The organism is Rhizobium aethiopicum (genome assembly GCF_014197535.1).
GTDB lineage: Bacteria > Pseudomonadota > Alphaproteobacteria > Rhizobiales > Rhizobiaceae > Rhizobium > Rhizobium aethiopicum_A.
The window spans coordinates 286,149-342,139 of record NZ_JACIFV010000002.1 but is presented as its reverse complement, the minus strand read 5'-3'; the positions used below and the strand labels follow the sequence as shown (position 1 = coordinate 342,139).

The window sequence follows — 55,991 nt, the reverse complement described above, 5'->3', positions numbered from 1 at the left end:
GGCTTTCGGTTCCTTGTCCCAATGGCGCTCGCAATATCGACGCTTGTCACTCCGCCCGGCTCCGCGTATCAGCGGATGAAGCGTTAATTCAAAGCGATAGAGCGGCCTGTTGCATCAGCGGCGCTCCGATGCCGGGAGGACAAGGTGAACGGAAGACGGTTTCTGTCGATCGGTGAATGCATGGTGGAGCTCTCGCAGGCCGGCGACGGCCTGCTGCGCAAGGGCTTTGCCGGCGATACCTTCAATACCGCCTGGTATGCCCGCGCTTGCCTCGGCCCCGACTGGTCGGTCGATTATTTCACCGCGCTCGGTGACGACGCCATGTCGGACGAGATGGCTGCCTTTATCGCTGGAGCGGGTATCGGCACGAATCTCATCCGCCGCATCAAGGGCAAGACGCCCGGCCTCTACATGATCAACCTGAAGAACGGCGAACGCTCCTTCAGCTATTGGCGCGACAGTTCGGCCGCCCGCAGCCTGGCTGCTGATCCGGATCATCTGCGCGAGGCGGTGGAAAGCGCTGAAGTCATTTATTTCTCCGGCATCACCCTTGCCATCCTGCCGCAGGAGGATGCCGCAACGCTGCTCTCCGAAATCCGCCGCGCCAAGGCAGCCGGCAAGCTCGTGGTTTTCGACCCCAACATCCGTCCACGCCTGTGGTCGAGCTACGATGTGATGCATACGACGATCAGCGAAGGCGCTCGCTCCTCCGTGCTCGTCATGCCGAGCTTTGACGACGAGGCCGCTCATTTTGGTGACGATTCCATCGAGGCGACCATTCATCGCTACCGCGCGCTGGGCGCTCTCGATATCGTGGTCAAGAATGGCGCGGACGGTGTCAACTTGAATTTCGGCGGCGAGGAGACCTTCGTTCCGGCCGAAAGGGTCAAGAAGGTCGTCGATACCACGAGCGCCGGCGACAGTTTCAACGGCGCCTTCCTCGCACGATATCTTGAGAGTCAGGACGCGCCGGCAGCCGCCCGCTTCGCCGCAGGCGTGGCGGCTCGCGTCGTCAGCGAGCATGGGGCGTTGGTTGCAAGAGAAAAACTCGGGTTGAGCGGTCGCTGAACCCGCGCATGACGATCGCGCAGGTGTGCCATGCGCGGGCGCTCCCCGCTTTATCGGCATTCTTCCCCGTCAAGGGCGTAAAAATCAGGACTTCGTCGGCCGATCCGTCTCGCGAACCGCCTCGTCATGATACCAGCAGCTGTCGAGCGCTGCGTCGCAGACATCAGCCGCCTCGCGCTCCATCAGCTTGGCGCGTTCGAACCGGTTTGCGGCCCGCGTCGGTTTGACAGGAAACTGGTAGATCGTCGCGGATTCACGATGAAAACCGGTGGGCATGAGATCGCCTCCATTCCGTTCGGCGCATCGATATCAGGACTGCGACCATAGCATGATGCACATAGTTTATGCAAATTGCACAAAATATATGCATGAAGTAACTATGATTGATCCATATGCTGTCTACGACTGAAGCTTCCGCCTATTTGTTCAACACTTCACCATTTCGAACTAACGCCCAAATTTTCATCCGGTTCCGAGGCAGGAAACCTCTTTATCCTCCTGATGAATCAGCCTTCGATCGTTCAAACGGGCTTCTTTCGAGAAAGGGAAAAGTGCGGATCGACCGGCCGATTTAAGATTTTTCTTATGTCGGCAATCAAACTGGCACGCTACGTGCTTCGATAGGTGCATCCCCTGGCGGTCGGATGCGTTTGCGCGCCCAGATCGTCTCCGGGTTTGCTCACCTTCGTCGCATTGAGAGAGTCACGATGACAAAATATAAGCTCGAGTATATTTGGCTCGATGGGTACACCCCGGTACCGAACCTGCGTGGCAAGACGCAGATCAAGGAATTCGACGCATTCCCGACGCTGGAACAGCTTCCGCTCTGGGGCTTCGACGGCTCGTCGACGATGCAGGCCGAAGGCCGCAGCTCCGATTGCGTGCTGAAGCCCGTCGCCATCTATCCCGACCCGGCCCGCGCCAACGGCGTTCTCATCATGTGCGAAGTCATGATGCCCGATGGCGTCACGCCGCACCCGAGCAACGCCCGCGCCACCATCCTCGACGACGAAGATGCCTGGTTCGGCTTCGAGCAGGAATATTTCTTCTACCAGAACGGCCGCCCGCTCGGCTTCCCCGAGCAGGGTTATCCGGCTCCGCAGGGCCCCTACTACACCGGCGTCGGCTATTCTAATGTCGGCGACGTCGCCCGCGAGATCGTCGAAGAGCATCTCGATCTCTGCCTCGCTGCCGGTATCAACCATGAAGGCATCAACGCCGAAGTGGCCAAGGGCCAGTGGGAATTCCAGATTTTCGGCAAGGGCTCCAAGAAGGCCGCCGACCAGATCTGGATGGCACGCTACCTGCTGCAGCGCCTGACCGAAAAATACGGCATCGACATTGAATATCATTGCAAGCCGCTCGGCGACACCGACTGGAACGGCTCGGGTATGCATTGCAACTTCTCGACTAAGTACATGCGCGAAATCGGCGGCAAGGCCTACTTCGAAGCGCTGATGGCGCAGTTCGAAAAGAACCTGATGGACCACATCAACGTCTACGGTCCTGACAACGACAAGCGCCTGACCGGCAAGCACGAAACCGCTCCGTGGAACAAGTTCTCCTACGGCGTTGCCGACCGTGGCGCTTCGATCCGCGTGCCGCACTCCTTCGTCAAGAACGACTACAAGGGCTATCTGGAAGATCGCCGCCCGAACTCGCAGGGCTGCCCCTATCAGATCGCTTCGCAGGTTCTGAAGACGATCTCGGAAGTTCCGCTCGCCGGTTCGGCTTCCGCTGCTGCCTAACCTCCCAAGCGGCGCCGGTCCCCGATCGGCGCCGTCATTTTTTCTGCCTGAAAACTGCGATCAGCCCCTGACATATTCGCGGCGATCGAGCCGCTAAAAGCCTGAAAACACTGGCAAGCGGCTGTAATATTTCCATCATGGTCATGCCTCAAAATAGGAAAGCGGGAATCGCCGTTCCGGAACCCCGCTTTGGGGTTGAGCGTTGCCATATCACTGCAACGCGGATGGAAATCGCGACATGCTGCAACGTCCGGCAAATACTTATAGCGGCGAGAGCTGGGCCAATGCCGCCGCCGCCGGAAATCTGCCGGAAAGGCTGGTAATCGTTACCGATGCCTGGCACCCGCAGGTCAATGGAGTCGTTCGCTCGATCGAGAACACCAATCGCGAACTGGCGAAAATGGGGGTCGAGGTTGCGATGGTGACGCCGGAGCGTTTCCACAGTATCCCCTGCCCGACCTATCCGGAAATCCGCCTGTCGATTGCCAATTACCGACGTGTCGCGCGAGAGATCGAAAAGCACAATCCGACCTATGTGCATATCGCCACCGAAGGTCCGCTGGGATTGACCGCCCGCCGCTGGTGCCTGCGCAAGCGCATGCCGTTCTCAACCAGCTATCACACGCGCTTTCCGGAATATGTTTCTGCCCGCCTGCCGATCCCGGAGAGCTGGCTCTACGCCTTCGTGCGTTGGTTCCACAATGGCGGCGCCGGCTGCATGGTGGCGACGCCAAGCCTTGCTCGCGAATTGTCCGCGAGAGGCATCAAGAACCTGATGCCCTGGACCCGCGGCATCGACGCCACGCAATTCCATCCGATGCCGCTTGAGCCGGAGCCTCTTGGCCTGCCTCGGCCGATTTTCATGACCGTCGGCCGCGTGGCTCTGGAAAAGAACCTGCCGGCCTTTCTCGATCTCGACCTGCCGGGCTTCAAGGTCGTCGTCGGCGATGGTCCGGCGCGCGCCGAACTGGAGCAGCGTTATAAGAACGTCCATTTCACCGGAGTGAAATTCGGCGAGGATCTGGCGAAAATCTATGCCCAGGCCGATGTCTTCGTCTTCCCCTCGCTCACCGACACCTTTGGCAACACCATTCTCGAAGCCTTGGCATCGGGCGTGCCGGTCGCCGCCTATCCCGTCACCGGCCCGCTCGATATCATCGGCGAGGACAGCGAGGTCGGAGCACTCGACGCCGACCTGCAGGCAGCATGCCTGGCCGCTCTCTCCGCCTCGCGCACCAAGGCGCGTGAGCTTGCCATGCAATATTCTTGGGAAGCGGCAACGCAGCAATTCATCAACAATATTCGCGCTGCCAATGGGGTCATCACGCCGAAATGGAAAAAGGCTTGGCAATTCGCCAAGTCGCTACCAAGAAGCAGAAAGCCCGGCGAAACCGCCGGGCCTCTCCCATCCGGAGATTGATCGACGTTACTTGTAAGTGCCTGGAAAGCGCCGGCTATATCAGGCGCCAGCGCAGCCGCGAGGACGAACGCGTCGTCGCGCTTCGGCTGACGGAGGAAGGTAAGTGCCTCAAGGAAAAAGCGACTGGCAATCCCCGGCTGCATCGCCGCCGCTACAGGCTGAGATCGTGGCGCTGCGCGAGGCGTTGAACAAGAGCGTGGCTTAGCGATAGACTACCACCAAGATAGCAAGGTCGCCTGGAGTACCCCCTCTGCCCTGCCGGGCATCTCCCCCACAAGGGAGGAGATCGGCTGGGCGGACCCGCTCGTTCCAACATCAATTGTTTGGAGAGATTCCATCCACGAGTCGATCTCCCCCCTTGTGGGGGAGATGTCCGGCAGGACAGAGGGGGGTGCACGGCGGGCTACGTCGAACCCTACGTCCGCCTCTTCTTCGACTCGTACGGATTATCAGGCGAACGGAAATGGATGCGGATCGGCACGCTCGGCATATCAAAATCGGCGCGCAACCCGTTGATCAGGTAGCGCGTATAGGATTCCGGCAGCGCGTCGGAGCGGGTGCACGAGATCATGAAGGCCGGCGGACGGGCCTTGACCTGCGTCATATATTTCAGCTTGATGCGGCGGCCGGAAACGGCCGGTGGCGGATGTTGGATCTGCTGCGTCTCCAGCCAGCGATTGAGCCGCGCCGTCGAAATACGCTTGTTCCACACCCTGTCGGTATCGATGATCGACTGCATCAGCTTGTCGAGTCCCCAGCCGGTCTGGCCGGAGATCGGCACGGCGCGAATGCCGCGCGCCTGCGGCAGCAGCCGATCGGTCTTTTCACGCAGATCCGCAAGCACCGCTTGCCGGTCCTCGATCATGTCCCACTTGTTGAAGGCGAGCACGGCCGCGCGACCCTCGCGCAGTACGAGGTCGACGATCTGCAGGTCCTGCTTCTCGAAGGGGATTGTCGCATCGAAAACGATGACGACGGTTTCGGCGAAGCGGATGGCCCGCAGGGCATCGGCGACCGAAAGCTTCTCCAGCTTCTCCGTCACCCGCGCTTTCCGGCGCATGCCGGCGGTATCGAACATTTTGATGGTGCGGCCGCGCCAGTCCCATTCCACCGAAATGGAATCGCGGGTGATGCCTGCCTCCGGGCCGGTCAGCAGCCGATCCTCGCCGAGGAAGCGGTTGATCAGCGTCGACTTGCCCGCATTCGGCCGGCCGACGATTGCCACTCGCAGCGGCTTGGTCTCGTCATAAGCTGGCTCTTCGTCCTCGTCCTCACCCTCATCAGCTGAGTGGGGAATATCGACGTCCGTGACGGCAACATCCTCCTTGGCATAGGCCCGGTCCTTGCCGATCGCCTCGACGATCGCGTCGCGCAGATCGAGCATGCCTTGCCCGTGCTCGGCCGAAATCGGCGTCGGCTCGCCCAGCCCCAGCGTATAGGCGTCATAGAAGCCGCTGTCGGAGCCGCGCGCCTCGGATTTGTTGGCGACGAGCACCACCGGCTTGCCGCGCCGGCGCAGCATTTCGGCAAGAGCGGTATCCACAGGCGTCAGCCCGTTCTTGGCGTCGACGACGAAAAGCGAAAGATCAGCCTCATCGATTGCCGCTTCGGTCTGCGCGCGCATCCGGCCCTGCAGGCTTTCCTCGTCGGCTTCTTCCAGACCGGCCGTGTCGATAATCGTAAAGGTCAGCCCCATCAGCCGCGCATCGCCCGGCCGGCGGTCGCGCGTCACGCCTGGTGTATCATCGACGAGCGCAAGCTTCTTGCCCACCAGACGGTTAAAAAGCGTCGACTTGCCGACATTCGGACGACCGACGATGGCGACCGTGAAACTCATTCTTTTTCCTTAAAACTCAGCCCTGCGCGGCGGGCGCCTTGCCGGATGCGGTAATGAGATCAAGCATCATCTGCGCCCGATTGGCAACAGGACGCGGGCTGCCGGCGTCGTCGACAATCGACTGGAACCATTGCCGCGCCTGCGCCATGTTGTCGGCCTTGTAGGCGGCCAGACCGAGTGCTTCGCGCGCCGAATGGCGGAAAGCGTTACTCGGCACGGCCATTTCTTCGATCGCAGCCGAAACCTGCTCATAAGAGCCGTTCTCGATCAGCAGCCAGCCCGCGCGCATTTTGGCGACATCGCGCACGGCAGCCGGCACGCTGTTGTCTTTGCCGATCTCATTGAAGGCGGCGATCGCAGCAGCAGCATCGCCCTTCTGCGCCTGGACAGTCGCCGCCCGCATGCGCGCCAGCACCGGATAGGCGCCATGGCCTTCCTTCTCCAGCTTTTCAAGCGCGGCCAGCGCCTCGTCGTTCTTGTTTTCGTCGGCAAGCTTCATCGCCGCCAGAAACTGGTCGCCGGCGCTGGAGGAGCGGTTGTCGTCCCAATATTCATAGAGAACCTTGCCGGCGGTGCCGAGAACGATCAGAACGGCGACGACAATGATATAGCGGCCGAACCGGCGCCAAACGCCCTTCATCTGGTCGGACCGCAATTCCTCATTGACTTCACGGATGAAGCTGTCGTCGTTGAATGCCATTCTCGTCTCCGGCCGCGGAAATACCTATACGCATGTGCATGACACGCACATTTCCGGCCTTCTACCCCATTTTGCCGCCGTTGTAAGGGGGATGTGAAAGATTCGTCACATGGCGAGCGGCGAAACGCCGATCAGCCATTCGTGCAGCTTCCAGATGATCAGCGCCCAGACGAGGATCCCGATGACGGCGGCATAGAGGTCGTACTTGGCCGAGACGAAGGGCCGGAGCGTGATTTCGCCCGCCAGCTCGCGGCGCTTGAGTGAAATGCGCACAATCACGCCCCAGGCAAGGAAGGCCGCAAACAGCAGGACCGACGATGTCTCGCCGTTGGCGAGCAGGTGCGCCAGCGCCCAGATCTTTACCGACAGCACCATCGGATGTTTGGTCCTGGTCGCTATATGCCCCGCCGGCAGCAGCGAGGCGACGAGACAGATCATCGCGAACAGCATCAGCGTGATTGATATATGAGCCATCCAGACCGGCGGATTGTAGAGCATGCCAGTCACCTGCCGTGCCTGACCAAATCCGTAGATCAGGAGGATCAGTGTGAGGATGCTCGCGATCGAATAACCGGCCCGCCAGCCCTTCTCGCCGAGACTTGCGATCATCGAGCGGCGCAGATCCGGAGCCACCACCCGCACCAGATGCACCCCGAGAAAAAGTATGATGCCGACGATAAGCAGTGCCATTGCGGTCCCTTCCGTGCAGTTTGACATGACTTAGCGGTTGGCGGGAAAAAATGCCAGTTGTGACCGCAGCTTCGCCGCAATTCTGTCGGAGGGAAACCGCGAACAAATTGTCGCGGTGCCCATGTCTCGTCCTCTCCTCGCCAGCTGTCTGGTTGCGTCCCTCGTTCTTCCCGCGGCGGCAGAGGCGGCCGACCGACCGAAGCAGCTCGTCATCATCTCTTTCGACGGCGCCCACGACAACGCGCTCTGGCTGAAAAGCCGCGAGATGGCGGCGAAGAACGGCGCCCATTTCACCTATTTCCTCTCCTGCACCTTCCTGATGAACGAGGCGGCGAAAAACGCCTACCAGGCGCCACATCAGAAACGCGGAAAATCCAATGTCGGCTTCGCCCAGAGCGACGACGAAATCCGCGAGCGCCTCGGCAATATCTGGCATGCCCATCTCGAAGGTCACGACATAGCGAGCCATGCCTGCGGCCATTTTGACGGCCGCCTCTGGAGCGAGGCCGACTGGTCCGCCGAATACGCGACCTTCCATGCCACGTTGAAAAATGCCTGGAAGAGCGTCGGCCTCGATGAACCCGCCGGCTGGCAGGATCTGGTCGATCACGGCATCAAGGGCTTTCGCGCTCCCTATCTCTCGGCGACGGCGGGCGCCGACATGATCGCCGCCGAGAAGAAGGCGGGCTTCACCTATGACGCGAGCCTCGTCACCAAGGGTCCGGCCATGCCTGTCGAAGAAGACGGCATCCTCCGCTTCGGCCTGCCCCTGATCCCCGAAGGCCCCAGCGAAAAGCCGATCATCGGCATGGACTACAATCTCTTCGTCCGCCATTCCAAGGGTGAGGAGGACAGCGCGGATTCGAAGGCATTCGAAGACCGCGCTTACGCCGCCTTCTCCCAGGCTTTCGACCGCCAATATAACGGCGACCGCATTCCCCTCCAGCTCGGCTTCCATTTCGTCGAAATGAACGGCGGCGCCTACTGGCGCGCGCTCGACCGCCTGGTCAGAAACGTCTGCCATAAGACCGACGTGGCCTGCGTCAGCTATTCCGAAGCCATCCCGATGATCAAGGCGCGTGGGAAATTGGAGCAGACCTCAGGGCTCTGACGGTGTTTTAAAATTGAGGGGTAGTGCCGTTCAGCCCCATCCGCCCAAACCTCACCAGTCAACCATCGACATGCGCGACGCCGGCTTCCCTCTCCAGATAGTGCCGATCGATCGCAGGTAGCGGTTCATCGTCGATCGCCGCCTCGAAAGTCCTAAGACGTTTGTAGATGGACAACAGCTCGATAATAGTCGTCCAGGAACTTACGAGATATTGAAAAGATCCGCGAACCTGATCGAAAACATTCGTAATCTGCGTCATCAATCCCAGCGTCAGCTTACCTGCGACGATCGATGGAATGAGAACGATAAAACTGAATATATTATCAGCCTGGGAATAGAAGAGACGTGCGACATTGAAGTATGTATAGTGGAAATAGATACGGAAATAATTCCGTCGGACATTCGTGAATAATTCAGCCAACGTTAACGGATCCGCGCGATCTGCATGATCCTCGCCATAGACCAGTTCCTTGCGGTAGTGGGCTTCCACGCGCTGATTGAGGAATTGCAGCCCAGGCAGCTTGATACCGACAATAGCCAGAAAGACTGTTCCAAACAACGACCAGAAGATTGCGGCCCAGACAAGCGCATGCGGGATGGCGCCGATTAGCGGCAATTCCGTAATATTTGCGCCAAGCCGAAAAAGTACCGGCAAGAATGCAATCAAAGTCATGATGGAATCGACAAAGCTGACGCCCAAACCCTCAACCGTTTGTGCAAAGCGCATCGTGTCGTCCTGCACGCGCTGAGACGCGCCTTCCACATGCCGCAGCTTGGGCCAGTTAGCGACATAGTAGTCGTTCATCGCTGTGCGCCAACGAAATACCCAATGGCTTACGAAGAACGAGGTAAACACCCGAATCGCGACCGCAACAAACGCTATACTGGCGAATATCAGCAGTTCCGCATAAAATCGTGAAGCGGGAACGGAACCGACCTTCTCTAGGGCCTGCTGGACCAAATTATAGAAAGGCCCATACCAAGCGTTCACAGCAACACTGACCTGTACACCAAAGTAAGTCGTGAAAATGATCAGCGAAGCACCGAGAACTGACCAATACTGCCAGGGATGCGGACTATACCAGAACCAGAAGGCAGTGAACAAACCAACGACAATTGCATAATAGATATAGAACCACAGGAAAGGTGCCGTCCAAAAGACAGACACACCGATAGGTGCTTCCTGCCCTTCGGGCAGCGGCGGCAGTCCGATCGCCGCGCCGGCCTGCTCGCCACCAAAATACCAAAGAAGGACCGCGGCCAGGCACCAGAGCGCGGCCGATATAAAGAAAGCTTTTGGTTTTGGGAAAAATGAAAGGAACACTGGGGCACTTTCCTGAACGGGAATCTCGGGAGCATCAGCAGATGCTGATTGCCCGGAAATTAAGGCACTTCGAAGAAAGCGGCAATGGACTCAAGCCATTGTTACGCACTTGTAACCACTTAATGGATTTCCTTCATCACCGGCATCGCCATTGAAGCGCACGCGACCAGGGCAATGGCAGCGATCACCGTCGGCAGGGTAAAGCTGCCCGAGCGTTCGGCAATCCAGCCGGCAACAATCGGCCCGACGATCTGGCCGACGCCGAAGGCGGCCGTCATCATCGCCAGGATCCGCCGCGGACTCTTCGGGGAAAGCTTGCGGCCGATCTGCAGTCCGTAGGCAGTGATCGCAAGGAATGTCGCCCCGAATAGCGCACCGCCGATCAGCGGCGCGACCGAGGGCGGCAGCGCCACGGTGGCGAGCACGCCGGCGGCTTCGATGAGAAGAGCCGCGACATAGACGCCGCCGAGCCCGAGCGGCCTGACCAGCGGCTTCCAGGCAAACAGCGCCACCGCCGCCGTCACACCGGCAATGAACCAGCAGAGAAATTCGACGAAAGCTCCCGTCGCCGCCATGCGTGCGATGGTGACGAGGAAGGTCGCCGTGATGACGTAGCCGAAGCCGAACAAGCCGTAGGAGAGCGTGACAAGCACCATCGGCCGGCTCCAGTTGAGTGCCGGTTCCTTGCCCGTTCGTGCTGCTTGTGCCGGCGCCGTGGGCAAGAGCCACCAGACGACGGCGAGACTTGCCGCGCAATAGAGCGCTCCGCCGATCCAATCGGCGCGCCAGCCGCCGGGTCCGTCATGAAAACCGAGACCGATCAGCAGCACCATCACCGAAGAAAGCGCAATCCCGGCCCCCGGCCCGCCGAAATGCGCCGCCTGCACATGGTCATTGCCGGCAGCAGCACCGTGGCTGAGCACGATCGACGAAGTGAAGACCATCGCAAAAGCGCTGGCGAGACCGGCGAGGAACCGAATGACGACAAAGACCGCAACAGAATCGGTGGCGGCCATGGCGGCGAGCAGGATTGCGTTGGCCAACAATGCCGCAAGCGCCACCAGCCGTTCGCGCCCCGCCGCCCAGCCATAAGCCGCCAGCACGGCGCCGACGAGATAACCGACGAAATTAGCCGACGCGATAAGGCCGGCATCCGCCGCCGAAAGCGGCACGCCGCTCATCATGCCGGGCAGGATCGGCGTAAAGGAGAAGCGCCCGAAGCCCATGGCCGCCGCCATGGCGACGGCGCCGGCAGCGGCGATAGAGACGAGATTCGGCGGGGAGCGAGGGGGGCGGGAAAGCATGCAACGCTTATCGCGCTGCAGCACCCGCATCGCAAACGACTATTTCTGATCGATTGATCAATTCCGCGAAAGTCGATGGATGAGGTGAGCGCTCCGAGTTCGATGAATGCAAGGAGCGGCGTGCTTCGAGGCTTCGCCCTATGGGCTGCGCACCTCAGCATGTGGGGCTTTGGAGGATGCCGCGCTTATAACCGCGGACGCTGGAGTATGCGCACAGCCGCCAAGAGAACCTCATCCTGAGGCGCCCCGCGGGGCCTCGAAGGACGAGGCGGGGGCGCCGACGATGAAACCCTACGCCCGCCCATCCGGCAGCGTCAAAATCACCGGCCCATTCCGCGTCGCAACCACCGTGTGCTCGAATTGCACGGTCGGCGCCTTCGGATCGGCATAGAGCGTCCACGCATCGTCGCCGCCTTCGGCCCAGGTCGCGCCGAGCGAAAGAAACGGCTCGACGGTGAAGACGAGGCCATCCGTCATCACACGTTTTTCCGACGGATCCGGCCAGGTCGAGAGCTCGGCCGGCTCCTCGTGCAGCGAGCGGCCAACGCCGTGGCTCGCCAGATTGGCGACCAGCGTATAGCGGTTCTTCTGCGCGAAAGCGCCGACGGCGGTGCCGATCTTTGCCAGAGGTTCGCCCGCTTTCACCTGATTGAGCCCGACCCAGAGCGCCCGCTTGCCGTCGCGGCAGAGGCGTTCGATCTTCGGCTTGACCGGCGGCATCGCAAAGGAAGCGCCGGTATCTGCGAAGAAGCCGTCCTTTTCCGCCGAGACGTCGATATTGATCAGGTCGCCGGCTTGGATGACACGCGCGCCTGGAATGCCGTGGGCGATTTCTTCGTTGACGCTGATGCAGGTGGCGCCGGGAAACTGGTAGCAGAACTCCGGCGCCGAGCGCGCGCCTGAATCCTCGAGCACCTTGCGGCCGATCCGGTCGAGCTCCAGCGTCGTCATGCCGGGCTCCATCGCCGCCGCCATCACCTGGATGGTGTTGGCGCAGATCCGGCCGATCTCTTTGAGCTTTGTCAGTTCATCGTCGTTTGCGATTACCATTCGTCTCTTCCGGCCTGCACGCGACGGCCGCGGCCGCCTTAGAGCACGCGTCCGGCAGGACGCGCTGAGGAATTGCGCTGATCAAGCCGTGGCTTTCGCCCCTTCGCCCCTTTCAGTCAATGCCTTTCTGACGATCGGCGCGACTTTCGTCCCGTAGAGCTCGATGCCGCGCATGATCTGATCATGCGGCATCAGGCCGATCGCCATCTGCAGCAGGAAGCGGTCGTTCTTGAATATCGCATGATGGGCGATGATCTTTTCCGCAACCACCTCCGGATCGCCGAGGAAGAGCGCGCCGTTCGGCCCGCGAGACAGATCGAAATGCGCTCGGCTCGTCGGTCCCCAGCCGCGCTCGCGGCCGATACGGTTCATCACCTCGGCCTGCGGGCCGTAGAACTGGTCAGCGGCTCTCTCCGTCGTGTCGGCGATGAAGCCATGGACATTGATGCTGGTCTTCAGCTTCGCCTGATCCTGCCCTGCCCGGCGCGCAGCCTCGTGGTAGAGATCGAAGAGCGGCGCGAAACGGCGCGGCTCGCCGCCGATGATCGCGAGCGCCACCGGCAGTCCGAGCGCCCCGGCGCGCGCCACCGACTGCGGTGTGCCGCCGACCGCGATCCACAGCGGCAGCGGATCCTGCAGCGGCCTGGGATAGACGCCGCGTCCGTTGATCGCCGCGCGAAGCTCACCCTTCCACGCGACAGTCTCGTCGTCGCGTAGCGCCAGCAGCAGATCGAGCTTCTCCTCGAAAAGCTGGTCGTAATCCTCGAGGTTGTAGCCGAACAGGGGGAAGGACTCGATGAAAGAGCCACGCCCTGCCATGATCTCGGCACGGCCGTTGGAAATGAGATCAAGCGTCGAAAACTGCTGGAACACACGCACCGGATCGTCGGAGGACAGAACGGTGACGGCGCTGGTCAGCCGGATGTTTTTGGTCTTGACGGCCGCAGCCGCCAGCGCCACGGCAGGGGCCGATACCGCATAATCCGGCCGATGATGTTCGCCGAGGCCGAAGACGTCGAGCCCCACCTGATCGGCAAGCTCGATCTCCTCGATCAGATGCTTCAGCCGCTCGGCCCCCTCAGCTCCCTTGCTGCGGGAGGGATTGGGATTAACATCGGCGAATGTGTAAAGGCCCAGTTCCATCATCGGCATCCTGTTGAACTCGATCCGGAGATAAGGATGGCGGTGATGGAGCGCAAATACAAATTGTGGAACGGATTGTTCGAGAATCTTGATAGGCGGAGGTATGTTTTTAAGGGATCGATTGGCACCACCTGCGAGGTATGATTGGGTGAAGGCAAGGACGATTAAAGAGTCTTTGCGCCGTAGACACGGCGCTGCTGGATTCCTGTGACAAGCACAGGAATGGGGGAGCAAGTGGTGGGCACCGCGCCACCCATATCCCGTATCATTAAAGCGTTTTGTCAGAAGCTAAACTGCGTAAACAGTTGTTGTTGAACTCCGCGAGTGCCGAGAACTCCCTCATTCCTGTGCTTGTCACAGGAATCCAGCAGTCGCGCGTCCGCGCGACAGGAGACTTATCCTCTCACAAACCGAAGAGATGAAATGAAACGTCCTCCCACTCTGGATTCTCCCGCTCAATCAGGTTGAGCTTCCACTGCCTAGGCCACTTCTTGATCGTCTTTTCCCGTGTGATCGCAGTCGTCAGCAGATCATGCTCCTCGAACCACACCAAAGTCTTGACCCCGTATTTCGATGTAAATCCTGGCGTCAGTTCATTCTGGTGCTCGTATAATCGGCCGGCAAGATCACGCGTCACGCCGGTGTAGAGCGTGCCGTTGCGTGCGGATGCGAGGATGTAGACGTAGCCTTTCATGCCGACAGATTGGCACAGAGTAGCGTGAAAAGCACAGGACTAAATCCAGCGCAAACGGCGCTCCCGAACCACCAATTCGAATCTGAATTCAACGACTTCGAAGCCTCAGCGGAATCATCTTTCAAACCGCCTCACGCCTCACTCGAAGCATGCGGACGGCGCGGCCCTCGCCACGCCGCCCCCACCGCTCACATCGTCGCCAGCAGCTCCGCCAACTGATCAGCCGCCTTGCCCCATCCCTCATGGAAGCCCATCTTCTCATGCGCTTCCTTGTCCTCGGCGCGCCAGTGCAGCGCCTTGGCCGTATATTTCGTGCGACCGTTGCCGAGGTCTTCGAGCAGGATGACGCCGGTGAAGAAGGGTTTTTCAGACGGCATCCAGGCGCTGCTATAGGCGTCGGTGAAGACGATCTTCTCGTTCTCGACGACCTCCAGATAGACGCCGCGATTCGGATACTGATTGCCCTCGGGATCCTGCATGACGACGATGCTGGAACCGCCGGGCCGCACGTCGAGCGTTGCTTCCGCCACACCCCAGGGGCGCGGCACGAACCATTGCTTCAGCAGGTCGGGATCGGTCCAGGCTTTGTAAATCTTCTCGCGCGAAGCGTCGAATTCGCGAACAAGGACGAGTTCATGTTGCGTGTTGACGATCATTTCAACATCTCTCCGTTTGAGTGAAACCCGTTTCGTATCAGGTTGTTACAAGGACGTGTCAAACTTCGCCGTTCCGACAGCACGCCGAAATTAATTTGCAATCGGCTGCGCCGCCTCTTCCTGCATCTTGTCGATCTGCCGGCGGATATGGGCGGCTTCCGCCGCCGAATGGGCAAGCGCGATGGCATGGTCGAAGGCTTCGCGCGCCTGGCTGGTCAGACCAAGCTGCTTCAGCAGCCCGCCCCGCAGACCGTGATAATAGAAATAGCCCCCGAGCTTCTCGCCGAGCGGATCGATAAGATCCAGCGCCTCCTGCGGCCCTTGCAGCTTGGAAACGACGACCGCGCGATTAAGCGCTACGACGGGCGACGGCTGAACACGTTCCAGCGCGCGGTAAAGCAGATCGATCTCCGCCCAGTCGGTGTCTTCGGCGCGTTTCGCGCGGGAATGGATGGCGGCGATGGCCGCCTGAAGCTGGTAGGGTCCGGGTTGGCGGTGGCGCACCGCCTTGTCGAGAAGCGCCAGGGCCTCATTGATGAAAAGCTGGTTCCAGAGAGAGCGGTCCTGATCCTCGAGCAGCACGATTTCGCCTTCGGGACTGAAGCGCGCCGGGCGGCGCGATATCTGCAGAAGCATGAGCGCAAGCAACCCCATCAACTCCGGTTCGGACGGAAAGATGTGCAGCATAAGGCGTCCCAGCCGGATCGCTTCGTCGCTGAAGGCGGCTGCCTCATGCCTGGGATCGGCCTGGCTGTAGCCCTCGTTGAAGATGAGATAGATCATCGTACTGACGATCGAGAGACGCTCGGCCCGTTCCTGCGAGCTTGGCGTTTCGAAAGGCACGCCGGCCTTGGCGACACGCGCCTTGGCCCGAGTGATGCGTTGCTCCATGGCGCTTTCGGAGACCAGGAATGCGCGCGCGATCTGTGTCACCGAAAGGCCGGAGACGATGCGCAGCGCCAGCGCGATCTGCTGGGTTGCCGGCAGATCGGGATGGCAGCAGATGAAGAGGAGCCGCAGGATATCGTCACGATAATTGGAATCGTCCAGCCGCTCGGCAATGTCGCTTTCGGCATCCTCGGTATCGGAAATGACGTCCTCATCCGGCAGCGCCTGAAGCTTCGACCGTTTGCGCACGGCATCGATACCGCTGTTGCGACCGACGAAAATGAGCCAGGCCGTCGGATCGCGCGGCGGTCCTTTTTCCGGCCATGTCCGGATCGCCCGCAGGCATGCCTCTTGGAACGCCTCTTCCGCGGTATCGAGATCGCGGAAATAGCGCAACAGCGCGCCGAGCGCTTTCGGGCGGGCTGAGGCAAGGGCAAGGTCGATCCAGGCGATATCGGTCATGATGCAGCATCTCCCGGCCTGAACACGTAGAAAGGCCGAATTTCGTAAGAGGTGGAGCCGGGATTGACGGCGGATAGCTGTTTCGAGAAGGCGACTGCCTCGTCGAGCGTATCGAAATCAACCACGTAAAAGCCGAGAAGCGCCTCTTTCGTTTCCGCGAACGGCCCATCGATGACGAGAGCTTCGTCCTTGCCCTTGCGCACGGTCGTCGCCACCGTCGTCGGCATCAGCCGGCCGACAGGCCCCAGCTTGCCGGCTTTGGCAAGCGGCTCCTGCACGGCGTAAAGCTTTTCCATGACGGCAGCCTCCTCCTCTTTGGTCCAGGCGAAGACGGTTTCCTCATGGGCGTAACAAAGGATTGCATAAAGCATCGGTCACTCCTCTTTCCAAATGACGAAGGAGTAACCGCTTACCCGACAGACCGCATCAAAAAATTATTGACGAAGCGGAAGCGCCATCATGCTGCTATCAGCAAGAATGAGGATGCCTCCGCCACTAAGAAAAATTGTTATTTTTTGTTAGACGCGGTATTATTCAGGCCATGAGAACCCTGACGATTTCCCTTTCCCCTCAACAAATCGCGCGTCTTCACGATGCGGTGGAGTCGGGAGCCTATGCCTCCAATAGTGAGGTCATACGCGATGCGCTTCGCCTGTGGGAACAGCGAGAGGAAGCCAGGCAGATGGAAATGAGCCGCCTCAAGAGGGCCTATGACGAGGGCATGGCAAGCGGCAAAGGCCGCGAGGTCGACGCAGCCACGCTTTTGGCAGAGTTGAAGGCGGAAGCCCGTAAGCGTGGCTAGATATATTCTTAGTCCCCACGCCGAGGAAGATTTACGCGATATCTGGCGTTCCATCGCGCCAGACAATGAGCCGGCGGCCGACGCCCTTCTCATCCGGATCCTGGAAAAGGTGGAGCTTGCCGCCGAGCACCCGCACATGGGCTCGCCACGCCCTGAGTTGAGTCCGACAGCGCGGCTTCTCATTGAAGGGCGCTATATCGCAATCTACGAATCCATGCCTTACGGCATCTTCGTCGCTGCAGTGGTATACGGCGCCCGCGATGTCGAGAACTGGTTGAGTTGACAGGAACACCTGTTCTTTCGTCACCCCTCGCTCAATGTCCGCCTGACCGCATTCTTCCAGCCCTTGAGCTTTGCCGTCCGCACCTTCTCGTCCATATCGGGCTCGAACCGCCGGTCGCGTTTCCACGTCGCCGAAAAGCCGTCCCTATCAGGCCACACCCCTGCCCGGCCGCCGGCGAGCCAGGCCGCACCCAAGGCGGTGGTCTCCAGGATCACCGGGCGATCGACCGGGGCATCGAGCAGGTCAGCGAGGCGTTGCATCGTCCAGTCGGAGGCGACCATGCCGCCATCGACGCGGAGTACCGTATCCTCGGCGCCGTTCTTCCAGTCCTTCTGCATGGCATCGAGCAGGTCGCGGGTCTGGTAGCAGACGGCTTCGAGCGCCGCGCGGGAAAGCTCCGCCGGGCCGCTGTTGCGCGTCAGCCCGAAAATCGCGCCCCGCGCTTGGGCATCCCAATATGGCGCGCCAAGCCCGGTGAAGGCCGGGACGAGATAGACCTCCTGCGTGGGATCGGCCTTTTCGGCAAGCGCATTGGTCTCGGCGGCGCTGCCGATGATGCGAAGCCCGTCGCGCAGCCATTGCACGGCAGCACCCGCGATGAAGATCGAACCTTCGAGCGCATAGGTCGTCTCGCCGTTCAGGCGGTAGGCAATGGTGGTCAGCAGTCGGTTTTTCGAACGCACCATATCGGCGCCGGTATTGAGCAGCGCAAAACAGCCGGTACCGTAAGTCGATTTCATCATGCCGGGCGCAAAGCAGGCCTGACCGATGGTCGCCGCCTGCTGGTCGCCGGCGACACCAAGGATCGGGATCGCGGCGCCGAAAATCTCCGGATCGACCGTGCCGAAATCGGCGGCGCAGTCCTTAACCTCCGGCAGCATGGCGGCCGGCACTCTCAGAATGTCGAGCAGATCCTCGTCCCAAGCGTTTTCAGCAATGTTGTACATCAGCGTGCGTGAGGCATTGGTCGCGTCGGTCACGAAGCTCTTGCCGACGGTCAGCCGCCAGATCAGGAAGGTGTCGATCGTCCCGAAGCAAAGATCACCCCGGGCCGCACGCGCCCGCGCCCCCTTCACGTTGGCAAGCATCCAGGAGAGCTTGGTGCCGGAGAAATAGGGATCAAGGATCAGGCCGGTTTTCTTGGTAAAAACCCGCTCCAGATCCTGCCGTTTCAGGTTGTCGCAATAGCTTGCCGTGCGCCGGTCCTGCCAGACGATGGCATTCTGGATCGGCCGGCCGGTCTCGCGCTCCCACACAACCACGGTCTCGCGCTGGTTGGTGATGCCAAGCGCGGCGATGTCCGTCGCCGTCAGCTTCGCTTCGTGCAGCGCCATCTTGACGGTGGCGACGACCGAATCCCAGATCTCCTCGGGGTCATGCTCGACCCAGCCGGAGCGCGGATAGATCTGGGTGAATTCCTTCTGGCCCTTGCCGACGATCTGCATGTCGCCATCAAAAACAATCGCCCGTGTCGACGTCGTTCCCTGATCGATCGCCAGAACATATCCGCTCATGAAATCCCTCTCCCTAGAGCAATTCCAGCAAAAGTGCGCAGCGATTTTGCGTCCGGAATTGCGTGGAACAAAGAGATAGAGCATTTCCGTGATTCGGAGAAAAACGGAAATGCTCCACGCCGATTATCATGACAAATCAATAGGACACGGATGCGGGCGAGAAAAGCCAATAAAGCGGAATTGCCAGCCAGCCGGCTTTGGGAATAACCTCGCGGCTAACGCTGCGACGCAGCATCGGCATTCACGGAGAAACAGCATGAGCAGATCAGTCGTCGTCACCGGTTCCACCAGCGGCATCGGCCTTGCGATCGCCACCGCCTTTGCCGAAGCCGGCGACAATATTGTCATCAACGGTTTCGGAAACGCCGATGAAATCAAGGCGACCGTCGCGCGACTTGAATCGGCATCGAAGGGCCGGGCGATCTACCATCCGGCCGACATGACGAAACCCACCGAGATCGCCGACCTGATCGAAACTGCGGCGAAGACCTTCGGCAGCGTCGATGTCCTCGTCAACAATGCCGGCATCCAGCATGTCGAGAAGATCGAGGATTTCCCGATTGAGAAATGGGATCAGATCATCGCCATCAACCTGTCGAGCTCCTTTCACACCATGCGCGCCGCCATTCCGCTGATGAAGGCTAGGAAGCATGGCCGCATCATCAACATCGCCTCGGCCCACGGGCTCGTCGCCTCCCCCTTCAAATCCGCCTATGTCGCGGCAAAGCATGGTATATTAGGCCTCACGAAGACAGCGGCGCTGGAACTTGCCGAATTCGGCGTGACGGTCAACGCCATCTGCCCCGGCTACGTGCTGACGCCGCTCGTCGAAAAGCAGATACCCGATACCGCCAAGGCGCGCGGCATGACCGAGGAGCAGGTGAAGAGCGAGGTCATCCTCAAGGCGCAGCCGACGCGTGAATTCGTCAAGGCCGAGGAGATCGGCGCGCTGTCGCTCTACCTTGCGAGCGGTGCCGCCCGGCAGGTGACCGGAACCCACATCTCGATTGACGGTGGCTGGACGGCGGCCTAACCATTTGGAAAAGACAACCGGGAATACCATGAACGACAGCATTCGCTTCATCCTGAATGGCGAGGACATCGAACTCACCGATGTCGGACCGACCGAGACGCTTCTCGATTTTCTGCGGTTGAAGCGGCGCCTCACCGGCACCAAGGAGGGATGCGCGGAAGGCGACTGCGGCGCCTGCACCGTGCTCGTCGGCCGGCTCGTCGACGGCAAGCTTGCCTATGAATCCGTCAATGCCTGCATCCGTTTCACCGGCTCGCTGCACGCCACGCACGTGGTGACGGTCGAGCATCTGGCCGGCCGGGATGGCGCCCTGCATCCGGTGCAGCAGGCGCTTGTCGATTGCCATGGCTCGCAATGCGGCTTCTGTACCCCAGGCTTCGTCATGTCGCTGTACGGCCTCTGGCTGACGAAGGAAAAACCCGGCCGCCGCGAGATCGAAAAGGCATTGCAGGGCAATCTCTGCCGCTGCACGGGTTACGAGCCGATCGTCAAGGCGGCCGAGCAGGTGAGCCTGATGCGGCCGAGCGCCCTGTTCGACCCGCTGGAGCGCACGCGCTCGGAAATCATCGCACGGCTCTGGGCCATGCAGGCGAGCGGCACCATCCGGATTGCCAAAGGCGAAGACCGTTTGATCGTGCCGGCTTCGGTCCAGGCACTGGCCGAAGTTCTCTCGCAGGAGCCCGACGCGATCGTCGTTGCCGGCTCGACCGATGTCGGCCTCTGGGTGACGAAACAAATGCGGCGGCTGAGCCCGGTCGTCTTCATCAACCACCTGAGCGAATTGCAGTCGATCACCGAAAGCGAGGACGGCGTCACCATCGGCGCCGGCGTCAGCTACACCAGGGCCTTCGAAGCGATCGCCCGGAAAATCCCGGCGCTCGGGCGGCTGATCGACCGCATCGGCGGCGAGCAGGTGCGCAACATGGGCACGATCGGCGGCAACATCGCCAATGGTTCGCCGATCGGCGACAGCCCGCCGCCCTTGATCGCCCTCGGCGCGACGCTGACGCTGCGCTCCCTGGAAGGCCAGCGCAAAATGCCGCTCGAGGATTTCTTCATCGCCTACGGCAAACAGGACCGCAAACCCGGCGAATTCGTCGAAAGCGTCTTCGTGCCCTATCCCGCGAACAGCCGCTTTGCGGCTTACAAGATCACCAAGCGCCGCGACGAGGACATCACCGCCGTGCTCGGCGCCTTCCTGCTGACCCTCGACGACGCGGAGATCGTCACCGACATCCGCATCGCCTACGGCGGCATGGCGGCAACGCCGAAACGAGCCCGTATGGTGGAGGCCGAACTGATCGGCAAGCCGTGGACTGAAGCAACGATCGAGGCCGCGCGCCCTGCCTTCGACACCGATTTCCAGCCGCTCACCGACTGGCGCGCCTCGGCGGAATACCGCCAGCTGACGGCGAAGAATTTGTTGACGCGGTTCTATCTCGAGACTGTCGGCGCGCCGGCAGAGCTGAAGCGGTTCGAGGAGGTGGCGTGATGGAGATGGTTCATGTTTGCGCAAGCCGCCCCCCTCATCCGGCTGCCGCCACCTTCTCCCCGCTGGGGAGAAGGGAGTGCCGCGCCGTCGCTTTTTCCCCTTCTCCCCTCGGGGAGAAGGTGCCCGAAGGGCGGATGAGGGGGCCACACGTCATAACATCTCCTCCCGAAGGAGCCATTTAATGGACAAGTCTACCTTCGAAGACCCCAAGGCCGTCATCTCCGGTCCGATGCATGGCTCCCTGCGCCATGATTCCGCGCACAAACACGTCACCGGCGCTGCCGATTACATCGACGACATCCCTGAACCCACCGGCCTGCTGCACGGCGCGCTCGGCCTTTCCGACCGGCCGCATGCCGAAATCCTCAGCATCGATCTTTCCGCGGTCGCCGCCTATCCCGGCGTGGTCTGGGTCTTCACCGGCAAGGACGTGCCCGGCGTCAACGACACCAGTTCCAACGGCAGCCATGATGAACCGCTGCTGGCCGAAACTTTGGTTCAGTTCCACCGCCAGCCGATCTTTGCCGTCATCGCCGAAACGCGCGAGACCGCCCGTCGCGCGGCGCGGCTCGCCAAGATCGACTATCGTGACCTGCCGCACTGGCACAATATCGACGGCGCGCTTGCCAATGGCAGCCCGCTGGTCACCACGCCGATGACGCTGCAGCGCGGCGAGCCGGAAACGGAAATGTCGAACGCCGCGATGCGGCTAAAGGGCCAGATGCGCATCGGCGGCCAGGAGCATTTTTATCTCGAAGGCCATATCGCCGTGGCGATCCCCGGCGAAGATGACGAGGTCACCGTCTGGTCCTCGACACAGCATCCGAGCGAGATCCAGCACATCGTCGGCCATGTGCTGGATATCCCGTCTAACGCCGTGACCGTCAACGTGCGCCGCATGGGCGGCGGCTTCGGCGGCAAGGAAACCCAAGGCAACCAGTTCGCCGCACTCGCCGCGATCGCCGCCAAGAAGCTCGGCCGCGCCGTCAAATTCCGTCCGGATCGCGACGAAGATATGAGCGCCACCGGCAAGCGCCACGATTTCCTCGTTGATTACGAAGTGGGCTTCGACGCCGAAGGTCGTATCCACGCCGTCGATGCGACTTATGCGGCCCGCTGCGGCTTTTCCTCCGACCTCTCGGGCCCGGTGACCGACAGAGCACTTTTCCACGCCGATTCCAGCTATTTCTATCCGCATGTGCATCTGCAGTCGAAACCGTTGAAGACGCACACCGTCTCCAACACCGCCTTCCGCGGCTTCGGCGGCCCGCAAGGCATGCTCGGCGCCGAACGCGTCATCGAGGAGATCGCCTATTCCCTCGGCAAGGATCCGCTCGATATCCGCAAGTTGAATTTCTATGGCCAGCCGGGCTCCGGGCGCACGCTGACGCCCTATCATCAGGAGGTCGAGGACAACATCATCGCCCGTGTCGTCGACGAACTGGAGGAGACGGCCGAATATCGGGCGCGGCGCAACGCCATCATCGGCTTCAATCGCGACAGCCGCTACATCAGAAAAGGCATCGCCCTGACGCCGGTCAAATTCGGCATCTCCTTCACCATGACCGCCTTCAACCAAGCCGGCGCCCTGGTCCATATCTATCAGGACGGCTCGATCCACCTGAACCATGGCGGCACCGAAATGGGCCAGGGCCTCTATACCAAGGTGGCGCAGGTGCTGGCCGACAGTTTCCAGGTCGATATCTCTAGGGTGAAGATCACCGCGACGACGACGGCCAAGGTGCCGAACACCTCGGCCACCGCCGCCTCTTCCGGCTCGGATCTGAATGGCATGGCCGCCTTCGATGCCGCCCGCCAGATCAAGGAACGTCTGGTGGCCTTTGCCGCCGAAAAATGGGAGGTGGCGCCTTCCGACGTCGTCTTCCTGCCGAACCGCGTGCGCGTCGGCGAGATCGAGATCTCCTTCCCCGATTTCATCAAGCAGGCCTATTTCGCCCGCGTCCAGCTTTCCGCCGCCGGCTTCTACAAGACGCCGAAGATCCACTGGGATCGCAAGGCCGGCCGCGGCACCCCCTTCTATTATTTCGCCTATGGCGCCGCCTGCACTGAGGTCTCGATCGATACGCTGACCGGCGAATATCTGATCGACCGCACCGACATCCTCCACGATGTCGGCCGCTCGCTGAACCCGGCGATCGACCTCGGCCAGGTCGAAGGGGCCTTCGTGCAAGGCTTGGGCTGGCTGACGACGGAAGAGCTCTGGTGGGACGACAAGGGACGGCTGCGCACCCATGCCCCGTCGACCTACAAGATCCCGCTCGCCTCCGACCGCCCGAAGATCTTCAACGTGCGGCTGGCCGAATGGTCGGAGAATGCCGAAGCGACGATCGGCCGCTCCAAGGCGGTCGGCGAGCCCCCCTTCATGCTGGCAATCTCGGTGCTGGAAGCGCTGTCGATGGCGGTGGCGAGCGTGGCGGACTACAAGGTCTGCCCAAGGCTTGATGCGCCGGCGACGCCGGAACGGGTGCTGATGGCGGTGGAGCGGATGAAGCGGGTGTAGATGACGGCTGAGATGTCCGATCCCGAAGATATTAGGAAGAGACGTCCAGGCAAAACTCGTCAGGCCCGCAAACTACGCCAAACCGAAACTGAAGATGAGTATCGGCTTTGGGGCGATCTGCGAAATCGACGGCTGAATGGATATAAGTTTACGCGACAAGCTCCCCTCGGGACCTACATCGCCGATTTTCTATGTCGCGAAGAGCGCACTGATTGTCGAAATCGATGGATTTCAACATGCCGACAATATGTCTGACATGGCTCGGACCTTGTGGCTAAACCAGGCCGGCTATTCGATCCTCCGATTTTGGAATCACGCAGTCCTCGAGACGATCCTTACGGCACTTGAAGGGCGAATATTCCAGCGAGATGATATCCTTCGCTTCTATCCTGCGATCGTTCGTTCCGAGGGTGTGAAAACGTAATGCACTTGAACCAGGCCCCCTCATCCGACCCTTCGGGCCACCTTCTCCCCGCCGGGGAGAAGAGGAAGCAAGCCTCTCGCGCACTGCCTGTCCGAACTGTTGCACCGGAGAGCGCCCTTTTAGAACGGATGATGGGATCAACGGCGAAGCGGCGATCTCCCTCTTCTCCCCAGCGGGGAGAAGGTGGCCCGAAGGGTCGGATGAGGGGGTCTTCGCGGCATACTCCCAAGGTCGCGAGGTCCATCAGTGATGACTGACCTCCCGACCTTTCTCGTTGCCCACCCCGACGCAATCCTCGTCGATATCACCGGCACGCAAGGCTCCACCCCACGCGAGGCCGGCGCCTTCATGCTCGTCTCGCCAACCGCATTGTGGGGCACCATCGGCGGCGGCCAGTTCGAGTTCATGGCAATCGCAAATGCGCGCGAGATGCTGGCTGGAACCGGCGGAGCCCTTACCATGGACATCCCGCTCGGCCCGGAAATCGGCCAGTGCTGCGGCGGACGCACGCAACTGCGGTTTCGGCGGCTGACACAGGCGCTGACGGATGAGCTCGAGGCAAGGCTTGCCGGCGAGATCGAGCGCCTGCCGGAGGTCTTTCTCTTCGGCGCCGGCCATGTCGGCCGAGCGCTGGCGGCAGCCCTTGCGCCGCTGCCGCTGTCGGTAACGGTCGTCGAAACGAGACAGGAAGAACTGGCCAACCTGCCGGATGAAACCAAGACCCGGCTCGTGCCGATGCCGGAAGCGCTGGTGAAAGATATTCCCGCGGGCGGCGCGGTCGTCATTCTGACCCATGACCACGCGCTTGATTTCCTCATCGCCCGCGAGGCGCTGGAGAGAACCGACCTCGCCTATACCGGCATGATCGGTTCCGCGACCAAACGCGCCACCTTCGCAAGCTGGCTTTTGCGCGAAGGCGGCGGCGAGCGCGGCTGGATGGAGCGGCTGACGCTGCCGATCGGCGGCTCCGCGGTCAGGGACAAGCGCCCGGAAGTGATCGCCGCGATGACCGCCGCCGAGATCCTGACGGCGCTTACGGCCTACCGCATGCGCTCGTCCTCGTAATAGGGATCACGCCCGTCGAGGAAACCGAGGTCGCGCTTGACGCGGTCCGGTGTGGCGGAAAGATCGAGCCGCGGCAGACGGCAGAAGCGGTGCGCGCTGCCTGACAACCAGCCGGCAAGGCGCAGGAAAACGCTGCTGATCTGTTGCGGCCGGCTCTCTTCAATAGCATGGCAATCCATGACGTCACCTCGTCAGATTGATGGTATGAGTTGCAGTCTGTCGCTAAAAATGCTGCAATTCCAATCGAACGACCGTCTGCCTGCATCAAGAGAACTTATCCATGAAACTCTCGAAGCAATTTCCGCTGAATGCGCTGCGCGTCTTCGAGGCCGCTGCCCGGCTCGGCAGTTTCACCAAGGCGGGCGACGAGCTCGGCATGACGCAGACGGCCGTCAGCTATCAGATCAAATTGCTGGAGGAGAATGTCGGCGAGCCGCTCTTCCTGCGCCGCCCGCGCCAGATCGCGCTGACGGAGACCGGCGAGCGGCTGGCGCCGAAGGTGACCGAAGCCTTCGCCATGCTGCATGACGCGATGGCAACGGCGCGCGACAGCGTCGAAGGCACGCTCGCCATTAGTTCGACCCATACCTTCGCCTCGAAATGGCTGGCGCCGCGCCTCGGCTCCTTCCATTTGAAGCATCCGGCGGTCGCGGTTCGGTTTCAGGCGACCTCCGACATCATCGACTTCGCTCGCGAGCAGATCGACGTCGGCATCCGCTGGGGCGATGGCAACTGGCCTGGGCTGACGCTGCACCGGCTGATGGGACTTGAATTCACCCCGATGCTGAGTCCGAAACTGGCGGAATCGGCAGGCGGCATCAGGGAGCCGCGCGATCTCCTGAAATTCGACCTCTTCGACGCCGGCGACATCTGGTGGAAACAATGGTTCGAGGCAGCCGGCGTCACGGAGACGGATCTCGACCGGCGCCCGCGCAACCAGCTCGGCTCGCAGGCGGTGGAAGCCGATGCGGCGATCGCCGGTCACGGCGTCGCCATCCTCCATCCGGCCTTCTACGCGGCCGAAATCGCACTCGGCCGGCTCTATCAGCCTTTCGACCTGACCCGCAGCGACGGCAAAGCCTACTGGCTCGCCTATCCTGAAAATCGCCGCAACGTGCCGAAGATCAAGGCCTTCCGCAATTGGATCCTGGAAGAGATGAAAGCCGCCGGAAGTTAATCCGGCAAACACATCAGCGCCAATCACGCCGAACCGGACTTGCTACGTTTGGCTTCAAAATCCCATTTCCGGCGCGTAGAAGCAGCGCGGTGTGTTCTCGTTAGGGAACAGACAGAGGTGATAATCACCATCGCCGGACTGCATGGCCTTCGTCATCGGCAGCAGAAAGACGTGAGCATGCGTGACGAGCCGGTGGTCGCCCGGCAGCAGCGTCACACGATATCCGTTTGGCGTCACCGCCACGCTTTTCGACGGAATCATCTGGCAATCGCCATTATGACTGTCGCCATTGCAGCAATAGGGGTCATAACTCCACCCCGAAGGTGCGTCGTGAGCCGTCGCCAACGATGCGTATGCCATCATCACACACGTCAGAATGCTGCGCATGGGCATCTCTCCGTCGATGAATGCGCCGCCGATATCTAACGTTTCTTATTATTTCATGCCGGCGGCCTGCAAAACCTAACTGTATCTGCTCATCATAGTTTCAAGATCGGCAAATCTTTGCAAATCCAGTATGAGACAGTCATAATGCATGGCCTTCTCGGCAGCTTTTAGGCACGGGACGACAGATCGGCGATGCGTCAGCGGTCGCCAACATAGGCGAAACCAATGGCGACTGCCAGCGTCCCGCCTCGGCCCGCCGCCTTGCGAAGGGCCTGTGAGGTTCATCATTCTCCTCTTTCCTCCCCGCCAAAATTTCCGCAATGTCGCGAGTCGGAGGAAGATAGGGGAACTCGATGTATGAATATGCCATAGCATGGGAATGGCTCGCCTTCGCGGCCCGCTGGTTCCATGTCGTCACCGCGATCGCCTGGATCGGATCGTCCTTCTATTTCATCGCCCTCGACCTCGGGCTGGTGAAACGACCGCATCTGCCGCCCGGCGCCTATGGCGAGGAATGGCAGGTGCATGGCGGCGGCTTCTATCATATCCAGAAATATCTGGTGGCGCCCGCTCAGATGCCGGAGCATCTCACTTGGTTCAAATATGAGAGCTATTTCACCTGGATCTCCGGCTTCCTGATGCTCTGCATCGTCTATTACGGCGGCGCCGACCTTTTTCTCATCGATCGCCACGTCCTCGATATCAGTCCGCCCGTCGCGATCCTGATCTCGTTGGCATCGCTTGCCTTCGGCTGGATCGTCTACGACCTGCTGTGCAAATCCCCGCTTGGCCGCAACACCTGGGGGCTGATGGCGGTGCTCTATGTGGTGCTGGTCTTCATGGCCTGGGGCTATACGCAGCTCTTCACCGGGCGCGCCGCCTTCCTGCATCTCGGCGCTTTCACCGCGACGATCATGTCCGCGAACGTCTTCATGATCATCATCCCGAACCAGAAGATTGTCGTTGCCGATCTCATCGCCGGGCGCACGCCCGATCCTAAATACGGGCAGATCGCCAAGCAGCGTTCGCTGCACAACAACTACCTGACGCTGCCCGTCATTTTCTTCATGCTGTCGAACCATTATCCGCTGGCCTTCGGCACGGCGTTCAACTGGGTGATTGCGGCGCTGGTCTTCCTGATGGGCGTCACCATCCGCCACTGGTTCAACACCACCCATGCGAGGAAAGGCCGGCCGACCTGGACCTGGATCGTCACCGTCATCCTCTTCATCCTGATCATGTGGTTTTCGACCGTGCCGACGCAGCTGACGGGCGAGACGGATGCGGCCGCAGTCGCGCCCGCCTTCCAGCAATTCGCCGGAAATCCGCATTTTCCGGCCGTCAAGCAACTGGTCTCGACACGCTGTTCCATGTGCCATGCCGCCGAGCCCGCCTATGAAGGCGTCGTGCGGCCGCCGAAGGGCGTAATACTCGAAAACGACGCGGAAATTGCCGCCCATGCCAGAGAAATCTATATACAGGCGGGCCGCAGCCATGCCATGCCGCCCGGCAACGTGACCGATATTACGCCGGACGAACGCAGGCTGCTCGTCGCCTGGTTCGAAAGCGCAGTCGAAGGCAAGAAACAATGACGACGACACTTCTCCGCGGCCGCCTCCTCTCCTTCCATCGCGCGCCGCTGAGTCTCGCCGACAGCCAGAGTTATCTCTACGAGGAAGACGGTGGCCTGCTGATCGAGGACGGGCTGATCGCAGCAGTCGGTCCCTATGCCGACGTCAAGGCGAAAGCCGCCGAAGGCGCGGCCGAGATCGACCACCGCCCGCATCTCATTATGCCCGGCTTCATCGACATGCACCTGCATTTTCCGCAGATGCAGGTGATCGCCTCCTATGCCGCCAACCTGCTCGAATGGCTGAATACCTACACTTTCCCCGAGGAATGCCGCTTCGTCGAGAGCGCGCATGCGCAAAGGATCGCCACACATTTCTACGATGAACTGATCCGCCACGGCACGACGACGGCGGTCGCCTACTGCTCCGTGCACAAGACCTCGGCTGACGCCTTTTTCGCCGAGGCGATGAAGCGCAATATGCGCATGGTCGGCGGCAAGGTGATGATGGACCGCAACGCCCCGCAGGGTCTGCTCGACACGCCTGAGATGGGTTATGACGAGACCCGCCAGGTGATAGCGGAATGGCACGGCAAGGGCCGCAACCACGTCGCCATCACCCCGCGCTTCGCCATCACCTCGACGCCGGCGCAGATGGAGGCGACCTCGGCGCTCGCCCGCGAATTTCCCGACTTGCACATCCAGACACACCTTTCGGAAAACCACGACGAGATCAAGTTCACCTGCGAGCTCTATCCCGAGGCGATCGACTATACCGACATTTACGCCCGCTACGGCCTGCTCGGGCCGAAGAGTCTCTTCGGCCACGCCATCCACCTGTCCGAACGCGAGGCCGATGTCATGAGCGACGCCGGCGCCGTCGCCGTCCATTGCCCGACCTCAAACCTCTTCCTCGGCTCCGGTCTCTTTCCGCTGAAGGCGCTGACGCGGCGCCAAAACCCGGTCCGCATCGGTGTCGCCACCGATATCGGCGGCGGCTCCAGCTATTCGATGCTGAAAACAATGGACGAGGCCTACAAGATCCAGCAGTTGCTCGGCGAACGGTTGAATCCGCTGGAAAGCTATTATCTGATGACCCGCGGCAATGCCGAGGCGCTCTCGCTCGCCGACCGGATCGGCACGCTGGAACCCGGCACCGAAGCCGACCTCGTCGTCCTCGACGCGGCCGCGACCCCGGCCATGGCGTTGAAGATGGAAACGGTGAAGACCCTGCCCGAGGAACTCTTCCTGCTGCAGACGATGGGCGACGACAGAGCGATCGCGGAGACTTACGTGGCGGGCGTCGCTTTGAAAGCGGTGCTTCGATGATACCTCTATTGCTCCCAAAATGGGAGCGTGATATGATCTCATCATGAGGGTAATCGCCCGGCGCACCCTCACTCAGTTTGTTGAAAGCCCTGATGGTCAAAAGGGTCAGGCCGCGTTGAAGGCTGCTCTCGATACGTGGTTTCACGAAGTCAGCAAGGCGGATTGGAAATCCATGTCCGATGTGAAGAAGCGATATGCCCATGCAAGCGTCGTCAATGCCGAGCGGATCGTCTTCAACATCAAGGGAAACGACTACAGGCTGATCGTTGCCATCGATTTCGTACGGTCAATCGCCTGGATCAAATGGATCGGTACGCATCGCAACTATGACAGGATCGACGCAGCGACGGTGGAACATGAATGAGCTGAAACCCATCCGCAACGACGACGATTATGAAGACGCTTTCCTGCTGCTGAAGCAGCTCTGGGGCGCGAAAGACGGCTCGCCCGAAGCCGACAAGCTCGACATCCTGGCAACGCTGATCGATGCCTATGAAACGACACGATATCCGATCGACCTGCCGGACCCGATCGATGCGATCCTCTTCCGGATGGAACAGCAGGGGCTGGCGCGGAAGGATCTGGAACCCATTCTCGGCAGTCGCGGACGGGTGGCCGAGATCCTCAATAGAAAGCGCGCATTGTCACTCGACATGATCCGGCGATTGCATGAACATCTCGACATTCCGCTGGATATTTTGATTCAACCGATCCGCATCCGAAAAGCTGCCTGACACTGCCGATTCCCCATAATACTCGTGCAAATTTCATGCTACGGACGATAGCCGCGTTCAGATGTGAAGGTTCCATTTATGGCTGCTCCGCTCACCATCGCCGATCTGAAAAAACTCGCGCAGCGCCGCGTGCCGAAAATGTTCTTCGACTATGCGGATTCGGGCGCCTGGACGGAGTCCACCTATCGGGCCAATGAGAGCGATTTCAGTGAGATCAAGCTCCGCCAGCGCGTGCTGGTCGACATGACCAACCGCACGCTCGAAACGACGATGATCGGCCAGAAAGTATCGATGCCTGTAGCGCTGGCGCCGACCGGCATGACCGGGATGCAGCATGCCGATGGCGAGATGCTGGCGGCGCGCGCGGCGGAAGAATTCGGCGTTCCCTTCACGCTTTCGACGATGAGCATCTGCTCGATCGAGGATGTCGCCTCGGTGACGACGCGTCCCTTCTGGTTCCAGCTCTACGTGATGAGGGACAAGGATTTCGTCCTCGACCTCATCCGTCGCGCCAAGGCGGCGAGATGCTCGGCGCTGGTGCTGACCGCCGACCTGCAGATCCTCGGCCAGCGCCATAAGGACCTGCGCAACGGTCTCTCGGCCCCGCCGAAATTGACCGCGAAACATATCTGGCAGATGGCAACCCGGCCCCTCTGGTGCCTTGATATGCTGCAGACGAAGCGCCGCTACTTCGGCAATATCGTCGGCCATGCCAAGAACGTCGCCAATGTCGCCTCCGTGCCCAAGTTTGCGCACGAGCAATTCGACCCACGGCTCTCCTGGACCGATGTCGCCTGGATCAAGGAGCAATGGGGCGGCCCGCTGATCATCAAGGGCATCCTCGATCCGGAAGACGCCAAGGCAGCCGCCGACACCGGCGCCGATGCAATCATCGTCTCCAACCACGGCGGCCGCCAGCTCGACGGCGCCCCCTCCTCGATTAGCATGCTGCCTTCAATCGTCGACGCCGTCGGCCACCGCATCGAAGTCCATCTCGACGGCGGCATCCGCTCCGGCCAGGACGTGTTGAAGGCCGTGGCGCTCGGCGCGAAGGGCACCTATATCGGCCGCCCCTTTCTTTACGGGCTCGGCGCCATGGGCAAGGACGGCGTCACGCTGGCGCTCGACATCATCCGCAAGGAGATGGACATCACCATGGCGCTCTGCGGCAAGCGCGACATCAACGACGTGGACGCGTCGATCATATCGGGGCGCGGCTGAGAGAAGTCGGCACTGGCTGAACGCGCCGATGGGTCGGCAAGACTGCGATATACGCAACGGCATGCGGTTCAGCACAGCGGCTGTCCGTCGCTCGCAGTGAACAGTAGGATCGCGAAAATCAAGAGACTGATGGCGAGCGCAAAACGCTGCCGCCAGACGATACGGCGCGATCCGGCAATCCGCCTCTCGAGGCCAGGCGGTGTCCCGTCAGGCTTGCGAAGCTGCATCCGGGAGAGCAGGTCGTCAACGGCGGCAAGACCGGCGGCCTCTGTCTCGTGGCTCGACGCGAGGCGAAACAGCAGCGCATCGAAAAGGAGATGGATCGCCAGCGCAAGGACGATCCCGCAGAAAACGAGCGTCAAGAGCCAGCCGAATGCTGGAGCGAAGCCTCGATATACCTGAGTGATCGGGCCGATAATCAGCGGCAACAGCGCTGTCAGCCCGCAGACGATTGAATTGCGGCCGAGATTTCGCGCAGCCGCCGAGGCCGCGGCTTTCCACTGCGTCATTGCAAGCCCTCCGTCACGGCATGGATGCTTTCCTCGGGCAGATGGACCCGCCGCCCCGCGCGTTCGATCAGCCGCAGCGCTTCGGCCGGATTTTCGCAGCGTCGACTGATGAGCAGCCATCGCACGATGACACCGGCGCTCCGCTGGAAACCGAGCGCACAGCAGACGAGGACCGGTCCCTGCGGGCGCGCAGCCTCGATGAGGTTCGCCGCGGCGAGCGTCTGGATCATGTCGAGGCCTGTCAGATCAAGGGTCGGAAAGCTGCACCAGCGCGTTGATGTCCCGCTCGGGCGCTGAAGCTCGCCGGTGAGGTCGATTACCGTGGCAAAACGGTCTGCCTCGTGGCGACGCGGAAAACGGCCGAGATGGACGCCGTCAGCGATCGCCACGGATGACGGCATTTTCCGGGTCCAGAGCCAAACGTTGATGAGAGCACCGAGCCGGTAGGGTGCCAGCAGCCAGCGGCTGGCAAGCGTGGCCCGGCCATCCAGGCGTTTCTGGAAGATTTGCAGGCCGGCGCCGAAATATCCGACTGCGACAATCACCAGCGCAACGGCCGGCCAGAGCAACAGAAGCGCTGCGGCCGATCGAGGAGTAAAGAGCGCTGCAAGGCCGAGAAATGCGAGGGCGCCGCACAGATAATAGGTGCCGAGACGGCGCGACTTCGGATCGTCGCTCAAAACAAAATTCGCAAGAGGCGAACGGGCATCGCGCGGGAAAAGCCAGGCGGCAAACAGGCCGAGCAGCACGCCGGTTGGTATGTCCATGACGTGATGCTGCCACGTCGTCAGCACGGAGGCGCCAATCAGGAAGCACCAGCAGTGCCAGACAAGTCGGGCCCTGCGCGGCAGCCGGCCGCGCAGATGGTCCCAGATCACCACCAGTAGCGCAATATGCAGCGACGGCGCCTGGTTGAACGGCTTATCGAAGCCGCCGAGGACGGCGAACATGAAACCGGGCAGGCCGCTGGTGGCCGGCCGCACAAAGATTGCTTCGAGCGGAAACGCGATAAAGCCGGCAATCGCGATTAACTGGATCGTCAGATAACGCCTCGCCAGCATATCCACATCGCGCGGCGTCGTGTTGATGAACAGGCAGAGCCCGTAGAACAGGTTGATCGACCAATATGGAATGATCGTCCATCCGAAGAACGGAATGGCGCTTTCCCATGCGAAGGCGATGTTCGGCACATGAGCGCGTTGCGACGCCAGCCAGTTGGCGCCGCCATAGGTCAGATAGAAGAACGGCGCCAGGAAGGCGAGCCAGAGCGCCGCCCGCTTCAGGACCGGCGCTGTCTGGGAAAGAGTAGAACGTGCCTGCCCCAAGGCTTTGCCCTCAAACTCTCTCCGCCAGCGAGACGGTGAAGATGCCCCACTGGTCGATGCGCTGTTCGAGCTTGCGGAAACCGGCCGCGGCAACCAACTGGTCCATTTCTTCTTGTGTCCGCCGCCGCATCACCCACGCTTGGCCGCCGCGGTGGGAGGTGAGCGCGCGGGCGATCATCTCCAGTTGCGGATGCCATGGCTGGTTGGTGTAGACGAGCAGACCGCCGGGTTGCATCGCGCGGGCGATCCCGTCGAGCGAAGCGGCGATCATCGCATTGTCGGAAAACAGCTCGTAAAGGCCGGAGACGATGGCCAGATCCGGAGCTGGTGTGATTTCAGCCAGCCCCTCGCCGTCAAAGGCATCCTGCTGGCGGAAGCTCACGAAATCACCCAGTCCACGCGCGGCGACGCTGCTGCGGCCGGCCTCGACGTTGATCGGGGAATAATCCTGCAGCCGCGCACTATCGGGACGCACGGCAGCCGTTTCGATCGCATCAAGGACATAGCGGCCGTGACCGGCCGCTATGTCGAGCATATGGGTGCTGCGGCCGGCCGCTTTCAGGCGCTGCAGCCCTTGGTCGATTAGCTCCTGCAAATGCAGCTTCCGCTGCCTGATGCCGCGCCAGCCGATCGCCTCGAGGAACACCTTGTCGATCAACCGCCCGCCGGGACCGAGCCCCCGCGGCTCGTTCTCGTAGACGTAATCGAGCGTCGAGCCGGAATCGAAGCCAGTCTTGACCCCGGTCCTTATACCTTCGGACACCAGTGCGCCGAGGCGGATGTTGAGACGGCTGAGCGCCCAATAGATGCCGCGTGGGGATGCAGCGTCCAGAGGGCTCGCCAGCCGGTCAGCCTCGTCCTTGGTATAGCCCTGGACATCGGCGGTGCGAAGGTCGGCAGGCACCCGGGGCTCGGCGAAACGCGCATTGATGAAACGGCGGATTTCGGCGAGCGCAATTGCGCGGTCCCTTTCACCAAGCGTGTCGTGGTAGAAGCCGGCAAACACATGCCGTTCCTTGATGCGGCTGCCGAGGTTTTCGTAAAACCGGTGCTGCGGCGCGTGTCGCACCACCCAGTCGCTGCCGGAGATCAGCAACTGAGTCGGCACGGTGATGGCGCGGGCGTCGTCGACGACGCGGGCTGCCGCCTCATAGAGCTGCACCAGAATGTGGGAGGCAATCGGCCGGGTGATCATTGGGTCCGCTTCATAAGAGGCGATACGCTCGGGATCATGCGTCAGAAACCTCGCCTTGACATAGGAATTGACGAAGAATGTTCCCTTCAGCTTTTCCCAGAGCGCAATACCTTCTTTGGCAAAAGGCACGTAGAGCTTGACGCTGAAGGCCGGTGAGGCCAGCACCAGCGCACGGATCGGCGGCGCATAGTCGTGCACCCAGGTGCTGGCCAGCACCGCGCCGACGCTCTGTGCAATGACGGCGATGTCTTCGACTGAAGTACCGCTGGTCTCGCTGACATGGCGGACGAAGCAATCGAGATCTCGTACCGAGGCAGCAAAGGATGGCGAATAGCCGCGCTCTCCCGGTGAACGGCCGTGGCCGCGTGCGTCCCAGGCGTAGAAGGCAAAATCATCAAGGCCGAGCTCGGTGCCGAGATGGGCGACGCGGCCGCTATGCTCGTGGCCGCGGTGGAGAAGAATGATTGCGCCCTTCGGTGCGGCGCCGGTCGCAGGCCACGTCCGATAAAACAATCGAGTGCCATCATGCGAGACAAATTCGGATTCGCGCATTGGTCTGACCGTCAAGGAAGGTTGCCCACTTTCGGCAGTTTGCAGCACGGTCTTCTCCAATTCTGTTTGATGGATGGGTTGCAACCATTGGCGGCAACAGTGATTTACTTTTATTGCAAAAGTCTAGCTGCAAATGTAAGTCCTTGAGAAGACCGACATGGGGTGGGACCTTTCCTCACAAGTACGACGATCTGTACGTCGGAGCCGATAGACTATTACCATGCCACAAAATTCCACTGAGGTAGCATGTCCGTTTACCAATTGAAGTCCCGATTTCAGGATATTCTCCGCCCTCTGGTGCACTCCCTGGCGGCGCGAGGCGTTACCGCCAATCAGGTGACTTCAGTTGCTGCCGCCGTCTCGGTTGCACTTGGCCTTTTTCTGAGCATCGCTCCGCTTCCGCGTTGGTTTCTCTTGGTGCCTGCTTGGTTTCTCCTGCGTATGGGCCTCAATGCCATCGACGGCATGCTCGCGCGCGAACATGGGCAGAAGAGCGTTTTGGGCGCCTATCTCAACGAAATCGGTGATGTCGTCTCGGATGCTGCCCTTTATTTGCCGTTTGCGGTCATCGATCCGAACGATCTGATGCCAGTCATGGCGGTCATATTCCTCTCGGCGCTGACGGAATTTGCCGGCGTCCTGGGTCAGACGGTCGGTGCAAGCCGGCGTTACGACGGGCCGCTGGGCAAGAGTGACCGTGCGGTGTTGTTCGGCGCGCTCGGCATCTTTACCGCGGTTGGCGGTACGTTTGCAGCATGGACCGCCTGGCTTTGGGCAATGGTGGCTCTACTTCTCGTATGGACCATCATCAACCGTATCCGCGCCGGTATTCGTGAGGCGCACACGGCCGCCAGGTAGGAAGCGGGGCCGATCGGCCGGCCGCCGGTTCTTCCATCGGCAATGTATTCCGGCAACTATGTCGAACGCTGTTTCTTTCGAGTTGCTTGGCAAGTTCTCCTTTCCAGGCCTCTCTCCTTTAAAACCGGGTTGTATTTTTAGCGCCCTCTTGAAAGCACAAAAGCGGTGCTTTATGTTTTATACCATGGCGAACACAGGTAAGACATCTCACCCATCGCTGCTGCGTTACACTCTGGCGCCTGATGACCAGGCCAGGCAGGCACTTGATGACACCATTGCCGCCTATCGCAGGATGATCGACATCCTCACTGAGATCATCGACGACAAGGCGGGCGCCAATCTCGTCGTCCTGCATGAGCTTGCCTATGAAACCGTTCGCGAACAGACCGGCCTGCCGGCACGGCTGGTCACACTCGGTCTTCGCGATTTCGCTGCCAATCGCGGCGTGATCGCCGATCCGCCGCAACTGCCGCTCGACGACAAGCTCTTCGCCATCAAAGGGCCTGCCGACCTGACCATCGCTACGGTGCACGGACGCGTTGCCGTGCCCTTCGACGTCGCCGGTTATTCAAGGGGATGGGAGAGCATTTTTCCGGCCTATCTCGTTGCCGGCCCGGATCACTACGAGATTCACATCGGCGTCACGCCGAATTCCGCTCGGATGGAGGAAAACATGACGAACGAAGGCATTCTTTCACGCATGGGTCGCCTGATCGCGGGCATCGCCAATGCGGCGATCGACAAGGCGGAAGGCGTCAACAAGATCGCCGTCATCGAACAGGCGATCCGCGAGATCGATGCGGCGGCGGACGAGGCCCGCACCGATCTCGGCAGGGCGCGCGCCGAGGAGTACCGCATCCAGAGCCGCAGGGACGAAATCGTCGAAGACATGAATACGCTCGATGAGAAGATCCGCCTCGCCGTCTCCTCCGAGCGCGACGATCTCGCGAAGGCCGGCGTCGCCCGCCAGATCGATCTGGAATCCCAGATCGCAGCGCTCGACAAGGCCCTGGCCGATGCCAAAGAGCAGGTGGACGAAGGCCAGAAAGCGCTGCAGGCCGTGCTCGCCACGCGCCGCGAGGCCGATGCCCGCCTTGCCGATTTCAAGCGCAGCATCGCCAGGCATCCCGAACAGGTTGGCGCCGGTCAGAGCCAGCCGGCGCCGGGCGTCGGCGCCGCCCGCGCCGCGGCCGCAGTCTCGCGATTGACCGGCGTGCCATCAAGCGATCATGGCCATAGTTCCGAACTGGACGAACTTGACCGGCTGCACCGCGAACAGGCGATCGAGGCGCGCCTCGCACGCTTCAAGGCGGATAACCGGTAACGCCGATGGCACTTCTCCTCGCCCCCGAATGTACTCCCTTCGCCATCGCCGCCGCCGTGCTCGCAGGCCTGACCGCAATCGAGATGCTTGCGACCGTCATGGGGTTTTCGATCATGGAATTTCTGGGAAAACCGGATTTCCATGGGCATGACGGGTTTTCGGGCTATCTGTCCTGGCTCAATGTCGGCGGCGTTCCCCTGCTGATCCTCATCATGCTGGCGCTCGGCTTCTTCGCCATGACGGGCTTTGCCATACAGGCCGTCGCCGACGCCTTCTGGGCGCCGCTTCCCGCCGCCATCGCCGCCATTCCCGCCAGCTTGGTTACAGTTCCCATGGTCAGGGCATCGAGCAGGACCGTGGCGCGGATCGTGCCGCACGACGAGACTTATGCCGTCGATCTCGACGCGCTGATCGGCCGGACCGCCGAAGTTTCGCTCGGCCCGCTCGACCAGGGACTGCCCGGACGCGTCCGCGTCAAGGACCAGCATGGAAACTGGCACGTGCTGAGAGCCAAGGCCGCCAGAGATCAGGAGCCTCTCAATGTCGGTACGGAGGTTCTCCTCGTCGATCGCACGGCAGATGTATTTATCGCCATTCCCGCACTGGCGGACCCCGCCGCAGCGGACAATCAATCTTTCAGGGAGCAGCCATGATGTATGACATTATTCTACCGGCCGGTATCGGCATCGTTCTGATCTTCGGCATCGGCTTTGTCCTCGCCTCTCTCTATACGCGTTCCAGCCGTGACGAGGCCTATGTGCGCACCGGCCTCGGCGGCCAGAAGGTCGTGCTCGACGGCGGCTCCGTCGTCCTGCCGATCTTCCACTCGATCGCCCGGGTGAACCTGAAGACGCTGCGCCTCGAAGTCCGCCGCGGCGAAGGCGATGCGCTGATCACCAAGGACCGCATGCGCGTCGATATCGGCGCGGAATTCTACGTCCGCGTCAAACCCGACGGCTCCTCGATCGCGCTGGCCGCCCAGACGCTCGGCAGCCGCACCAACGATGCCGAGGCGCTCCGCATCCTGATCGAAGCGAAATTCGTCGACGGTCTTCGCTCGGTCGCGGCGACCATGAACCTCGACGCGCTGCAGGAGCAGCGCATGGATTTCGTCAAGGCCGTGCAGGAAGCCGTCGGCGCCGACCTCCAGTCGAACGGCCTCGAGCTCGAATCCGTGTCGCTCACCCGCCTCGACCAGACCGACATCAAACATTTCAACGCCAACAACTTCTTCGACGCCCAGGGTCTTGCGGCGCTGACCCGCATCACCGAGGGCCGCAAGAAGGAGCGCAACGAAATCGTCCGCGACACCGAAGTCGCCATCGCCCAGAAGGATCTGGAGGCCCGCCAGCAGTCGCTGGCGATCGAACGGACCAAGCGCGAAGCCGAACTCAACCAGGAACGCGACATCGCCAACAAATCCGCCGCGACCCGCGCCGAAACCGCCCAGCAGGAACAGGCGGCCAAACGCGCCGAGGAGGAGGCCCGCATCGCCTCCGAACAGGCGATCGCCGAGCGCGAGGCAGCCGCCAAGCAGGCCCGCGAAAGCGCAAACATCGATGCCGCCCGCGCCGTCCAGCAGCGCGATACCGAAGCCAAGCGCGACCTTCAGATCGTCGCCCAGGAAAGCGCCATCGCCGTTGCCAACAAGAGCCGCGAGGAATCCGAGGCGAAGGCGACCGCCGAAATGGCCCGCGCCCGGGCGATCGCGGCAGAGGAAAAGGTCGGCACCGCCAAGGCGATCGAAATTGCCGAGCGCGAAAAGCAGATCGCCGTAATCGACGCGCGCAAGACCGCCGAGACCGAAGCCACCGCCGTCACCGTCGGCGCCGAAGCCGAGAAACAGGCTGCGATCGACCAGGCGGAAGCCATCAAGACGCTTGCGACCGCGGAAGCCGATGCGGCGATCATCAAGGCCAAGGGCATCCTCGAAACCGGCCGGGCTCAGGCTGAAAGCGAAGCGCTTCTCAACGAGGCCCGCAACAAGCTCAGCCAGACCATCATCGAGTTCGAAATCACCCGTGAGCGGATCCGCATCATTCCCGAGGCGCTCGCCGAGGCGGTCAAGCCGATCGAGAAGATCTCCGATATCAGGATCTTCGACACCGGCGGCATGCTCGGCCGCGGAAACGGCGCGAACGGTGAAAGCGGCATCGGTCTCGGTGATGGGCTGGCCGGCCAGTTGCTCTCCTATCAGGCCAACAAGCCGATCCTCGACAAATTGTTGAAGGAGGCCGGCTTCGACGGCGACAACGCCATCTCATCCCTCCTTGGAAATCTCGATGGCGCAAAACCGGCAAAGCCGGCTGCACCTCCGGCAAGGCCTGCAATCCCGGCCACGGCTTCGGCAAAGCCGGCAGCATCGGCCGCAGCCCCGCCAACGCCGATGGCCCCTCAGGCGCCAAAGAAGGAATAATCCAACGCAGGCAGGTCCGAGCTATCGCACCCAGCCTGTCGCCAGCGCGCTTGCCCAGTCGGCACGGCCCCTTTCGGCGGCCAGTGCCGACATCGCCATGTGGTCGTAGGCGACGGTTCGGAACTGCCACATCCATCCGGCCGCCGTCTTTTCCAGGATAGCATAGCTCGCCAGCGGATGGCCGGCTTCGACCTTGTGATAATAGGGCAGCACGTCGTCATAGGCAGGGCAGCCGACGCTGCCGGGATTGACGATCAGCCGGCCGTCCGAGAGTCGGATGGCACGGGGAATGTGACTGTGGCCGCAGAGGATCAGCGGCAGGTCGATGCCTTCGGCGAGCGCCTCGATCGCTTCGATCGGCTTCAGGAAGACGTGCCCCTCCGGCGATACGGAGTCCAGCCAGTAGAGATTGTCGTCTTTCGGCGTCGCGTGGCAGAGATAGGCCTCGCCGCGATAGACGGCATCGAACGGCAGACCCCGCAGCCAATCGAGATGGAACGGCGTCAGCTGCCGGTAGGCGGCGGCATCCGAGACATGCATGGCTCCCGGATCGTGCTCGATCAGATAGCGATCATGATTGCCACGAACAGAGGTCAGCCCGAGCGGAATCAGCATATCGGCCGTCCGTCCAGCCTCCAGCGGCCCGCTGAAGAAGTCGCCAAGATTGACGACTTCCTCGATGCCCTGAGCCCGGATATCCGCAAGCACCGCCTCGAGCGCCAGATGGTTGCCGTGAATATCAGCGATCGCACCAAACTTCATTTAGCTGCCGCGATAGGTTGAATAGCCGTAAGGCGAAAGCAGGAGCGGTACATGGTAATGCGCCGTGACATCGGCAATGCCGAAGCGGATCGGCACGAGATCGAGGAAGGCCGGATGCGGCAACGGCGTGCCGCAGGCCCTGAGATACTCGCCGGCGTGGAAGACCAACTCGTAGGTGCCGACGTGAAAATTTTCGCCCGCAAGGATCGGGCCACCATCGACCCGGCCGTCCGCATTGGTCTCAACCGTTTTCAGATGTCTGCGGAGCTCGCCGTCGAGCTGGAAAAGATCGATCCTGAGCCCCTTGGCCGGCGTGCCGAGGGCGGTGTCGAGAACATGTGTCGTCAGTCCGGTCATGGGGCTGGCTCTTTGATGACATAGGGGTTTTCGAAGAAGAATTCCTCCAGATTATTGCCAGGGCCGTCGCGGTCGACGACTAGGAAATCGGAGGTCTGGCCGAGCGCCATCAGCGGATGATGCCAGACATTGCGGCGGTAGTTCACGCCCTGGTCGCCGCGCGCGAAAAACACCTGCGGCTTGCCCGGACGTCCGCCCTCGTCCTCGGAGACAACGACGAGGAAGGGCCGGCCGGAAATCGGCGAGAAACTCTGACTGCCGAAGGGATGGCGCTCCATCATGTCGACGTCATAGGGGAAGCTGCGCGGCTGCCCGCGAAAGAGATTGATGATGACGCGCGCACCCTCGCCCGCCGCCTCCGCCGCGGCCAGTGCATGGAAGCGCTCGGTCGTGCCGCCATTGATGAGCCGCATCGAGGCTGGATCCGCTTCGATCACCTCGCCGTAAGGGGCGAAAGCCGATCTGGTAAGCGGGCGGATGTCGAGAAAATCAGACAATGGTTCACTCGCCTTCGGCATGCCAGTGACGAATGGCGTCGATCTCGACCAGAAGTTCCGGCAGCGTGCGATAGGTTGCATCCCAGATGTCGGAGGCATCGAGGGCGAAGACGTCTTCCAGGATACGGTTGCCCGTTCCGCAGATTTTCGTCCACGGCAGAGTGGGATGCTCGGTTGCGAATTCCGGATGGGTTACGAGCAGCCGGGACGCAGCCGCGCCGATGGTGAAGTGGCAGAAGGCAACCGCCTTGAAGGTGAGATTGTCCTCGGCGAAGGCCGCCTCATCCATTCCGCCCACGAAGTATAGCGCGTCGGCTGCCGCCTTCTGCATTTCATTGAGATAGTCGATAGCACGAGGCTCGCTCATTTGCCCTCCGGCAACATCGATGTCAGGCGCAGCAGCGCGATCCGTTCGACCTGTGTCGTGGCGGTCGCGAATTCCTCATCCCGGCCATTGCCGACCCGCGTTTCGAAGGCCGAAAGGATGTCGTCCTTGTCGAGCCCTTTGACGGCGATGATGAAGGGAAAGCCGAATTTTTCGACATAGGCTGCATTAAGTTCGGTGAAGCGGGCATGTTCGGCCGGGCTCAGCCGATCGAGACCGGCGCCGGCCTGCTCCTTCCGGCTGTCTTCCGTGAGTTCACCTGCTATCGCCAGACGCCCGGCAAGATCGGGATGGGCGCGCAGCACGCCGAGACGCTCCTCACGGCTTGCCGCACGGAAGGCGGCGGTTAGCGCTGCATGCACAGCTGATGCCGTCAGCGGCTCCGTCACGCTGCTCGCGTCATAGGCGCGCTCGGCAATGAAAGGCGAATGTTCGAAGACGCCGCCGAAGCGGGAAACGAAATCCTCACGCGACAGCATTAGAGCGCATCCGGCTGATGATGCTTGTGCCAGTGCTCGGCAATCTCGATGCGGCGCGGAATCCAGACCTTGTCATGCTTCAGCACATATTCGATGAAGCGCTTCAGAGCGGCTGCCCGGCCCGGACGCCCGACGAGGCGGCAATGAAGGCCGACCGACATCATCTTCGGGCTGCCCGCCTCGCCTTCCTCATAAAGCGTGTCGAAAGCATCCTTGAGATAGGTAAAGAACTGCTCGCCTGTGTTGAAACCCTGCGGTGTGGCAAAACGCATGTCATTGGTTTCGAGCGTATAGGGAATGATCAGGAACGGTTTCCCGTCGACGCCCTTCACCCAGTAAGGCAGGTCGTCGGCATAGGAATCGGAGGAATAGAGGAAACCGCCCTCTTCCTGCACCAGTCGCAGCGTGTTGTCGGAAGGCTTGCCCTGGTACATCCCGAAAGGCCGCTCACCGGTGATTTCGGTATGCAGGCGCACGGCTTCGAGAATGTGCTTGCGCTCCAGATCCTCGGGGAAATCCTTGTATTCCAGCCAGCGATAACCGTGGCTGGCGATCTCCCAACCGGCCTCCTTCATGGCCGCAACGGCCTCGGGATTGCGCGCCATCGCCAGCGTCACCCCGTAGACGGTCGCCTGCACCTTGAGACCGGTGAACATCCGCCAGAGCCGCCAGAAGCCGGCGCGCGAACCATATTCGTAGATCGATTCCATGTTGAGATTGCGCTGCCCCGGCCAGGCGGCCGCGCCGACGATCTCCGACAGCAGGTTTTCGGACGCCGGATCGCCTTCGAGGATGCAGCTTTCGCCGCCCTCCTCGTAATTGATGACGAACTGCACGGCGACGCGGGCGTCGCCCGGCCACTTCGGATCGGGCGTCTGACGCCCGTAGCCGACGAGATTGCGCGGGTAGGTCTCGGATACCATCAAATCACCTTCTGAAAAGACGAAGGAACGGTATCATCCGCAGCCGGAATGTCGAGACGGAAACTGCACAGCAGAATTTCTCTTTTCGACACAACCACTTAGATCGACATCTGCTCAGGCGATCCTGCGCGCGCTGACCTTGCCCATCGGGTGGAGCGAGTGAACGCGAAAGGGGCCGCCAGTGCCCTCCTCGATCATCAAAGCCACATTCGAAACCATCACCGGCTCCCTCAGGACGGGCTCGAAGATCGTTCCCAGCACTGGCTCGATGCGGGGCATGTCGATCGCGTTGATGGGGCCCGTCACCGGCATATGGAAGCGGAACTCCTCCATCACGTAAGGATTGCCCCAACGATGCAGATTGGCAAATTGCGCCGCCGACAAACCATCGGGATCGCTGCGCTCGATATCGGCTTCACTCAGCGGCGCCCGGAAACGATCGAACTCCTGAACGATCGCCGAAGCCAGATACTGGATCTGCTCACAGGGGGCGCTCGGCATCAGGCTGTAGAAATTGCCGAGCCGGGCGATCTCGAGACGGGGAATCTGGAAAGGGGCGTATGTCCCGGCAAACCGCATGAGATCGCGCAGGAGTTGCGACTCGGATGCGTCGGCGGACAGGTGAAAAGGCGCCTTCAAAACACCGTGAAAACCATAGCGCCGCGGTACGGCGGTATAAAAGGCGATCTCATGGATGCCGAGGCCGCGGACGGCCGGAGGCTCCACCATATCGCCCGAAAACACGTTTCGGCCAAGCCAATTGGCGGCCATGAGCGACAGGGGATCGCTCGCCGGAGGCGTGAAGCAAATGGCATAGCGCATGCAATTTCCTCCATCAAGGAAGTGAGCACCGGTAAAATCCGGTGCTGCCGATGCGCAAGCAGATAGGTGATTTGCATGACAGAATAACGAAACGCAGCTATATCTAATTCACGTTTAACGTGAAGCGACCGCGATATGGCTTGAAATCGCGAAGCTTTCCGGCAGCGGAATTTCGCAATCTGTATCGCCTGCGATACAAACCGCAGCCTCCGCCAGCCGATGAGCCAGCCCGAAGCTGACCTTGAAACCGCCGGTCAGTGCGATCAGTCGGGGATGGATGGGATGGCGGCCGATCATTGGATCGCGGTCGATGGCTTTCGGGCGAAGCCCCGCCCAGCGCTCGATGACAGGGGCATTGCGGAGCGCCGGCACGATCGCCCGCGCCGCCTCGATCAACGCGTCGAGCTGGGCATCGGTCGAATGCGGATCGTCGAAACGGTTCTCGCTGGTGCTGCCGACGGCCGCATACCCGCCCTCATGCGCGACGACATAGAGTCCATCGAGGAAGATCGTCGGCAACGCCGGGTCGACATCGGCTTTCAACAACGCCGCCTGCCCTTTCACCGGCTGGCCGAGCGGCTTCTTCAAGTCCGGCGTCAGCCCTTGTAGCACAGAAAAGGACTGATGGCCGGCGGCCAGGATGCAGCGGCCGAACGTGATGGTTTCGCCGCCGATCTCGGCCGTCCCGCGATCGGGATTGAGATCGGCGACAGCGGCATTTTCCATGACGCGCACCTGTCTTGCCCGCCGCAGGAAGGCGACCAACGCTGAGATCAACGAGCGGGGGGCGACGCGGGCGGCGAGCGTATCATGCACGAAACCGCTCTCGCCGGCAGAGGCCTCTACCCAGCCCTCGACGTCTGGCCTGCCGAGCACATGCCAGTGGAAGCGGCGCTCGCCGGCCCGCCAGTGGCGCTCGGCATCTTCGGAATGGCCGCGGGCGATGCGGTTGAGATGCGGTTTCGGCAACGGGATCAGCCGTCCGGACCTGTTGTAGCCGGCCGAAAGTCCGGTTTCGGCTTCCAGCGCGGTGATTTCGGTTTCGAGCGAGACCAGCGCATCGAACTGGAATTGCTTTTTCTCCGACCACCGGTCCGGCATATGCGGCATCAGCGCGCCGAGCAGTCCGCCGCTCGCGCCTCCGCCCAAGCTGCCGGCGTCGGCAAGGATGGTGCTGATGCCGCGGCGTTCGGCATGAACGGCCGCCCAGAGACCCATGATGCCGCCGCCGACGATCAGCAAGTCGCAAGAAGATTGACCGGACGCCGGTGCAGGACTATCGGCTTTTTCCATGAGAGACGTGAACCCCGATCAGATTGGCGCGGGCGCGCCGCAGCCGCTCGAATGGCGCGACGGCGATATGCCCTATTCCACCGCCTTTGGCGATCATTTTTATTGCCAAACCGATGGCCGGCTGGAATGCGGCCATGTCTTTCTCGCCGGCAACGGCTTGCCGGAGCGTTGGAACGGGCGGCAGGAATTCGTGATCGGCGAACTCGGCTTCGGCACCGGCCTGAACTTCGGCGAGACCTGGCGGCAATGGAAGCTTCACCGTGAACACGGCCAGCACCTGCATTTCATCTCCTTCGAACTCCACCCGATGCGCGGCGAAGAGATCGGCCGGGCGCTCTCGCATTGGCCGGAAATCGATGCGGAACGTGAGGCGCTGACGGCGGCCTGGCCGCAAACACCTGCCGGAACCGTCTCGCTCGATCTCGATGCCCAGACGCGGCTCAGCGTCGTCTGCGGCGCGGCACTCGACGGCGTCGCCGCGGCAAAACCTGGCTTCGATGCATGGTATCTCGACGGTTTCGCGCCCTCGCGCAACGGCGACATGTGGTCGGAAGAGCTGATGCGTGAGGTTAACGAAAAGACCGTGGCCGGCGGCACCTTCGCAACTTACGCCGCGGCCGGCTTCGTGCGCCGCAACCTCATCGCCGCCGGCTTTGCCGTCGAACGCCGCACGGGCTTCGCCGGCAAACGCGAGATGCTCTGCGGCACCAAGGTGCCCGCCCGGTAAATCGTGCGACTGCCATTTGATGGCGATCAGTAGCCGGTGCGCTCCGGCTGCAGCTCATCCTTGCCGAGCCATTGCCGGATCTTCTCCTCCAGAAGTTCCGGGCTGATCGGCTTCGACATGTAATCGTCCATGCCGGCGTCGAGGCAGGCTTCGCGGTCGCTTTCGAGCGCATGGGCGGTGACGCCGATGATCGGCACCCGGTGACCCTGCCCCTTTTCCCTCTCGCGGATCGTCCGGGTCGCCTCATGGCCGTTCATGACGGGCATCGAGACGTCCATCATGATGATGCGCGGCGTGTGGCTTTCCCAGGCGGCGACCGCCTCCTGCCCGTTGTTGACGACCAGGAAGGAGAGGCCCGTCGACTGCAGGATCTGGGTAAAGACGATCTGGTTGACCTCGTTGTCTTCGGCAACCAGCACGTCGACGAATTCGGCCGCCCGCTTTTGCGGCTCGGGCACAGTTGCAGTTGCAAGCGCAGGCGCCGGCGCGGCCGCTTCCGCCCGCAGCCGGGCGATCTCGGCTTCAGAGGCCTGTTTGACGCGGCGGGCGCGGACGACCTCGACAACAGTGTTGCGCAGCACGTTGGCGCGTGCCGGCTTCATCAGATGCGCATGGCCGTTCAGCGCCGCGAATTCCTTTTCCGTGCCCGAAATATCCATCGATGTGAGGAAGATGATCGGCAGCTCGACGAAACGGGGATCGGCGCGCAGCCGGCGCGCGACGTCGGCGCCGTTCATGTCGGGCATGTGATAATCGAGTACGACGGCATCGACGGTGACACCGAGATCGGCCGCTGCCTCGAGGATCGCCAGACCGGTGCCGCCACCCTCGGCAGCCACTCCGTCGAAGCCCCAGAGCGAGAGCTGTTCAGTCAGGATGCGCCGGTTCACTTCATTGTCGTCGACGACGAGGATGCGCGCGCCCTGCACATTGATCGGCAGCGGCTTCTGTTCAAGGTGAGCGGCCGCCACCGCAAAAGGCAGGTTGAGGGTGAAGACCGAGCCCTTGCCCCATTCGCTCTCGACATTGATATAGCCGCCGAAGAGATTGACGAGGCCGGCAGTGATTGCAAGGCCGAGCCCCGTTCCCTCATGCCGGCGGGTCGACGAGGTGTCGACCTGCGAAAACTTGTCGAAGACCGATTCGAGCTTTTCTCGGGGAATGCCAATACCGGTATCCTCGATGCGGATGATCGCCATGATCTCCCCGCCAGCGATCGTCTCGAAGCCGACATCGACGAAGACATGGCCGCGCTCGGTGAACTTGACGGCGTTGCCGACGAGATTGGTGACGATCTGGCGGAAACGCCCGGCGTCACCGATCACCGCGGCCGGCAGGTCCGGTGCTGCCCGCACCAGGAGCTCGATATTCTTCTCGGCGGCATGCGAGGAGAGGAGTGTCGCCACATCCTCCACCGCTTCGGTGATATCGAAGGCGGCTTTGCGCAGTTTCATCTGCCCGGCATCGATCTTCGAGAAGTCGAGGATGTCGTTGATAATAGTCAGCAGCGCATTGCCTGACTTGACGATGATGTCGATGAAGGTCTTCTGGCGCGTGTCGAGATTGGTCTTGGCCAGCAGTTCCGCCATGCCGAGCACACCGTTCATCGGCGTGCGGATCTCGTGGCTCATATTGGCAAGGAATTCGGATTTGGCGCGGTCGGCGGCTTCGGCGCGCGACAGGAGCTGGCGCAGTTCCTCCTCGCGGCTCTTGAGGTCGGTGACGTCGGTGAACAGTGCCACCCAATGCTGTCCCCGGCTGACGGTCGCATCCATGTTCACCCAGCGCTCGCCGCCGACATGGAAGACGGTGGAAATTGGTTGCCTGGCCGCGATATTCGCCCGCCACTCCTGCAGGATCTCATCCGCCGCGTCGTGGAAATCGCCGCGCGCCGCGCAGAATTCGAACATGCCGAGCCAGCCCTGGCCAGCCTCGATATGGTGCGGCGGGATCTGCAGGATATCGGCCATCGCCTCATTGGACATCTTGATGATGCCGTCCTGGACGATGGCAATACCCTGCGACATGGCGTGCGTCGCGTCGCGCATCATTTCGCCGAGCCGCTCGAGGGCTGCGCGCGTCTCGTGGATTTCCTTTTCCCGCTCGCGCACCGCCGAAATATCGGCATAGGTCAGCAGGATACGATCGTTGGAGATGCGGCGGCTGTCGAAGATGACGGATTTGCCGCCCGCCCAGGCAAGCTCGATCGGCTCAGGCTCTTCGGCCTCGAACAGATGTTTGCGGAAGGCGTAGATCTCTTCCGGCGTCTGCGTCCCGTCGTAGCGGCCGAGTTCGTCATTGCGGCGGATGACGTCGATGAACGGGCGGCCGTCGAAGCGATCGTCGAGCGGCAGTTCCCAGATGCTGTAGAATTCGTCGTTGACGTAGAGAATCTGGTGGTCGTTATCGAGGATCACCACGCCGATCGGCAGCGATCGCAGAATGCTCTCGATGTCCCGATGCAGGATTTCTTGCTGCTTGCGCGATTCAATCAGCGCCTTTTCGCGTTCCTTGAGCGGTGAGATGTCGGAAAAGGAGCCGACGACATAGGTTCGTCCATCCGCTGTCACGACGCGGTTGACGCGCGAGATGACGGGATAGACATGGCCGCTATTGCTCGGCATCTCGCTCTCGAGCTCCACCGAAATGCCGTCCCTGAGCGCCAGCAGGTTTTCCTGGTAGATCGCCTCAGCACCTTCCGGCCCGAACATTTCGTGTTCGGTCATCCCCAGATACTCGGAGCGGGCGCGGCCGCTGAAGGTTTCATAATATTTGTTGGCATAGACCAGGCGGTGCTTGTCGTCGCGGACGAAAACGGCCACCGGCAGGTCTTCCAGGACGGTGCGGAGAACGTCGAGTTCGTTGACGCTCTCACCCCAGGCGGATTCGCCGGCGGCCACAGGCGTCGCGCCGTTGCGATAGGCTGCGTTGACGACCAGCGGGCGTCCGTCGGCTGCAAAGATGCCGATCGGGTGATCGAGGTTCTCCAGTGCCTCGCGCACTTGGGCGAGATCGGCGGCACTTCCGAAATCGTTTACAGTCTTAGAGCTGCCGGCAATCCCGGGCTTGCCGGCACCCCCCCCAAGGGCAACGGCGCGGCGCTCGCGGGCTTCGAAGATGCCCAGCACGTAGATCCGGTCCGGCGACGGCGAGAAGCTTTCGATCTGAATGCGCTCGTGGCCAAGGCCCGCGGCATCGAAACAGCTGGCGTTTTCCTCGGTGCCGAACACCAGCGCGCGGCGCTCCTTGTCCTCGCGGTCCTCTTCCTCGGGGCGATCGAAGAGTTCGCGGCTGCGCCTGCCGATGAAATCGGAAATCTCACGGCCCAGGAAATCGGCATAGGCCTGGTTGACGGCGACATAGCGCAGTTCGCTGTTCTTGACATAGGCCGGGGTGTCCAGATCGGCGATCCGGCGGCAAGCCAATTCCAGAATGTCCCCGGCTGATTTCAAGAAATCGTCGCTCCCGCAATGAATGGAATATCAACGAGAAAGACTATAACGCCAAGGCTTTTAACAAGGTTTTAACCATAAATTTCAGCAGACGAAATTTGCAAGCCAGATTGATGAGCTGAAATATCTTCGTTTGGCAATGCGGTCTCGCAGGAGGCTAGATGTCGCCATCGGCGGCGGCCCCACAACGCGCGATCAGTGCCTTGCTGCCTTGTGATCCGTTGAAATCATGACCAAAATTTAATGCCTGCCGCCCTTGTGCGGCCATCGCTCCGCCGCGATCCGGGCGGAGTCTGGCCATGGCTTTATAGAAGCCAGTCTAAATCAAGGAAAATACCATGTCCGTTCTTCATAAGACCATGGCGACGGGCCTGATCGCGCTGACCTTTGCCGGCGCCTCGCTCGCCACTGCCACCACCGCCGATGCCCGTCCGCGCGATGCCTTCTGGGGCGGCCTTGCGGCGGGCGTCGTCGGCGGCGCCCTGCTGTCGGAGGCCGCCCGCCCCGCCTACCCGGTCTATCCGGCCTACCCTGTCTATCGCCCCTACCCCGTCTACCGGACCTATTACCGGCCGCACTATTGCCATCTCGAATGGCGTTACGACCGCTGGGGCGAGCCCTACCGCGTCAAAGTCTGCCCTGAATAGCAAGACCGCATCCGGCGCCGCTTGACCTCCCGGCGGCGCCGGTCCAATCCTCCTCCACTCAGGGAGGAGAAATGCCGGAACCGCTCAAGAACCTGCTGCACGAGGCGCTGGCCGGCGATATGGCCGATTGCATCGCCGCCAATGCGCCTTCATTCGACCGGAACCATTTCGTGGCGCTCGCGACCGATGGCCTCGCGACGCTGGAGCTGATGGAGCGCTCGGCGCTGATCCGCGACGCGCTGTTCGCCACCCTTCCAGGCGATTTCCCCGAAGCGGCCGCCATCCTGAAGGCGAGCCTGCCTGCATCAGGCAGCCCTGGACTGTCCGGTTGGATGCTGCTGCCGGTCAACCAGTTCATCGCCGCACGCGGCCTTGATCATTTCGATCTCGGTCTTGATCTCCTCAAGGCGCTGACGCCGCATTTCACCGCCGAATTCGGTATTCGTCCCTTCATGCATCGCGACCAGCCACGCGCGCTCGCGGTCATTTCCGGCTGGGTCAATGATCCAGACCAGCATGTGCGTCGGCTGGCGAGCGAGGGAACGCGGCCGCGCCTGCCCTGGGCCATGCGCCTGCCGCAGCTCGTCAAGGATCCCGCGCCGATCCTGCCCATCCTGACCGCGCTGATGGACGATCCGGAGGATTATGTGCGCCGCTCCGTCGCCAACAGCCTCAACGATATCGCTAAGGATCATCCGGATATGGTCGCCGCCTTCATAGCCGGTCATATCGACGGCGCCTCTTCCGAGCGTCGCCGGCTGCTGAAGCACGCCTCTCGCACGCTCCTGAAGAAAGGCCATGCGAAGGCACTCGCCAATTTCGGTTTCGACGCCGCGGCGGCACTTAGATGCGAGCTGCGCCTTCTGAACGGCGAGGTGATGTTCGGCGAAGGGCTGGATTTCGAAATCCGCCTGACCAATGCCGGCGAGGTTGAGCACGCGCTGATGATCGATTACGCCATCCACCATGTGAAGGCCGACGGCTCGCTCTCGCCCAAGGTCTTCAAATGTAAGACGATCACGCTGGCTCCCGGGCAGAGCCAGGCCATCGAGCGCCGCCACGCCATGCGGCCGATCACGACCCGGCGCTATTATCCCGGCGAACACCGCATCGCCATCCTCGTCAACGGCGCGGAAAGTGCATCGGAAAGCTTCGTCCTCAGAATGCCGTCAATGGATGCTGGTTAAGGCTTTTTGTGCATCGCACTTGACATTCCACGCGAACTAGCCCAAATGCGGCTCAGCTTTCACCCTTCCGGCCGCCGCGTGAGCGTGCCCCTGCTAGAAAATACGAAACGCAGGAAGAAGGGACAAAAGCGCATTTCGATAGAGCGCCGCACTCCCGATGAGCGGCCAGAAGCGCTGGAAAGCTTTTTCCAACTTGCAAGTTCCCACTTCACGCGGGGTTCTTGACGCCAGAATGAAACCGGATCGCATGGTGCGTTCCGGCGCTAGTCGTTGTGGCGCCCCGAAAGGTTATACCTTGACTAATTTTGAATCGCTTGGTGTCTCCAAGCCGATCGTCGCCACCTTGTTCCAGCTCGGTATCGAAACGCCGACGCCGATCCAGGAACAGTCCATTCCTCTCCTCATATCAGGCCGCGATCTGATCGGCCTTGCCCAGACCGGCACCGGCAAGACCGCCGCCTTCGGCCTGCCGCTCATCGAAAAGCTGCTCGCCGACGAGCGCCGCCCCGACAACCGCACGACGCGGACGCTGATCCTGGCGCCGACTCGCGAGCTGGTGAACCAGATCGCCGAGAACCTCAAGAAGTTCATCCGCAAGTCGCCGCTGCGCATCAACGTCGTCGTCGGCGGTGTGTCGATCAATAAGCAGCAGCTGCAGCTCGAAAAGGGCACCGACATCCTGGTCGCCACGCCCGGCCGCCTGCTCGACCTCGTCAACCGCCGCGCCATCACGCTGACGACGGTGCGTTATCTCGTGCTCGACGAAGCCGATCAGATGCTCGACCTCGGCTTCGTGCACGACCTGCGCAAGATCGCCAAGCTCGTTCCGAAGAAGCGCCAGACCATGCTGTTTTCGGCCACCATGCCGAAGGCGATCGCCGATCTCGCCGGCGAATATCTGGTCGATCCCGTCAAGGTCGAAGTCACACCTCCCGGCAAGGCTGCCGACAAGGTCGAGCAGTATGTTCATTTCGTCGGGGGCAAGAACGACAAGACCGAGCTGCTCCGCAAGTCGCTGACCGAAAACCCGGATGGCCGCGCCATCGTCTTCCTGCGCACCAAGCATGGTGCGGAGAAGCTGATGAAGCACCTCGATAATATCGGCTATTCCGTCGCCTCGATCCACGGCAACAAGAGCCAGGGTCAGCGCGAGCGGGCGCTGAAGGCCTTCCGCGACGGCAGCATCAAGACGCTGATCGCCACCGACGTCGCCGCCCGCGGCATCGACATCCCGGCCGTCAGCCACGTCTACAACTACGACCTGCCCGAGGTGCCGGACGCCTATGTCCATCGCATCGGCCGCACGGCGCGCGCCGGCCGCGACGGCATCGCCATCGCCTTCTGCGCTCCCGACGAAGCCAAGCTGCTGCGCGATATCGAGCGCCTGATGGGCATCGACATCACGGTCGCAAGCGGCGAACCGCCGGCACATATCAGCGCCGGCGGCCCGCGCCGCGGCAACGGCAATGGCAACAACCGCAATCGCGGCGGCGGCCAAGGCCGTGGCGATGCCAACCGTTCGGAACATCGCGGCAGCCGCCAGGAACGCCGCCCGCGCCGCGACGGCGAAGGTAGCGAAATCCGCGCCGGCGGCGAGGAACGCCGTGAGCGCCGTCCGCGTCCCGAGCGCCCAAGCCGCAACGAGGACTTCCGCGGTCAGCGCCGCGGCGAAGCGGCCCCGGATTTCGGCCCCGACAACGATCTGGCATCGACCTCCGATTTCCGCCCGGCAAAGCCGCAGCGCCCTGCGCATAACGGCCCCAATGGCCATCATGCCAATGGCGAACCGAGCGGCCATCACCGCGGCAACGGCCGCCACGCTCACGGCCGCCCGGCCCGCAAGCACGGCGAAGACCGCGGACCGCATCAGGCTCAGGGCGGCGAACAGCGCCGCGACGGCAACGGCGGCAACCGCCGCGGCGGCTCGGGCTCGCGCAATGGCGGCGGCCAGCGCCGCGAACGCGCCTGAGCGCCGATTGATTTAAAGGAGAAAAGGCCGAATCTTCGGTCTTGAATATTGGGAGGCCGGAACATCTGGTGGGATGTCCGGCCTTTTTCTCATTGTGGTGATTGCAATACCGCAACGGCAGTGAATCAATGCGCTGTAAAGCCGCCGTCGACGGGCAGCGCGACGCCGATGATGAAGCACGCCGCCGGGCTGCATAGCCAGAGCACAGCAGCGGCGACCTCTTCGGCACGTCCGAGCCGGCCGATCGGCTGCTGTTTCATGATTTCATCCATCGCATCGGACTGCCCGTCCAGCATCTCCTGCACCATCGGTGTATCGATAACGCCAGGGCAGACTGCGTTGATGCGGATGCCGCGTGGCGCGTATTCGACGCCGGCACTTCGGGTCATTCCGATCACCGCATGCTTGGTCCCGTGATAGGCGGCGCGTCCGGGCAGGCCGACCAGGCCGCCGAGCGAAGAGCAGTTGACGATCGCGCCGGAGCCTTGCCCGCGCATGACGCGCAGTTCGTGCTTCATGCATGCCCACACCCCCCGTTGATTGACCGCAGTGACCCGCTCGAAGCTGTCAAGCGGCTCGTCGGCAGCGTCCGACGGCGGCACTTGGATGCCGGCGTTATTGAAGGCCATATCGAGGCGGCCGTATTCGTCGACCGCGCGGTCGACCGTCGCTGCGACCTGCGTCTCATCGGCGACATCGCAAGCCATGCCGATCGCGATGCCGCCCTCAATCACGATTCGCCGCGCTTCGCGATCGGCGAGGTCGCCGTCGAGATCGGCCAGCACCACCGATGCGCCATTCTCGGCAAAGGCGCGTGCAGCGGCGAGCCCCATGCCCTTGGCCGCACCCGTCACGAGCGCCACCTGACCTTTGAAGTCGTAGACCGGATTCATCGTTTCAGCCCTCCCTATTGGCGTCGGCGACCTGCCGCTTCTTGCCGAACACCGGAAAGGCATTGGCTTCGCCATAATCGGTGCTGTTCTCGGTGCCCTTCAGCGTCTTCATATCCCCGTCGGAAATCACGAAATCGACCGCAGCATTGTCGCGCATGTGTGCGGCGGTGACCGTTTTCGGCAGGGGAAGCAGACCAAGCTGCAGGCAGTAGCGGATGCAGAGCTGCGCAATACTGACGCCATATTTCCCAGCCAGCGCACCCAGGTCGGAATTGTTGAGCATCGCGCCGTGGGCCACCGGCGAGTACGCTTCGACCAGCATGCCCTTGGACTGCGAATATTCGATCAGATCGAACGGCGTGTTGCCGGCATGGGCGAGGACCTGGTTGACCATCGGCGCGACGGCACCGTGGTCGAGCAGATTGTCCAAATCCGCCTGCTCGAAATTGGAGACTCCAATCGCGCGGAGCTTGCCCTCACGATAAGCCTCTTCGAGCGCGCGCCATGCCTCGAGATTGCCTTCGAAGAAATGCTCGCCCTCCCGGAATTCCGCCCACGGCTGCGGGCTGTGGATCAGCATCAGATCGATGTGCTCCAGTCCGAGCTCCCGAAGCGACCCGTCGATACGCTCCTTGGCATTGCTGTAGCGCTTGCACTCAGCGGCGAGTTTCGTGGTTACGAAGATTTGGTCGCGAGAAGCGCCGCTTTTGCGCAGACCCTCACCAACACCGTGCTCGTTCCCATAAGCTTGAGCGGTATCGATATGGCGGTAGCCGAGCTCGATAGCGTCGCGCACGACGCGCACGGTTTCGGCATCAGGAATTCGCCAGGTGCCGAGACCCAGCTTCGGGATTGCCACGCCGTTGGCAAGCGTAAACGTCTCTTCCAGTATCATAGTGCTCACCTTTTCATCTCGGGATTTGGGACCAGGCTCCTTCACGAGCGTATCCGATCGGTCGCCTGTGGAGCGAACGAGACGCAGTAGATTTAGCGTGTCGGTTCGATCAGGATTAGCGCCCGCGCATGCAATGAACTGATGAAAGTTGCTCAACAATGTGATAGTCAGGGCCATGCAGCTGAACCGGACCGATCTAGCGGACTTTCTCTATTTCCTGGCAATCGCCAGACATCGTAGCTTTCGGCGCGCCGCGCTGGAAATGCGTGTCACGACTTCCGCCTTGAGCCACGCCATCACTGCGCTCGAAGCACGACGCGGCGTCCGATTGTTGAACAGGACCACGCGTAGCGTCACCCTGACGGCGGCCGGCGAACAACTCAAAGCCTCGATCGAAGGACCGCTGGCGGTCGTGAGCGAAGCAGCGGAAAACCTGAACAGATTCCGCGATTCGCCGGCCGGCCGGGTGAGAATTAATGTCCTCGAAGACGCGGTGCCGTTGGTGCTCGACCCGGTGATGCCGGCTTTCGTCGAACGTTATCCTGAGGTCGAGGTTGACATCAGCGTCAGCAACCGCCTGGTCGATGTGATAGATGGCGGCTTCGATGCTGGCATCCGTTACGGCGGCACGGTGCCTGAGGACATGATCGCCCAGCGTCTTTCGCCAGACATTCGCTGGCTGGCAGCCGCGTCACCCCACTATCTCGAACGCTATGGAACGCCCCTTACGCCGTATGATCTGCTGGATCACCGTTGTGTTCGAATCCGATTGGGAAACGATCAGATCTACCAATGGGAGTTCGAGCAGGGCGAAAACACGGTTGCGATCGCTACACTCGGACCTCTGACCGTCGATGCAAGTCATGCCTCGATAGGC

General features: G+C 61.6%; 54 protein-coding genes and 2 pseudogenes (1 of these 56 only partly in view). 27 read left to right on the top strand and 29 right to left on the bottom strand.

Annotation, left to right across the window (positions count from 1 at the left end; genetic code table 11):
- The first annotated feature begins 144 nt into the window (after nt 1-144).
- Entirely contained in the window at nt 145-1,068 is a 924-nt protein-coding gene (locus GGD53_RS04750) for a PfkB family carbohydrate kinase (RefSeq protein WP_184454048.1), read from the top strand.
- Between the two features lie 84 nt (nt 1,069-1,152).
- Here the strand turns inward: GGD53_RS04750 and gstI are convergent, their stop codons facing one another.
- Nucleotides 1,153-1,344: a glutamine synthetase translation inhibitor GstI gene (gstI, locus tag GGD53_RS04745; protein ID WP_184454046.1), complete on the bottom strand. Its 192-nt coding sequence runs from the start codon at nt 1,342-1,344 to the stop codon at nt 1,153-1,155.
- Between the two features lie 431 nt (nt 1,345-1,775).
- Between gstI and GGD53_RS04740 the strand changes: the two genes are divergently transcribed.
- The 3 genes and pseudogenes from GGD53_RS04740 to GGD53_RS31610 all read left to right on the top strand — a co-directional run.
- Nucleotides 1,776-2,816 (top strand): glutamine synthetase beta-grasp domain-containing protein, encoded by a 1,041-nt coding sequence (locus GGD53_RS04740; protein ID WP_184454044.1) that lies wholly within the window; start codon nt 1,776-1,778, stop codon nt 2,814-2,816.
- A 238-nt stretch (nt 2,817-3,054) separates the two neighbouring features.
- Nucleotides 3,055-4,236: a glycosyltransferase family 4 protein gene (locus GGD53_RS04735; RefSeq protein WP_184454042.1), complete on the top strand. Its 1,182-nt coding sequence runs from the start codon at nt 3,055-3,057 to the stop codon at nt 4,234-4,236.
- Nucleotides 4,237-4,250: 14 nt separating this feature from the next.
- Nucleotides 4,251-4,441 (top strand): annotated as a pseudogene (locus GGD53_RS31610) (transcriptional regulator, SarA/Rot family); the annotation flags it as partial.
- Between the two features lie 210 nt (nt 4,442-4,651).
- Here the strand turns inward: GGD53_RS31610 and der are convergent.
- The 3 genes from der to GGD53_RS04720 all read right to left on the bottom strand — a co-directional run bounded on the left by der (nt 4,652) and on the right by GGD53_RS04720 (nt 7,463).
- Nucleotides 4,652-6,073, bottom strand: a complete 1,422-nt coding sequence (gene der / locus GGD53_RS04730) for a ribosome biogenesis GTPase Der (protein WP_064804199.1) — start codon at nt 6,071-6,073, stop codon at nt 4,652-4,654.
- A 16-nt stretch (nt 6,074-6,089) separates the two neighbouring features.
- Nucleotides 6,090-6,773 (bottom strand): tetratricopeptide repeat protein, encoded by a 684-nt coding sequence (locus GGD53_RS04725; protein ID WP_184454040.1) that lies wholly within the window; start codon nt 6,771-6,773, stop codon nt 6,090-6,092.
- A gap of 105 nt (nt 6,774-6,878) precedes the next feature.
- Entirely contained in the window at nt 6,879-7,463 is a 585-nt protein-coding gene (locus GGD53_RS04720; protein ID WP_184454038.1) for an NnrU family protein, read from the bottom strand.
- Between the two features lie 121 nt (nt 7,464-7,584).
- Between GGD53_RS04720 and GGD53_RS04715 the strand changes: the two genes are divergently transcribed.
- Nucleotides 7,585-8,574 carry a polysaccharide deacetylase gene (locus GGD53_RS04715; RefSeq protein ID WP_184454036.1) on the top strand — a complete coding sequence of 330 codons (990 nt, stop codon included), beginning with the start codon at nt 7,585-7,587 and terminating at the stop codon, nt 8,572-8,574.
- A 58-nt stretch (nt 8,575-8,632) separates the two neighbouring features.
- Here GGD53_RS04715 and sbmA read toward each other — a convergent pair whose 3' ends face one another.
- From sbmA to GGD53_RS04675, 8 genes are all read right to left on the bottom strand, one after another.
- On the bottom strand, nt 8,633-9,898 hold the full coding sequence (gene sbmA / locus GGD53_RS04710) for a peptide antibiotic transporter SbmA (RefSeq protein WP_184454034.1): 1,266 nt from the start codon (nt 9,896-9,898) through the stop codon (nt 8,633-8,635).
- Nucleotides 9,899-10,017: 119 nt separating this feature from the next.
- Nucleotides 10,018-11,232, bottom strand: a complete 1,215-nt coding sequence (locus GGD53_RS04705) for an MFS transporter (protein ID WP_184454032.1) — start codon at nt 11,230-11,232, stop codon at nt 10,018-10,020.
- Nucleotides 11,233-11,493: 261 nt separating this feature from the next.
- Nucleotides 11,494-12,252, bottom strand: a complete 759-nt coding sequence (gene map / locus GGD53_RS04700; RefSeq protein ID WP_184454030.1) for a type I methionyl aminopeptidase — start codon at nt 12,250-12,252, stop codon at nt 11,494-11,496.
- Nucleotides 12,253-12,333: 81 nt separating this feature from the next.
- Complete coding sequence (locus tag GGD53_RS04695; RefSeq protein ID WP_184454328.1) at nt 12,334-13,395, bottom strand: LLM class flavin-dependent oxidoreductase; 1,062 nt, start codon at nt 13,393-13,395, stop codon at nt 12,334-12,336.
- Between the two features lie 403 nt (nt 13,396-13,798).
- Nucleotides 13,799-14,089, bottom strand: coding sequence for a GIY-YIG nuclease family protein (locus tag GGD53_RS04690; protein ID WP_184454028.1), 291 nt, complete (start codon nt 14,087-14,089; stop codon nt 13,799-13,801).
- A gap of 188 nt (nt 14,090-14,277) precedes the next feature.
- Nucleotides 14,278-14,745 (bottom strand): SRPBCC family protein, encoded by a 468-nt coding sequence (locus GGD53_RS04685; RefSeq protein ID WP_184454026.1) that lies wholly within the window; start codon nt 14,743-14,745, stop codon nt 14,278-14,280.
- 90 nt (nt 14,746-14,835) lie between these two features.
- Nucleotides 14,836-16,095 carry an RNA polymerase sigma factor gene (locus GGD53_RS04680; protein WP_184454024.1) on the bottom strand — a complete coding sequence of 420 codons (1,260 nt, stop codon included), beginning with the start codon at nt 16,093-16,095 and terminating at the stop codon, nt 14,836-14,838.
- Entirely contained in the window at nt 16,092-16,466 is a 375-nt protein-coding gene (locus GGD53_RS04675) for a YciI family protein (RefSeq protein WP_184454022.1), read from the bottom strand. Before GGD53_RS04675 ends, GGD53_RS04680 begins: the two co-directional genes overlap by 4 nt.
- Before the next feature lie 170 nt (nt 16,467-16,636).
- Here GGD53_RS04675 and GGD53_RS04670 point away from each other — a divergent pair, with 170 nt between their 5' ends.
- Complete coding sequence (locus tag GGD53_RS04670) at nt 16,637-16,897, top strand: type II toxin-antitoxin system ParD family antitoxin (protein ID WP_184454326.1); 261 nt, start codon at nt 16,637-16,639, stop codon at nt 16,895-16,897.
- Nucleotides 16,890-17,180, top strand: a complete 291-nt coding sequence (locus GGD53_RS04665; protein ID WP_184454020.1) for a type II toxin-antitoxin system RelE/ParE family toxin — start codon at nt 16,890-16,892, stop codon at nt 17,178-17,180. The genes GGD53_RS04670 and GGD53_RS04665 overlap by 8 nt, the downstream gene beginning before the upstream one ends.
- Before the next feature lie 20 nt (nt 17,181-17,200).
- On the opposite strand, the gene glpK is transcribed toward GGD53_RS04665, so the two are convergent.
- A complete protein-coding gene (gene glpK / locus GGD53_RS04660) occupies nt 17,201-18,694 on the bottom strand; it encodes a glycerol kinase GlpK (protein WP_184454018.1) in 1,494 nt (497 codons plus the stop codon).
- Nucleotides 18,695-18,950: 256 nt separating this feature from the next.
- On the opposite strand from glpK, the gene GGD53_RS04655 reads away from it, so the two are divergent.
- The 5 genes and pseudogenes from GGD53_RS04655 to xdhC all read left to right on the top strand — a co-directional run bounded on the left by GGD53_RS04655 (nt 18,951) and on the right by xdhC (nt 25,229).
- A complete protein-coding gene (locus tag GGD53_RS04655; protein WP_184454016.1) occupies nt 18,951-19,727 on the top strand; it encodes a 3-hydroxybutyrate dehydrogenase in 777 nt (258 codons plus the stop codon).
- Between the two features lie 28 nt (nt 19,728-19,755).
- On the top strand, nt 19,756-21,219 hold the full coding sequence (gene xdhA, locus GGD53_RS04650; RefSeq protein WP_184454014.1) for a xanthine dehydrogenase small subunit: 1,464 nt from the start codon (nt 19,756-19,758) through the stop codon (nt 21,217-21,219).
- Nucleotides 21,220-21,400: 181 nt separating this feature from the next.
- Nucleotides 21,401-23,740, top strand: coding sequence for a xanthine dehydrogenase molybdopterin binding subunit (gene xdhB, locus GGD53_RS04645; RefSeq protein ID WP_184454012.1), 2,340 nt, complete (start codon nt 21,401-21,403; stop codon nt 23,738-23,740).
- Nucleotides 23,741-23,764: 24 nt separating this feature from the next.
- Nucleotides 23,765-24,164: pseudogene (locus GGD53_RS04640) on the top strand (endonuclease domain-containing protein); the annotation flags it as partial.
- Nucleotides 24,165-24,413: 249 nt separating this feature from the next.
- Entirely contained in the window at nt 24,414-25,229 is an 816-nt protein-coding gene (gene xdhC / locus GGD53_RS04635) for a xanthine dehydrogenase accessory protein XdhC (protein WP_184454324.1), read from the top strand.
- Here xdhC and GGD53_RS04630 read toward each other — a convergent pair.
- A complete protein-coding gene (locus GGD53_RS04630; RefSeq protein ID WP_184454010.1) occupies nt 25,205-25,408 on the bottom strand; it encodes a hypothetical protein in 204 nt (67 codons plus the stop codon). The genes xdhC and GGD53_RS04630 overlap by 25 nt on opposite strands.
- A gap of 101 nt (nt 25,409-25,509) precedes the next feature.
- Here GGD53_RS04630 and GGD53_RS04625 point away from each other — a divergent pair, with 101 nt between their 5' ends.
- Entirely contained in the window at nt 25,510-26,406 is an 897-nt protein-coding gene (locus tag GGD53_RS04625) for a LysR substrate-binding domain-containing protein (protein WP_184454008.1), read from the top strand.
- Between the two features lie 54 nt (nt 26,407-26,460).
- Here GGD53_RS04625 and GGD53_RS04620 read toward each other — a convergent pair whose 3' ends face one another.
- Nucleotides 26,461-26,793: a hypothetical protein gene (locus GGD53_RS04620; protein ID WP_184454006.1), complete on the bottom strand. Its 333-nt coding sequence runs from the start codon at nt 26,791-26,793 to the stop codon at nt 26,461-26,463.
- A gap of 353 nt (nt 26,794-27,146) precedes the next feature.
- Here GGD53_RS04620 and GGD53_RS04615 point away from each other — a divergent pair, with 353 nt between their 5' ends.
- The 5 genes from GGD53_RS04615 (at nt 27,147) to GGD53_RS04595 (ending at nt 31,647) form a co-directional block, all read left to right on the top strand.
- On the top strand, nt 27,147-28,385 hold the full coding sequence (locus GGD53_RS04615) for a urate hydroxylase PuuD (RefSeq protein WP_184454004.1): 1,239 nt from the start codon (nt 27,147-27,149) through the stop codon (nt 28,383-28,385).
- Complete coding sequence (gene guaD / locus GGD53_RS04610) at nt 28,382-29,692, top strand: guanine deaminase (RefSeq protein ID WP_184454002.1); 1,311 nt, start codon at nt 28,382-28,384, stop codon at nt 29,690-29,692. Before GGD53_RS04615 ends, guaD begins: the two co-directional genes overlap by 4 nt.
- Nucleotides 29,693-29,735: 43 nt before the next feature.
- On the top strand, nt 29,736-30,056 hold the full coding sequence (locus tag GGD53_RS04605; RefSeq protein ID WP_184454000.1) for a type II toxin-antitoxin system HigB family toxin: 321 nt from the start codon (nt 29,736-29,738) through the stop codon (nt 30,054-30,056).
- Nucleotides 30,049-30,426 carry a helix-turn-helix domain-containing protein gene (locus tag GGD53_RS04600; RefSeq protein ID WP_184453998.1) on the top strand — a complete coding sequence of 126 codons (378 nt, stop codon included), beginning with the start codon at nt 30,049-30,051 and terminating at the stop codon, nt 30,424-30,426. Before GGD53_RS04605 ends, GGD53_RS04600 begins: the two co-directional genes overlap by 8 nt.
- 78 nt (nt 30,427-30,504) lie before the next feature.
- Nucleotides 30,505-31,647, top strand: coding sequence for an alpha-hydroxy acid oxidase (locus GGD53_RS04595; RefSeq protein ID WP_184453996.1), 1,143 nt, complete (start codon nt 30,505-30,507; stop codon nt 31,645-31,647).
- Between the two features lie 68 nt (nt 31,648-31,715).
- Here GGD53_RS04595 and GGD53_RS04590 read toward each other — a convergent pair whose 3' ends face one another.
- From GGD53_RS04590 to GGD53_RS04580, 3 genes are read right to left on the bottom strand one after another with little or no spacing between them, the layout of a single operon-like run.
- Nucleotides 31,716-32,156, bottom strand: a complete 441-nt coding sequence (locus GGD53_RS04590; protein ID WP_184453994.1) for a hypothetical protein — start codon at nt 32,154-32,156, stop codon at nt 31,716-31,718.
- Nucleotides 32,153-33,481, bottom strand: coding sequence for a phosphatase PAP2/dual specificity phosphatase family protein (locus tag GGD53_RS04585; protein ID WP_184453992.1), 1,329 nt, complete (start codon nt 33,479-33,481; stop codon nt 32,153-32,155). The genes GGD53_RS04590 and GGD53_RS04585 overlap by 4 nt, the downstream gene beginning before the upstream one ends.
- 10 nt (nt 33,482-33,491) lie before the next feature.
- Nucleotides 33,492-35,276 (bottom strand): alpha/beta fold hydrolase, encoded by a 1,785-nt coding sequence (locus GGD53_RS04580; RefSeq protein ID WP_184453990.1) that lies wholly within the window; start codon nt 35,274-35,276, stop codon nt 33,492-33,494.
- Nucleotides 35,277-35,474: 198 nt separating this feature from the next.
- On the opposite strand from GGD53_RS04580, the gene GGD53_RS04575 reads away from it, so the two are divergent.
- From GGD53_RS04575 to GGD53_RS04560, 4 genes are all read left to right on the top strand, one after another.
- Nucleotides 35,475-36,086: a CDP-alcohol phosphatidyltransferase family protein gene (locus GGD53_RS04575; protein WP_184453989.1), complete on the top strand. Its 612-nt coding sequence runs from the start codon at nt 35,475-35,477 to the stop codon at nt 36,084-36,086.
- 184 nt (nt 36,087-36,270) lie between these two features.
- Nucleotides 36,271-37,410: a PspA/IM30 family protein gene (locus GGD53_RS04570; RefSeq protein WP_184453987.1), complete on the top strand. Its 1,140-nt coding sequence runs from the start codon at nt 36,271-36,273 to the stop codon at nt 37,408-37,410.
- Between the two features lie 5 nt (nt 37,411-37,415).
- A complete protein-coding gene (locus GGD53_RS04565) occupies nt 37,416-38,063 on the top strand; it encodes an OB-fold-containig protein (protein WP_184453985.1) in 648 nt (215 codons plus the stop codon).
- The gene (locus GGD53_RS04560) at nt 38,060-39,826 is read left to right on the top strand and encodes a flotillin family protein (RefSeq protein ID WP_184453983.1); all 1,767 of its coding nucleotides are present in this window, start codon (nt 38,060-38,062) and stop codon (nt 39,824-39,826) included. The genes GGD53_RS04565 and GGD53_RS04560 overlap by 4 nt, the downstream gene beginning before the upstream one ends.
- 21 nt (nt 39,827-39,847) lie before the next feature.
- On the opposite strand, the gene GGD53_RS04555 is transcribed toward GGD53_RS04560, so the two are convergent.
- The 8 genes from GGD53_RS04555 to GGD53_RS04520 all read right to left on the bottom strand — a co-directional run bounded on the left by GGD53_RS04555 (nt 39,848) and on the right by GGD53_RS04520 (nt 45,344).
- The gene (locus GGD53_RS04555) at nt 39,848-40,588 is read right to left on the bottom strand and encodes a metallophosphoesterase family protein (protein ID WP_184453981.1); all 741 of its coding nucleotides are present in this window, start codon (nt 40,586-40,588) and stop codon (nt 39,848-39,850) included.
- Nucleotides 40,589-40,945 carry a hydroxyisourate hydrolase gene (gene uraH, locus GGD53_RS04550; protein WP_184453979.1) on the bottom strand — a complete coding sequence of 119 codons (357 nt, stop codon included), beginning with the start codon at nt 40,943-40,945 and terminating at the stop codon, nt 40,589-40,591.
- A complete protein-coding gene (locus GGD53_RS04545; protein ID WP_184453977.1) occupies nt 40,942-41,463 on the bottom strand; it encodes an ureidoglycolate lyase in 522 nt (173 codons plus the stop codon). The genes uraH and GGD53_RS04545 overlap by 4 nt, the downstream gene beginning before the upstream one ends.
- On the bottom strand, nt 41,447-41,809 hold the full coding sequence (locus GGD53_RS04540; protein ID WP_184453975.1) for a HepT-like ribonuclease domain-containing protein: 363 nt from the start codon (nt 41,807-41,809) through the stop codon (nt 41,447-41,449). The genes GGD53_RS04545 and GGD53_RS04540 overlap by 17 nt, the downstream gene beginning before the upstream one ends.
- Entirely contained in the window at nt 41,806-42,306 is a 501-nt protein-coding gene (gene uraD / locus GGD53_RS04535) for a 2-oxo-4-hydroxy-4-carboxy-5-ureidoimidazoline decarboxylase (protein ID WP_184453973.1), read from the bottom strand. The genes GGD53_RS04540 and uraD overlap by 4 nt, the downstream gene beginning before the upstream one ends.
- Nucleotides 42,306-43,229, bottom strand: a complete 924-nt coding sequence (gene puuE, locus GGD53_RS04530) for an allantoinase PuuE (RefSeq protein ID WP_184453971.1) — start codon at nt 43,227-43,229, stop codon at nt 42,306-42,308. The genes uraD and puuE overlap by 1 nt, the downstream gene beginning before the upstream one ends.
- 114 nt (nt 43,230-43,343) lie before the next feature.
- On the bottom strand, nt 43,344-44,051 hold the full coding sequence (locus GGD53_RS04525) for a DUF1045 domain-containing protein (RefSeq protein ID WP_184453969.1): 708 nt from the start codon (nt 44,049-44,051) through the stop codon (nt 43,344-43,346).
- A gap of 114 nt (nt 44,052-44,165) precedes the next feature.
- Nucleotides 44,166-45,344 carry an NAD(P)/FAD-dependent oxidoreductase gene (locus tag GGD53_RS04520; protein ID WP_184453967.1) on the bottom strand — a complete coding sequence of 393 codons (1,179 nt, stop codon included), beginning with the start codon at nt 45,342-45,344 and terminating at the stop codon, nt 44,166-44,168.
- On the opposite strand from GGD53_RS04520, the gene mnmD reads away from it, so the two are divergent.
- A complete protein-coding gene (gene mnmD / locus GGD53_RS04515; protein WP_184453965.1) occupies nt 45,343-46,071 on the top strand; it encodes a tRNA (5-methylaminomethyl-2-thiouridine)(34)-methyltransferase MnmD in 729 nt (242 codons plus the stop codon). The genes GGD53_RS04520 and mnmD overlap by 2 nt on opposite strands.
- 26 nt (nt 46,072-46,097) lie before the next feature.
- Here the strand turns inward: mnmD and GGD53_RS04510 are convergent, their stop codons facing one another.
- Nucleotides 46,098-49,523: a response regulator gene (locus GGD53_RS04510; protein ID WP_184453963.1), complete on the bottom strand. Its 3,426-nt coding sequence runs from the start codon at nt 49,521-49,523 to the stop codon at nt 46,098-46,100.
- A gap of 338 nt (nt 49,524-49,861) precedes the next feature.
- Here GGD53_RS04510 and GGD53_RS04505 point away from each other — a divergent pair, with 338 nt between their 5' ends.
- The 3 genes from GGD53_RS04505 to GGD53_RS04495 all read left to right on the top strand — a co-directional run bounded on the left by GGD53_RS04505 (nt 49,862) and on the right by GGD53_RS04495 (nt 53,326).
- Nucleotides 49,862-50,170 carry a hypothetical protein gene (locus GGD53_RS04505; RefSeq protein ID WP_184453961.1) on the top strand — a complete coding sequence of 103 codons (309 nt, stop codon included), beginning with the start codon at nt 49,862-49,864 and terminating at the stop codon, nt 50,168-50,170.
- Nucleotides 50,171-50,241: 71 nt separating this feature from the next.
- The gene (locus GGD53_RS04500; protein WP_184453959.1) at nt 50,242-51,357 is read left to right on the top strand and encodes a DNA alkylation repair protein; all 1,116 of its coding nucleotides are present in this window, start codon (nt 50,242-50,244) and stop codon (nt 51,355-51,357) included.
- A gap of 247 nt (nt 51,358-51,604) precedes the next feature.
- Nucleotides 51,605-53,326, top strand: a complete 1,722-nt coding sequence (locus tag GGD53_RS04495) for a DEAD/DEAH box helicase (RefSeq protein ID WP_184454322.1) — start codon at nt 51,605-51,607, stop codon at nt 53,324-53,326.
- A 125-nt stretch (nt 53,327-53,451) separates the two neighbouring features.
- Here GGD53_RS04495 and GGD53_RS04490 read toward each other — a convergent pair whose 3' ends face one another.
- Together GGD53_RS04490 and GGD53_RS04485 are read right to left on the bottom strand one after the other, a co-directional pair.
- Nucleotides 53,452-54,219 (bottom strand): glucose 1-dehydrogenase, encoded by a 768-nt coding sequence (locus tag GGD53_RS04490; protein ID WP_184453957.1) that lies wholly within the window; start codon nt 54,217-54,219, stop codon nt 53,452-53,454.
- 4 nt (nt 54,220-54,223) lie between these two features.
- Nucleotides 54,224-55,291 (bottom strand): aldo/keto reductase, encoded by a 1,068-nt coding sequence (locus GGD53_RS04485; protein ID WP_246717698.1) that lies wholly within the window; start codon nt 55,289-55,291, stop codon nt 54,224-54,226.
- On the opposite strand from GGD53_RS04485, the gene GGD53_RS04480 reads away from it, so the two are divergent.
- Nucleotides 55,290-55,991, top strand: the 5' portion of a protein-coding gene (locus tag GGD53_RS04480; RefSeq protein ID WP_184453955.1) for a LysR substrate-binding domain-containing protein. Its footprint extends 207 nt past the window's final position; 702 of the gene's 909 nt are visible here — the first part of the coding sequence; the start codon lies at nt 55,290-55,292; its stop codon lies beyond the right edge, outside the window. The genes GGD53_RS04485 and GGD53_RS04480 overlap by 2 nt on opposite strands.

Bases quoted from the DNA above. Each gene is read 5' to 3' on its own strand.
- gstI (WP_184454046.1), bottom strand. From the start codon at position 1,344: ATGCCCACCGGTTTTCATCGTGAATCCGCGACGATCTACCAGTTTCCT.
- GGD53_RS04740 (WP_184454044.1), top strand. From the start codon at position 1,776: ATGACAAAATATAAGCTCGAGTATATTTGGCTCGATGGGTACACCCCG.
- GGD53_RS04735 (WP_184454042.1), top strand. From the start codon at position 3,055: ATGCTGCAACGTCCGGCAAATACTTATAGCGGCGAGAGCTGGGCCAAT.
- der (WP_064804199.1), bottom strand. From the start codon at position 6,073: ATGAGTTTCACGGTCGCCATCGTCGGTCGTCCGAATGTCGGCAAGTCG.
- GGD53_RS04725 (WP_184454040.1), bottom strand. From the start codon at position 6,773: ATGGCATTCAACGACGACAGCTTCATCCGTGAAGTCAATGAGGAATTG.
- GGD53_RS04720 (WP_184454038.1), bottom strand. From the start codon at position 7,463: ATGGCACTGCTTATCGTCGGCATCATACTTTTTCTCGGGGTGCATCTG.
- GGD53_RS04715 (WP_184454036.1), top strand. From the start codon at position 7,585: ATGTCTCGTCCTCTCCTCGCCAGCTGTCTGGTTGCGTCCCTCGTTCTT.
- GGD53_RS04705 (WP_184454032.1), bottom strand. From the start codon at position 11,232: ATGCGGGTGCTGCAGCGCGATAAGCGTTGCATGCTTTCCCGCCCCCCT.
- map (WP_184454030.1), bottom strand. From the start codon at position 12,252: ATGGTAATCGCAAACGACGATGAACTGACAAAGCTCAAAGAGATCGGC.
- GGD53_RS04695 (WP_184454328.1), bottom strand. From the start codon at position 13,395: ATGGAACTGGGCCTTTACACATTCGCCGATGTTAATCCCAATCCCTCC.
- GGD53_RS04690 (WP_184454028.1), bottom strand. From the start codon at position 14,089: ATGAAAGGCTACGTCTACATCCTCGCATCCGCACGCAACGGCACGCTC.
- GGD53_RS04685 (WP_184454026.1), bottom strand. From the start codon at position 14,745: ATGATCGTCAACACGCAACATGAACTCGTCCTTGTTCGCGAATTCGAC.
- GGD53_RS04680 (WP_184454024.1), bottom strand. From the start codon at position 16,095: ATGACCGATATCGCCTGGATCGACCTTGCCCTTGCCTCAGCCCGCCCG.
- GGD53_RS04675 (WP_184454022.1), bottom strand. From the start codon at position 16,466: ATGCTTTATGCAATCCTTTGTTACGCCCATGAGGAAACCGTCTTCGCC.
- GGD53_RS04670 (WP_184454326.1), top strand. From the start codon at position 16,637: ATGAGAACCCTGACGATTTCCCTTTCCCCTCAACAAATCGCGCGTCTT.
- glpK (WP_184454018.1), bottom strand. From the start codon at position 18,694: ATGAGCGGATATGTTCTGGCGATCGATCAGGGAACGACGTCGACACGG.
- GGD53_RS04655 (WP_184454016.1), top strand. From the start codon at position 18,951: ATGAGCAGATCAGTCGTCGTCACCGGTTCCACCAGCGGCATCGGCCTT.
- xdhA (WP_184454014.1), top strand. From the start codon at position 19,756: ATGAACGACAGCATTCGCTTCATCCTGAATGGCGAGGACATCGAACTC.
- xdhB (WP_184454012.1), top strand. From the start codon at position 21,401: ATGGACAAGTCTACCTTCGAAGACCCCAAGGCCGTCATCTCCGGTCCG.
- xdhC (WP_184454324.1), top strand. From the start codon at position 24,414: ATGACTGACCTCCCGACCTTTCTCGTTGCCCACCCCGACGCAATCCTC.
- GGD53_RS04630 (WP_184454010.1), bottom strand. From the start codon at position 25,408: ATGGATTGCCATGCTATTGAAGAGAGCCGGCCGCAACAGATCAGCAGC.
- GGD53_RS04625 (WP_184454008.1), top strand. From the start codon at position 25,510: ATGAAACTCTCGAAGCAATTTCCGCTGAATGCGCTGCGCGTCTTCGAG.
- GGD53_RS04620 (WP_184454006.1), bottom strand. From the start codon at position 26,793: ATGCGCAGCATTCTGACGTGTGTGATGATGGCATACGCATCGTTGGCG.
- GGD53_RS04615 (WP_184454004.1), top strand. From the start codon at position 27,147: ATGTATGAATATGCCATAGCATGGGAATGGCTCGCCTTCGCGGCCCGC.
- guaD (WP_184454002.1), top strand. From the start codon at position 28,382: ATGACGACGACACTTCTCCGCGGCCGCCTCCTCTCCTTCCATCGCGCG.
- GGD53_RS04605 (WP_184454000.1), top strand. From the start codon at position 29,736: ATGAGGGTAATCGCCCGGCGCACCCTCACTCAGTTTGTTGAAAGCCCT.
- GGD53_RS04600 (WP_184453998.1), top strand. From the start codon at position 30,049: ATGAATGAGCTGAAACCCATCCGCAACGACGACGATTATGAAGACGCT.
- GGD53_RS04595 (WP_184453996.1), top strand. From the start codon at position 30,505: ATGGCTGCTCCGCTCACCATCGCCGATCTGAAAAAACTCGCGCAGCGC.
- GGD53_RS04590 (WP_184453994.1), bottom strand. From the start codon at position 32,156: ATGACGCAGTGGAAAGCCGCGGCCTCGGCGGCTGCGCGAAATCTCGGC.
- GGD53_RS04575 (WP_184453989.1), top strand. From the start codon at position 35,475: ATGTCCGTTTACCAATTGAAGTCCCGATTTCAGGATATTCTCCGCCCT.
- GGD53_RS04570 (WP_184453987.1), top strand. From the start codon at position 36,271: ATGGCGAACACAGGTAAGACATCTCACCCATCGCTGCTGCGTTACACT.
- GGD53_RS04565 (WP_184453985.1), top strand. From the start codon at position 37,416: ATGGCACTTCTCCTCGCCCCCGAATGTACTCCCTTCGCCATCGCCGCC.
- GGD53_RS04560 (WP_184453983.1), top strand. From the start codon at position 38,060: ATGATGTATGACATTATTCTACCGGCCGGTATCGGCATCGTTCTGATC.
- GGD53_RS04555 (WP_184453981.1), bottom strand. From the start codon at position 40,588: ATGAAGTTTGGTGCGATCGCTGATATTCACGGCAACCATCTGGCGCTC.
- uraH (WP_184453979.1), bottom strand. From the start codon at position 40,945: ATGACCGGACTGACGACACATGTTCTCGACACCGCCCTCGGCACGCCG.
- GGD53_RS04545 (WP_184453977.1), bottom strand. From the start codon at position 41,463: ATGCCGAAGGCGAGTGAACCATTGTCTGATTTTCTCGACATCCGCCCG.
- GGD53_RS04540 (WP_184453975.1), bottom strand. From the start codon at position 41,809: ATGAGCGAGCCTCGTGCTATCGACTATCTCAATGAAATGCAGAAGGCG.
- uraD (WP_184453973.1), bottom strand. From the start codon at position 42,306: ATGCTGTCGCGTGAGGATTTCGTTTCCCGCTTCGGCGGCGTCTTCGAA.
- puuE (WP_184453971.1), bottom strand. From the start codon at position 43,229: ATGGTATCCGAGACCTACCCGCGCAATCTCGTCGGCTACGGGCGTCAG.
- GGD53_RS04525 (WP_184453969.1), bottom strand. From the start codon at position 44,051: ATGCGCTATGCCATTTGCTTCACGCCTCCGGCGAGCGATCCCCTGTCG.
- mnmD (WP_184453965.1), top strand. From the start codon at position 45,343: ATGAGAGACGTGAACCCCGATCAGATTGGCGCGGGCGCGCCGCAGCCG.
- GGD53_RS04520 (WP_184453967.1), bottom strand. From the start codon at position 45,344: ATGGAAAAAGCCGATAGTCCTGCACCGGCGTCCGGTCAATCTTCTTGC.
- GGD53_RS04505 (WP_184453961.1), top strand. From the start codon at position 49,862: ATGTCCGTTCTTCATAAGACCATGGCGACGGGCCTGATCGCGCTGACC.
- GGD53_RS04500 (WP_184453959.1), top strand. From the start codon at position 50,242: ATGCCGGAACCGCTCAAGAACCTGCTGCACGAGGCGCTGGCCGGCGAT.
- GGD53_RS04495 (WP_184454322.1), top strand. From the start codon at position 51,605: ATGGTGCGTTCCGGCGCTAGTCGTTGTGGCGCCCCGAAAGGTTATACC.
- GGD53_RS04490 (WP_184453957.1), bottom strand. From the start codon at position 54,219: ATGAATCCGGTCTACGACTTCAAAGGTCAGGTGGCGCTCGTGACGGGT.
- GGD53_RS04485 (WP_246717698.1), bottom strand. From the start codon at position 55,291: ATGGCCCTGACTATCACATTGTTGAGCAACTTTCATCAGTTCATTGCA.